This window comes from Flavobacterium pygoscelis (assembly GCF_023162025.1).
GTDB classification, from domain to species: domain Bacteria; phylum Bacteroidota; class Bacteroidia; order Flavobacteriales; family Flavobacteriaceae; genus Flavobacterium; species Flavobacterium pygoscelis.
In genome coordinates, this window is the sequence record NZ_JALNUB010000008.1 from 57,672 (window position 1) to 115,342 (window position 57,671).

At 31.4% G+C, this 57,671-nt stretch carries 48 protein-coding genes and 1 tRNA gene (2 of these 49 cut by a window edge); 21 read left to right on the forward strand and 28 right to left on the reverse strand.

The features are described 5' to 3' along the window. A protein-coding gene (locus MW871_RS13000) for a SusE domain-containing protein (RefSeq protein WP_248428950.1) crosses the window boundary here: on the forward strand, positions 1–390 show its 3' portion. It extends 432 nt beyond the left edge of the window; only the last 390 of its 822 coding nucleotides appear in the window; its start codon lies beyond the left edge, outside the window; it ends in the stop codon at positions 388–390. Positions 391–1,107: 717 nt separating this feature from the next. Here the strand turns inward: MW871_RS13000 and acs are convergent. The 7 genes from acs to MW871_RS13040 form a co-directional block, all read right to left on the reverse strand. Then, positions 1,108–3,015, reverse strand: a complete 1,908-nt coding sequence (acs, locus tag MW871_RS13005) for an acetate--CoA ligase (RefSeq protein WP_248428951.1) — start codon at positions 3,013–3,015, stop codon at positions 1,108–1,110. 115 nt (positions 3,016–3,130) lie between these two features. Next, positions 3,131–3,493, reverse strand: a complete 363-nt coding sequence (locus MW871_RS13010) for a response regulator transcription factor (protein WP_188051393.1) — start codon at positions 3,491–3,493, stop codon at positions 3,131–3,133. Positions 3,494–3,500: 7 nt separating this feature from the next. Further along, on the reverse strand, positions 3,501–6,206 hold the full coding sequence (locus MW871_RS13015) for a sensor histidine kinase (RefSeq protein WP_210646694.1): 2,706 nt from the start codon (positions 6,204–6,206) through the stop codon (positions 3,501–3,503). A gap of 441 nt (positions 6,207–6,647) precedes the next feature. Beyond that, on the reverse strand, positions 6,648–6,875 hold the full coding sequence (locus MW871_RS13025; protein ID WP_188051391.1) for a DUF6814 family protein: 228 nt from the start codon (positions 6,873–6,875) through the stop codon (positions 6,648–6,650). Between the two features lie 10 nt (positions 6,876–6,885). Then, positions 6,886–8,421 (reverse strand): MFS transporter, encoded by a 1,536-nt coding sequence (locus MW871_RS13030; RefSeq protein WP_248428953.1) that lies wholly within the window; start codon positions 8,419–8,421, stop codon positions 6,886–6,888. 29 nt (positions 8,422–8,450) lie between these two features. After that, positions 8,451–9,719 (reverse strand): hypothetical protein, encoded by a 1,269-nt coding sequence (locus MW871_RS13035; RefSeq protein ID WP_248428954.1) that lies wholly within the window; start codon positions 9,717–9,719, stop codon positions 8,451–8,453. 109 nt (positions 9,720–9,828) lie between these two features. Then, positions 9,829–10,248 (reverse strand): IS1/IS1595 family N-terminal zinc-binding domain-containing protein, encoded by a 420-nt coding sequence (locus MW871_RS13040; protein WP_188051388.1) that lies wholly within the window; start codon positions 10,246–10,248, stop codon positions 9,829–9,831. A gap of 319 nt (positions 10,249–10,567) precedes the next feature. On the opposite strand from MW871_RS13040, the gene MW871_RS13045 reads away from it, so the two are divergent. Beyond that, positions 10,568–11,107 carry a lipid-binding SYLF domain-containing protein gene (locus MW871_RS13045; RefSeq protein WP_210646691.1) on the forward strand — a complete coding sequence of 180 codons (540 nt, stop codon included), beginning with the start codon at positions 10,568–10,570 and terminating at the stop codon, positions 11,105–11,107. A gap of 156 nt (positions 11,108–11,263) precedes the next feature. Here MW871_RS13045 and MW871_RS13050 read toward each other — a convergent pair. Next, positions 11,264–11,336 (reverse strand) — tRNA-Phe (locus MW871_RS13050). A 98-nt stretch (positions 11,337–11,434) separates the two neighbouring features. Here MW871_RS13050 and MW871_RS13055 point away from each other — a divergent pair. The 6 genes from MW871_RS13055 (at position 11,435) to MW871_RS13080 (ending at position 17,677) form a co-directional block, all read left to right on the forward strand. Continuing rightward, positions 11,435–12,166: a type III pantothenate kinase gene (locus tag MW871_RS13055; RefSeq protein WP_248428955.1), complete on the forward strand. Its 732-nt coding sequence runs from the start codon at positions 11,435–11,437 to the stop codon at positions 12,164–12,166. Then, entirely contained in the window at positions 12,163–13,410 is a 1,248-nt protein-coding gene (bamG, locus tag MW871_RS13060) for a BamG family beta-barrel-assembly machinery protein (RefSeq protein ID WP_248428956.1), read from the forward strand. Before MW871_RS13055 ends, bamG begins: the two co-directional genes overlap by 4 nt. 36 nt (positions 13,411–13,446) lie before the next feature. Further along, positions 13,447–14,001, forward strand: a complete 555-nt coding sequence (gene lptC / locus MW871_RS13065; RefSeq protein ID WP_248428957.1) for an LPS export ABC transporter periplasmic protein LptC — start codon at positions 13,447–13,449, stop codon at positions 13,999–14,001. Positions 14,002–14,012: 11 nt separating this feature from the next. Beyond that, positions 14,013–14,213, forward strand: coding sequence for a hypothetical protein (locus MW871_RS13070; RefSeq protein ID WP_210646688.1), 201 nt, complete (start codon positions 14,013–14,015; stop codon positions 14,211–14,213). Beyond that, complete coding sequence (locus MW871_RS13075; protein WP_188051382.1) at positions 14,213–15,472, forward strand: CNNM domain-containing protein; 1,260 nt, start codon at positions 14,213–14,215, stop codon at positions 15,470–15,472. The genes MW871_RS13070 and MW871_RS13075 overlap by 1 nt, the downstream gene beginning before the upstream one ends. Positions 15,473–15,580: 108 nt before the next feature. Then, positions 15,581–17,677 (forward strand): peptidylprolyl isomerase, encoded by a 2,097-nt coding sequence (locus tag MW871_RS13080; protein WP_248428958.1) that lies wholly within the window; start codon positions 15,581–15,583, stop codon positions 17,675–17,677. 267 nt (positions 17,678–17,944) lie between these two features. Here MW871_RS13080 and MW871_RS13085 read toward each other — a convergent pair whose 3' ends face one another. Together MW871_RS13085 and MW871_RS13090 are read right to left on the reverse strand one after the other, a co-directional pair. After that, positions 17,945–18,862 carry a GYDIA family GHMP kinase gene (locus MW871_RS13085; RefSeq protein WP_188051380.1) on the reverse strand — a complete coding sequence of 306 codons (918 nt, stop codon included), beginning with the start codon at positions 18,860–18,862 and terminating at the stop codon, positions 17,945–17,947. Positions 18,863–18,928: 66 nt separating this feature from the next. Then, positions 18,929–20,245: a hydroxymethylglutaryl-CoA reductase, degradative gene (locus tag MW871_RS13090; protein WP_248428959.1), complete on the reverse strand. Its 1,317-nt coding sequence runs from the start codon at positions 20,243–20,245 to the stop codon at positions 18,929–18,931. A 179-nt stretch (positions 20,246–20,424) separates the two neighbouring features. Here MW871_RS13090 and MW871_RS13095 point away from each other — a divergent pair, with 179 nt between their 5' ends. From MW871_RS13095 to MW871_RS13120, 6 genes are all read left to right on the forward strand, one after another. Beyond that, positions 20,425–22,596, forward strand: a complete 2,172-nt coding sequence (locus tag MW871_RS13095; protein ID WP_248428960.1) for a S9 family peptidase — start codon at positions 20,425–20,427, stop codon at positions 22,594–22,596. A 25-nt stretch (positions 22,597–22,621) separates the two neighbouring features. Then, positions 22,622–24,313 carry a peptide MFS transporter gene (locus MW871_RS13100; protein WP_188051377.1) on the forward strand — a complete coding sequence of 564 codons (1,692 nt, stop codon included), beginning with the start codon at positions 22,622–22,624 and terminating at the stop codon, positions 24,311–24,313. Positions 24,314–24,389: 76 nt separating this feature from the next. Beyond that, on the forward strand, positions 24,390–26,048 hold the full coding sequence (locus MW871_RS13105; protein ID WP_188051376.1) for a peptide MFS transporter: 1,659 nt from the start codon (positions 24,390–24,392) through the stop codon (positions 26,046–26,048). 5 nt (positions 26,049–26,053) lie between these two features. Further along, complete coding sequence (locus MW871_RS13110; protein ID WP_188051375.1) at positions 26,054–27,538, forward strand: peptide MFS transporter; 1,485 nt, start codon at positions 26,054–26,056, stop codon at positions 27,536–27,538. Positions 27,539–27,587: 49 nt separating this feature from the next. Continuing rightward, positions 27,588–28,052 (forward strand): thioredoxin family protein, encoded by a 465-nt coding sequence (locus MW871_RS13115; RefSeq protein WP_188051374.1) that lies wholly within the window; start codon positions 27,588–27,590, stop codon positions 28,050–28,052. Positions 28,053–28,160: 108 nt separating this feature from the next. Then, positions 28,161–28,625: a thioredoxin family protein gene (locus MW871_RS13120; RefSeq protein ID WP_188051373.1), complete on the forward strand. Its 465-nt coding sequence runs from the start codon at positions 28,161–28,163 to the stop codon at positions 28,623–28,625. Between the two features lie 2 nt (positions 28,626–28,627). Here the strand turns inward: MW871_RS13120 and MW871_RS13125 are convergent, their stop codons facing one another. The 5 genes from MW871_RS13125 to surE form a co-directional block, all read right to left on the reverse strand. Beyond that, positions 28,628–30,658 carry a ComEC/Rec2 family competence protein gene (locus MW871_RS13125; RefSeq protein WP_248428961.1) on the reverse strand — a complete coding sequence of 677 codons (2,031 nt, stop codon included), beginning with the start codon at positions 30,656–30,658 and terminating at the stop codon, positions 28,628–28,630. Between the two features lie 87 nt (positions 30,659–30,745). Further along, complete coding sequence (locus MW871_RS13130; protein WP_248428962.1) at positions 30,746–31,264, reverse strand: C40 family peptidase; 519 nt, start codon at positions 31,262–31,264, stop codon at positions 30,746–30,748. A gap of 39 nt (positions 31,265–31,303) precedes the next feature. Beyond that, positions 31,304–32,416 carry a lipid-A-disaccharide synthase gene (gene lpxB / locus MW871_RS13135; protein WP_248428963.1) on the reverse strand — a complete coding sequence of 371 codons (1,113 nt, stop codon included), beginning with the start codon at positions 32,414–32,416 and terminating at the stop codon, positions 31,304–31,306. Between the two features lie 95 nt (positions 32,417–32,511). Next, the gene (locus MW871_RS13140) at positions 32,512–32,784 is read right to left on the reverse strand and encodes a hypothetical protein (RefSeq protein ID WP_248428964.1); all 273 of its coding nucleotides are present in this window, start codon (positions 32,782–32,784) and stop codon (positions 32,512–32,514) included. After that, on the reverse strand, positions 32,777–33,556 hold the full coding sequence (gene surE, locus MW871_RS13145) for a 5'/3'-nucleotidase SurE (RefSeq protein WP_248428965.1): 780 nt from the start codon (positions 33,554–33,556) through the stop codon (positions 32,777–32,779). The genes MW871_RS13140 and surE overlap by 8 nt, the downstream gene beginning before the upstream one ends. A gap of 206 nt (positions 33,557–33,762) precedes the next feature. Between surE and MW871_RS13150 the strand changes: the two genes are divergently transcribed. Continuing rightward, complete coding sequence (locus tag MW871_RS13150) at positions 33,763–35,940, forward strand: carboxy terminal-processing peptidase (RefSeq protein ID WP_248428966.1); 2,178 nt, start codon at positions 33,763–33,765, stop codon at positions 35,938–35,940. 142 nt (positions 35,941–36,082) lie between these two features. Next, entirely contained in the window at positions 36,083–36,928 is an 846-nt protein-coding gene (locus MW871_RS13155; protein ID WP_248428967.1) for a DNA/RNA non-specific endonuclease, read from the forward strand. A gap of 7 nt (positions 36,929–36,935) precedes the next feature. On the opposite strand, the gene rodA is transcribed toward MW871_RS13155, so the two are convergent. From rodA to purH, 6 genes are all read right to left on the reverse strand, one after another. Continuing rightward, the gene (rodA, locus tag MW871_RS13160; RefSeq protein WP_188051365.1) at positions 36,936–38,171 is read right to left on the reverse strand and encodes a rod shape-determining protein RodA; all 1,236 of its coding nucleotides are present in this window, start codon (positions 38,169–38,171) and stop codon (positions 36,936–36,938) included. 5 nt (positions 38,172–38,176) lie between these two features. Continuing rightward, positions 38,177–40,129 (reverse strand): penicillin-binding protein 2, encoded by a 1,953-nt coding sequence (gene mrdA, locus MW871_RS13165; RefSeq protein WP_210646677.1) that lies wholly within the window; start codon positions 40,127–40,129, stop codon positions 38,177–38,179. After that, on the reverse strand, positions 40,126–40,632 hold the full coding sequence (gene mreD / locus MW871_RS13170) for a rod shape-determining protein MreD (protein WP_188051363.1): 507 nt from the start codon (positions 40,630–40,632) through the stop codon (positions 40,126–40,128). The genes mrdA and mreD overlap by 4 nt, the downstream gene beginning before the upstream one ends. Continuing rightward, positions 40,625–41,449, reverse strand: coding sequence for a rod shape-determining protein MreC (mreC, locus tag MW871_RS13175; RefSeq protein WP_210646676.1), 825 nt, complete (start codon positions 41,447–41,449; stop codon positions 40,625–40,627). Before mreC ends, mreD begins: the two co-directional genes overlap by 8 nt. A gap of 88 nt (positions 41,450–41,537) precedes the next feature. Then, entirely contained in the window at positions 41,538–42,566 is a 1,029-nt protein-coding gene (locus MW871_RS13180; RefSeq protein WP_188051361.1) for a rod shape-determining protein, read from the reverse strand. A 55-nt stretch (positions 42,567–42,621) separates the two neighbouring features. Beyond that, on the reverse strand, positions 42,622–44,148 hold the full coding sequence (purH, locus tag MW871_RS13185; protein ID WP_188051360.1) for a bifunctional phosphoribosylaminoimidazolecarboxamide formyltransferase/IMP cyclohydrolase: 1,527 nt from the start codon (positions 44,146–44,148) through the stop codon (positions 42,622–42,624). A 197-nt stretch (positions 44,149–44,345) separates the two neighbouring features. On the opposite strand from purH, the gene MW871_RS13190 reads away from it, so the two are divergent. Continuing rightward, a complete protein-coding gene (locus MW871_RS13190) occupies positions 44,346–45,596 on the forward strand; it encodes an ABC transporter permease (RefSeq protein ID WP_188051359.1) in 1,251 nt (416 codons plus the stop codon). Positions 45,597–45,664: 68 nt separating this feature from the next. Here the strand turns inward: MW871_RS13190 and MW871_RS13195 are convergent, their stop codons facing one another. Next, complete coding sequence (locus MW871_RS13195; RefSeq protein ID WP_210646674.1) at positions 45,665–46,045, reverse strand: hypothetical protein; 381 nt, start codon at positions 46,043–46,045, stop codon at positions 45,665–45,667. 543 nt (positions 46,046–46,588) lie between these two features. Here MW871_RS13195 and MW871_RS13200 point away from each other — a divergent pair. The 3 genes from MW871_RS13200 (at position 46,589) to MW871_RS13210 (ending at position 49,635) form a co-directional block, all read left to right on the forward strand. Next, a complete protein-coding gene (locus MW871_RS13200) occupies positions 46,589–47,659 on the forward strand; it encodes a Ppx/GppA phosphatase family protein (protein WP_188051357.1) in 1,071 nt (356 codons plus the stop codon). Positions 47,660–47,737: 78 nt separating this feature from the next. After that, entirely contained in the window at positions 47,738–48,343 is a 606-nt protein-coding gene (locus MW871_RS13205; RefSeq protein ID WP_188051356.1) for a PAS domain-containing protein, read from the forward strand. A 50-nt stretch (positions 48,344–48,393) separates the two neighbouring features. Continuing rightward, a complete protein-coding gene (locus tag MW871_RS13210) occupies positions 48,394–49,635 on the forward strand; it encodes an MFS transporter (protein ID WP_210646671.1) in 1,242 nt (413 codons plus the stop codon). Between the two features lie 98 nt (positions 49,636–49,733). Here the strand turns inward: MW871_RS13210 and accD are convergent, their stop codons facing one another. The 3 genes from accD to tamL all read right to left on the reverse strand — a co-directional run bounded on the left by accD (position 49,734) and on the right by tamL (position 54,393). After that, on the reverse strand, positions 49,734–50,588 hold the full coding sequence (accD, locus tag MW871_RS13215) for an acetyl-CoA carboxylase, carboxyltransferase subunit beta (protein WP_188051354.1): 855 nt from the start codon (positions 50,586–50,588) through the stop codon (positions 49,734–49,736). A gap of 112 nt (positions 50,589–50,700) precedes the next feature. Further along, a complete protein-coding gene (gene fbaA, locus MW871_RS13220; protein ID WP_248428968.1) occupies positions 50,701–51,768 on the reverse strand; it encodes a class II fructose-bisphosphate aldolase in 1,068 nt (355 codons plus the stop codon). Between the two features lie 57 nt (positions 51,769–51,825). Next, positions 51,826–54,393 carry a translocation and assembly module lipoprotein TamL gene (tamL, locus tag MW871_RS13225; RefSeq protein ID WP_248428969.1) on the reverse strand — a complete coding sequence of 856 codons (2,568 nt, stop codon included), beginning with the start codon at positions 54,391–54,393 and terminating at the stop codon, positions 51,826–51,828. A 37-nt stretch (positions 54,394–54,430) separates the two neighbouring features. On the opposite strand from tamL, the gene MW871_RS13230 reads away from it, so the two are divergent. Beyond that, positions 54,431–55,159, forward strand: coding sequence for an RNA methyltransferase (locus MW871_RS13230; protein WP_248428970.1), 729 nt, complete (start codon positions 54,431–54,433; stop codon positions 55,157–55,159). Between the two features lie 22 nt (positions 55,160–55,181). Here the strand turns inward: MW871_RS13230 and porT are convergent, their stop codons facing one another. The 3 genes from porT to MW871_RS13245 all read right to left on the reverse strand — a co-directional run. Continuing rightward, positions 55,182–55,895 carry a type IX secretion/gliding motility protein PorT/SprT gene (gene porT / locus MW871_RS13235; protein ID WP_188051350.1) on the reverse strand — a complete coding sequence of 238 codons (714 nt, stop codon included), beginning with the start codon at positions 55,893–55,895 and terminating at the stop codon, positions 55,182–55,184. Between the two features lies 1 nt (position 55,896). Continuing rightward, positions 55,897–56,628: a bifunctional demethylmenaquinone methyltransferase/2-methoxy-6-polyprenyl-1,4-benzoquinol methylase UbiE gene (gene ubiE, locus MW871_RS13240; RefSeq protein WP_188051349.1), complete on the reverse strand. Its 732-nt coding sequence runs from the start codon at positions 56,626–56,628 to the stop codon at positions 55,897–55,899. A gap of 593 nt (positions 56,629–57,221) precedes the next feature. Next, on the reverse strand, positions 57,222–57,671 hold the 3' portion of the coding sequence (locus tag MW871_RS13245) for a dihydrofolate reductase (RefSeq protein ID WP_248428971.1). The gene runs 33 nt beyond the window's last position; only the last 450 of its 483 coding nucleotides appear in the window; its start codon lies beyond the right edge, outside the window; its stop codon occupies positions 57,222–57,224.

The window sequence follows — 57,671 nt, forward strand, 5'->3', positions numbered from 1 at the left end:
TCTAATTTCTTTACTATTAAAGTTACTTCGTACCGAACACCATTAGCAAGTTCATTATGGCTTGTAGGCGCAGCTACTCCTGGAGGATGGTCATGGGATGATGATGCAGAAACCGAGTTGCCATTAGTAATAGGTCAAACCAATGTATATCAAGTGGCAGTAATGTTAAATGGTGGAGAAGCTTTTAGAATTTTTCTAGGCAATAATTTCACAAGTAACGGAAACTGGGATGCGAGTCGCAGTTACGCATTTTACGCTAACGCAGGTTATACCATTACTCCTGAATTAGTAAATGCTAATGATGGTGATTTTAATTTTAAATATACAGGACCAACAGGAATGAGAGTCCTAAAAATTGATAACGCTGCCAAAACGATAACCTTAGAATAATTTTTTTAATGTATCCAAAACAAGACTATTATTCGAGAATGCATTAAAAAAGTCTTTTGAGATATAAATTGTTAGTTAAAAGGAGTAGAAAACGAAGTTTTTCTACTCCTTTTTTTGTTTAAGTGTAATTGTGAGATTTTATAAAAGCTAGCGCAATAATAATAACAACAAGCGATTCAGTTCAGTGAAAATTCAATTTGAAAACAATTCACAGCGTTTCACATGTCGATGTAATAGAACTCTGGTAATATGATATGTCTATTAAATATTTTTTAGTTAAGAATCCAGAGTATGAACTTATCAATTTCAGTTCGTTGATAAAATAGCTTTTTAAGAAACTGGATATTACAAGGAAAAAGAAAAGAATAGATACCAAATTGAAGCCGAAAATAGTTAGTTCAAAAATGGAGATGGTTATGATAGAGTAATAACTTTCGGTACTAACAATCTGAAATAAAATATTTTACAGTAAATTTAAAGAGAATACTCCAATTAAGTATATAAAGACAATCGAAGTTTTTAATGAATAAAAAGAAATGGTTCAAATGAAAAATAGATCAAAAAAAGCTTCTAAAATAAAACGCTTATAACGAATCTTTAAAATTCAGTTATAAGCGATTTTTATTATTTAAGGTTAATATTGCTCAAAATAGGCGATATGTTTCAGTGAAGTCCTTTAGTTGGAGTACTTTTTGAACAACAATTAAAAACCAAAAATTAAATTTTTCCTTCTTTAATTTCATCTACAATTTCCGGGTTTAACAAGGTTGATGTATCTCCAAAATTAGAATAATCACCTTCGGCAATTTTGCGTAAAATTCTACGCATGATTTTTCCAGAACGTGTTTTTGGTAAACCAGACACAAACTGTATTTTATCGAGTTTGGCAATTGGTCCGATATGATTTGAGATTTGTTGATTAATTTCTTTAATCAAGTTTTCTCTGTCGCGATATTCTCCGGTTTCTTTCAAAATTACAAAACCATATAACGCATTCCCTTTTACGTCATGAGGAAAACCTACAATGGCAGATTCAGCAACGGCTGGATGCTCATTAATTGAATCTTCAATAGGTGCTGTGCCAAGATTGTGTCCTGAAACGATAACCACATCGTCTACACGGCCTGTAATTCTATAGTATCCCACTTCATCACGTAAAGCTCCATCGCCAGTAAAATATTTACCTGGAAAAGCAGAAAAGTAAGTTTCTTTATAGCGTTGGTGATCCCCCCAAATAGTTCTTGCAATTCCTGGCCAAGGAAATTTTATACAAAGACTTCCCGTAACTTGATTGTCTTCAATTTCATTTCGTTTGCTATCCATTAATACGGGTTGAATTCCCGGTAATGGTAAGGAAGCATAAGTTGGTTTTGTTGGTGTTACAAAAGCTAAAGGAGATATTAGAATCCCGCCTGTTTCAGTTTGCCACCAAGTATCAACCAGAGGACATCTTTTGCCTCCCACGTGATCATTATACCAGTGCCATGCTTCTTCATTTATAGGTTCTCCAACAGAACCAATTACTTTCAATGTTTCCAATTTAAATTTTTGAACATAAGATAAGTTCTCTTTGGCTAAAGCCCTAATGGCAGTTGGAGCAGTATAGAATTGAGTTACTTTGTGCTTTTCTATTGTTTCCCAAAAACGACTGAAATCTGGATAGGAAGGCACACCTTCGAAAATTATTGTAGTGGCTCCGTTTAATAAGGGACCGTACAAAATATAAGAATGTCCGGTGATCCAACCAATATCCGCAGTACACCAAAAGATGTCATTGTCCTCATAATTAAAAACGTTTTTAAAAGTGTATGCAGCATAAACCATATAACCCGCAGTAGTATGAACCATACCTTTTGGTTTTCCTGTTGATCCTGAAGTATAAAGAATAAACAAAGGATCTTCTGCATCCATAATTTCGGCTACATTATTATCCGATGCTTGATCAAGAAGAGGCTCTAGCCAATGGTCACGACCTTCTTTCATATTAATTTCCGAATGGATTCTTTTTACCACCAATACCTTTTCTACGCAAGGACTTTTTTCTAGAGCTTCATCAACGATGCTTTTTAAGTCTATTGTCTTGTTACCACGATAACCACCATCTGAAGTAATTACCATTTTGCACTCGCTATCATTAATTCTTGCCGTCACTGCCGATGCTGAAAACCCAGCAAATACAACGGAATGGATTGCTCCAATTCTAGCACAGGCCAATGTAGTAATTGCTAATTCGGGAATCATGGGCAAATAAATGCAAACACGATCTCCTTTTTTTACACCTTGATCTAATAAAACATTTGCCATTTTGCAAACCTTTTGGTGTAACTCATTATAGGAAATATGAACCGCTTCTTCAGAAGGATCATTTGGTTCGAAAATAATAGCTGTTTTTTCTCCTTTTTTAGCAAGATGTCTGTCGATACAGTTTTTGGTGATGTTAACTTTAGCCTCAGTAAACCATTTTATTTCGGCTTCAGCCATATTAAAATCGACTACTTTGTCCCATTGTTGGTACCACGTAAAATTTTCGGCGGCTATCTTATCCCAAAACTTTCTTGGTTCGCGAATGGATTTTTTATATTCTTTAAAGTATTCTTCTAGATTATTTATTTTGTAACGGCTCATATTTATAGATGTTAGTTGTTTTTTATTTTAAAAAATGATTTTCAATTTCGTGAACTTTTGATTTTGTTATAATGTAACCTCTACATTTTAATAATTCCCTATTCTGAGAATTTTTTTATTGTGTTAATTCATGAACTTGCTCGACTAATTTTTTAACTGAAAAAGGTTTGGTTACATATAAGTTTGCTCCGAGTGCTAGTCCTGATTCAATATCTTTTTCTTTGTTTTTTGCCGAAAGGAAGATGACTTTGCAATGCCGCAGCCGTTCGTTCTTTTTAATGTGTTCTAATGTTGCAAAACCATCAACCATAGGCATCATTACGTCTAATATAATTACATCTGGAAGTTGATTTTTTAAAATCTCTAATGCTTCTTGTCCATCACGAGCAATAAAAACTTCAAAATTGTTTTTCTTGAACGTGTATTCAAGCGCCATTACAATATTGGGTTCGTCATCTACGATTAAAATCTTTTTCATTTTTTCTTTAACTATTTTCTGCGGTGTTATAATTGGGTAAGGTAAAAATAAAAGTTGCGCCTTCAAGAACTTCTTTTTCTGCCCAAATTCTACCTTTATGGTGTTCTATAATTTTTTTACAAATTGCTAATCCCAATCCACTTCCTATTGGTTTTTTTACATTTTGATTTCTGGACTGATAAAATTTATCAAAAATAGCCTCAAAATCTTCTTTTTTAATTCCTTTGCCATTGTTGTGAATTTTGACCTCGATGTTATCTCTATTTTCAATAATCGAAATTATTATTTTCCCGTTGGCATTTGCACTAAATTTTATAGCATTTGACACTAAATTTGTAACAACTTGAACAATCCGTTCTTCATCATAAAAAGCTTTTATTTCTGAAGAAGATTCTTCAAAAACCACTTCAATTTTTTTATTCTTGATCAATTGTTGTAATGATTCTAAAGTATTTTTTATTGTTCTAGAAATGTCATTTTTAGATAAATATATTTTTTGTTTTCCGGTTTCAAATTTCTCTAAATCTAAAATTTTGTCTATCAAACGGTTCAATCGATCTGATTCGGAAATAATATTTTGTAAAAACTGTTTGCGCAACTCATCTGGTATATCCTCGTCATCATGAAGGATTTCGCTAGCCGCGCGAATAGCCGTAATTGGTGTTCTTAATTCATGTGTAACCGTATCTAGAAATTCATCTTTTTGAATGTCTTTGTTTACGAGTTCTAAATTGGCATTCTTTAATTGTACCGATATTTTTTTTAGTTCATTAGAAGTATCTGTCAGTTTTTTGTTGATGATGAGGTTTTCTTTAGATTCTTCTAAAATTCGCAAGACCTCCGGCAAACTGATCTTATCTTCCTTGATAACACTAGATATTAATATTTTGGCGGAAGCAGTACCAATATGGCCGGTTAATAGATTCTCTGCAAATTTTATAAATCGCGCATCGGCTGTCGTGATATCTTTGTCTACATTGTATTTTAAATTAAAAATAGTAAGAGCTCTCTTTGTTCTGTCTTCTCCTAAAAAACGTTGTAATACTTTTTGAATGTCACTAATGTAAGCGGTACCTTTCCAAATAAAAGCATTTTCATGATTGGTAATATATTTGTCAATATCTACAAACATTTCCGCATAATTGCGTTCTCTGTAATTTCCGCTAAAACTTACGGAAATTGCCATATAACTAAAAGTATTAATAAGTAAGCTCCAGAAAAAAGCATGTGGAATTGGTTCCAGATAATCCAATCCAAAAAGCTGAAAAGGTTTTAATAGTGTAATTCCCCAAGGTCCTTCTTGAATAAACATACTTGTTGATTTTGTAAGACCAATAGCAAAAGGAATTAGTAACGTGTAAAAGCATACTGAAAAACCCAAAATAATCCCAGTGATCGTTCCCTTTTTTGAACCTCTTCGCCAAAAGAGCGCGCCGAAAAAGGAAGGTGCTAGTTGTGCAATTATTACGAAAGCGACCAATCCTACCGAAAATAGAGAATAATCTAAAATGAAAATTCTGTAAATAGCGTAGGATAAAATGATAAGAGAAAATATACCAATTTTGCGACTGTTAACGATACGTCTGTTGTTTTTTTTCTGCGATGCATTTTCAAGAGATCCAATAAATCCATACGGAATTAGTAAATTATTACTAAGCATAGTAGACAGCGAAATACAAGAGACAATAATCATTGATATTGCTGCCGAAAATCCACCCAGAAATACTAAAACTGTCAAGGTGTTGTTGTCAAATAATTGAGGAATCAATAAAGAATATGTGTCTGAATTATGCCCTTTTCCTTCAAAAAGGATGTTGCCGCCCCAAGCAATTGGAAAAACAAAAATATTAAAAAGCAGTAAGTATAAAGGAAAAAGCCAAATGGCAGTTCTAATATGATTTTCTTTATTGTTTTCTACAATTGCTGTATGAAATTGTCTAGGTAATAAAAAAATGGCAAACATGGATAATATACATAAAAAGAACCAATTAATACCGTTGCTAATCCCACCAATTGTATTTTTTTTGTCGAAATCTTTGAGTAAAGCTGCTTTTTGATAAATATCATCAAAACCATCAAAAACAAAATAAGTTACATAGATTCCTATAATCAAAAAGAAAATTAATTTTAATATAGATTCTAAAGCAACTGCAGTAACAATACCACGTCTTTTTTCTGAAGCATCTACGTATTTTGTACCGTAATAGGAAGCGAAAAGTGCCAAAGCCAAGCAAACATAAGTAGTAGTATCTGTAAAAATATTAGCACTAGATTCTGTTTTTGTAACAATATGAAAAGTATCTGAAATAGATTTTAATTGTAATGCGATATAAGGTACAATACCAAAAATGCACACCATAGTGACTAAGGCGCCAAGAAATCTGCTGTTTCCATAACGTAAGGAAATGAAATCTGCGATACTAGAGATTTTATTCACCCTCGAAATTCTAATAATTTTCTTGAGAATAATCATCCATGTCGGAATAATTAATATAGGGCCTAAATAAATCGTTAGGTAATTTAAACCGGATTCTGCAGCAACGCCAATACTCCCATAATACGTCCAGGCGGTACAATAAACTGCCAATGAAAAGGAATATACATAGGCATTATTAGTCCATTTAGAATGACTTCTTTTTTCAGACCAATGGGCAATGAAAAAAAGAATAGCTAAATAAATAACCAATATTAGTAAAAGCCCTATGCTATTCATAATATCTTTTTATAATGAAGTACGAAATAGCAACTGAAAACAACCATGCCGAAAAAATATAGATGTAGATTATTGGAAAACCAAAAATTGGTTTGGAGTTATCAAATAATAGCAAAAGAGGCAGATTCAATGCTAATAACAATAGCATTGATAGAATTACTAACTTTTGTTCATGTCTCTTTTTCATAATAATTTACCGCTTGTTGTGAGCAGAATAGCTAATATAATGGGTGTTGTTTTTGTCTTATTGGTACAAAACTGAAAAACTGTTTGTACTAGATAAAAGTAACTAAAACCATTGTCTCTTTGTAATTAGTCATACTAAAACACAATTAATTTTATAATTTTAAAATTTTATCGTTTTAGTACAACAGCTTTATATTAAATAACAAACAATCACTGTAAATAAATACAGGAACTGTTTGTTAAAGTAGTATTTTTTTAGTTCTTTTTTTCGTCGTAATCTCCCATTAAGGCATAGTATCCAAAAGTTCCTAAGCCCAAAACAATAAGTGGTGTGAGCACAAAAAGGATAATAATTCCAAAAACTAAATCCTCTTGTTTTCCGGATACAAATTTTGGTAATCCAAAAGTAAAGATGCAAAAATAAGCTGCGGCAACCGCTAATGCAATCCAAACTAATCCTAAAATTCTTTTTATTTGATTCATAGCTATATTTTTATACGTGAGCGTTTTTATCTTTATTTTTTATGTAAACCATTCCAACTACAAAACTGACAGCAGCAATAACAATTGGATACCAAAGTCCTTCTAAATAAAATTCTGGATGACCAAGATCTTTTGCATTGGTAACAAAATACGTTGAAATAGCCGGAAGTAAGCCTCCAAAAATTCCGTTACCTACGTGATAGGGCAATGACATAGAGGTATATCTAATTTTAACGGGAAACATTTCAACTAAAAATGCTGCAATTGGACCATAAACCATGGTTACGAAAATGACTTGTATGAACACAAGGAATACTAAAGACCATTCGTCACTGGAATTAATTTTTACAGTTATTTTGGTATCTCCTTTTGGTTTTCCATCAACTATAATAGGAGTGCCGTTTTCTAAATGTACGGTTTTTATTTCTTGAAAAGTTGTTCCATCGGTGTACTCTTTGTGAGTAGTATAAATAGAGTCCATGGTTTGTTTTTTGGTCTCTTTTAATTCAGCAAGGAGCGTCGTTTTTGCAACTATTTCTGTTTTGTTTTTAACAGAGGTGGTTTCGTACATTTGTTTGTAAATAGGTCTGTACAGTAAAATTGCTAATAACATACCACCCATCATAATGTATTTTCGACCCACTTTATCACTAAACCAACCAAAGAAAACGAAAAATGGTGTTCCTAGAATCAAAGCAATTCCGAGTAAAGTATCTACTTGAGAAGAATCGATCGCCATTACGGTTTTCATGAAACTCATCGCGTAAAATTGTCCTGTGTACCAAACGACACCTTGTCCCATAGTAGCTCCAAATAAAGCTAGTAAGACAAATTTTAAATTATAACGATTACCGAAACTCTCTTTTAATGGATTTGTACTTGTTTTTCCTTCACTTTTTGCTTTTGCAAAAACGGGAGATTCATCCATGTTTTTTCGAATCAAATAAGAAACGCCAACCATAACGATAGATACCCAAAACGGAACTCTCCATCCCCATTCATCAAATTGTTCTGGGGTAAGAATATTTCGTGTAGCTAGAATTACCATCAACGAAATGAATAAACCAACCGTTGCAGTGGTCTGAATCCAAGAAGTCCAATAACCTCTTTGTCCCACTGGTGCGTGTTCTGCTACATAAGTGGCGGCTCCACCGTATTCGCCTCCTAAGGCAAGACCTTGTAACAATCGAAGAATTAAAACGAGTAAGGGAGCCATAAACCCTATGGTTTCGTAACTCGGAATACAACCAATTAGGAAAGTGGCGCCACCCATTAAAAGTAAGGTAACCATGAAGGTGTACTTTCTTCCAATTAAATCACCTAGTCTCCCAAAGAACAGAGCTCCAAAAGGACGAACAACAAATCCAGCAGCAAAAGTTGCTAAAGTAGATAAGAAAGCTGCCGTTGGATTGTCTGATGGGAAGAATTTTGTTGAAATCACAACAGCTAAACTCCCAAAGATGTAGAAGTCGTACCATTCGATCATTGTGCCCATTGAGGAGGCGGAAATTACTTTCCAAATTCCTTTTGTTGATTTCTCTTTCATATTTTTTGGTTTTTTGTTAGTTTGGTTTTTTAAAATGAATAAGCGCAAGAAATCATGGTTCTAAAATTCCCTACTGCTGTTTTATTTGCTCCTGCGGTTGCATTTGATTTATTTAAATCGCCCCAAGTTGCATCGGTGTATTCTAACTCAGGAGTAACTCTAAATTTGTTTTTCTTAAAGTCAACTCTTCCAGAAGCTCTCCATACATTATCTACTATTCTATTTCCGCTAATGCCTCGAAGATAATTCACGAAAGTAGCGGTAGTATTATCGTCTTTCGATCCGTTATTTTTGGTATAACCAAAGAATAATCCTGGAGCAATAGCTTTTCCATTGCTGGCAAGATCAATCCAAACAGCAGTTGTTTTTGTAGGATTGTAAGTCTCTACTTGACCAGCAATTGTTTTACCAGTATAACCACCAAGCATTACTAAGCTGTTTAGATTGCCACCAGAAATTCCGTAAGCTTTTATCGAAAATTTTTCATTAGAATATTTTCCGTATCCAAAAATTGAAGTGCTATTTGCTTTTTCAGTGGTAACTAAATTATTGGAAACTGTAAGTGGTTGTAGGGACTTATATTCGATTCCTAAACCCAGAATCGAGTTTTTTCCTTTGTATTGAATTTGAGCATTAATTGAAGGTAATACACTGTTTATAGATGCGGAATTTTGCGTTCCAGGTCCTGGAGCTGTAAATTCTCTTTCTTTGTATGCAGTAAATGTTACTGAAAATTCAGTAGTTAACATTTGTTTTATTTTAGCTTGTGTTGCCCAGCCAAAAGGATTAAAAAGAATACCTGTGTTAAAGTTTGCCACGCCAGGAAAAACTTCAGGAATAAATTGCGGATACCAAGTTTGTCCTATTGTAACAGCTGTTTTAGACCATTCGAGATTTATGTAAGCATGTCTTAATCTCAATAACCCAATGGTGCCACCTTCAACATTTCCGTAGAAATCGCCTTCAATCACAGAGGACGTTTTTGCGCCCCAAACATTCGGTCCTTTTGCTTTTACTCCTAATCTTGATGTAATGGATAGAAAATTAGATTGTGGAGCATCATTAATATCTTTACCATTAGCGTCTAAAATTACATCTAACGGATATAGATTTAACTGGCCTTCTCTAGTAAAAGCGGACTTTCGACTGTCCCAAATAAAGTCAGTTCTAGCAAAACCGTACAAACTAATGTCCCATTCTTTCTCAGTATTAGTTTGTGGTAATAATGGTGTTGGAGTTTGTGAATAACCTTGAAAGTAAGCTATTCCGACAAAAAATAATAAACATGCTTTTTTCATAATAACTAGTTGGTTTGGTTTTATCAAAGTGGTTAGTTTCAACGGTGCCAAATTCAATTATTTTATTCTAGAAAAAAATTATGATATATTTTTATGTAAACTACTATAGTTAATCCTTGAAACGCTCCCATTTTATAAGCATAAATTTATCACCAAGTTCTGTGATTATCATACCTGCACCAGAAAGTAATTCTTTGTTTTTTATAAATTCTATTAATTCTAAATGATTAATAATCTTATAAGTAGGGTGGTAGTTGCCATGAGAAGGTTTTTTTATATTATAGGACTTTACCCAGTTGCTAACGGTTACATGTGAAACCCCGATGATTCGCTCTATTTCACGAAAACTGAGCCCTTCTAAATAAAGTTGTAATGCTTTAGTGACATAGTAATCATCGATCTTTTTTCCTATTTTATTTACGGTAAAAAAATAATTACATTTTTTGCATAAGTACCTTTGTTTGCTGTTTATTACACCACTTTTAATGATGTGATTGCTTTGGCATTTTGGACAGGTTAAAATCTCCATGTATATAAATTTTGCATAAATATAGTAATTTTGCAATTATATTATAAAAACGCATTCATTTAAAACTTTTTAAATTTATCAAAACTTAATAATGATTACATTAATGTACTGTTTCTAACTGCTTATTGATGTGGTTATGTTGATTGCCATAATTCAACTGTAAAAAAAAAACATCTTACTTATATTGTATTGATAATCAGTTGCTTTGTGTTTTGTTTGATTTTTTATGGTATATTTGATAAGCGTTTTTATTCTTCTTTTTTAATAAATTAGATGGATTATTGCGTCAATAGTTTATGAACAATTAAAAATAAAGGATATGAAAAATTTGAATGTTATTTGGATGATGGCAGTAGTTTTTGTGATGAGTACTGCATCTGTGTTAGGACAGTCAGAAGCTAAAAAAAATAAAATTATTGCTGACAGCAAGATGGCAAAAGCTGAATTTATTAAAGCCGATGCTCTTATGAAAGATCTTTTTGAGAATGCGCATGGGTATGTTATTTTTCCAAATGTTGGCAAAGGTGGCTTCGGAATAGGAGGAGCTGCAGGAAATGGTGTTGTCTATGAGAAAGGTAAAATTATAGGCATGGCAAAGCTTTCGCAATTGAGTATAGGATTTCAAGCAGGTGGACAGGCTTATAGAGAAGTGATATTTTTTGAGGCGAAAAAAGATTTATCGCGATTTGAGGAAAGTAACTTTGAGTTTTCGGCTCAAGCTTCTGCAGTAGCTGCCACAGAAGGTGCTTCGGCGAATGTTAAGTATGCAGAAGGTGTTATGGTTTTTACAGCATTAAAAGGAGGATTAATGTATGAAGCGTCAGTAGGAGGTCAAAAATTTAAGTTTAATAAATTGTAATACTTATTTTTTCAAGTTTAAAAAAACAAAAGAATCAAATTCCTAAAGATGTATAATATTTGGCTTCTGTTGACTTTCAAGTTCTAATGAATCAGGAGAAGCAATAAACGTCAATTTTATAAAACAAAAAACCCGAATATTTCTATTCGGGTTTTGTGGTACCTCCAGGGATCGAACCAGGGACACATGGATTTTCAGTCCATTGCTCTACCATCTGAGCTAAGGTACCGTGCTATTGCGGGTGCAAATATAGAATCATTTTTAGTATATCCAAAACATTTTTTTAAAAAAATCAATTCGTACCTTCGCAACATCAAAGAATATATTATGGTTTTAGTTGTTGATGTGGGTAATTCTAGAATTAAAGCGGCTGTTTTTGAGGAATCTATGCTTTTAGAGCATTTTGTTTTCACGAAAATAGAGCTTCAAAAAAATATAGATTTTATTTTAAAAAAGTTTAAAAAAGTATCAGATCTCGTTGTTTCCTCAGTTGGAGATGTCGAAAAACAATCTTTTTTAGCTTACGAAAAAGTAGTTGATGTTTTTTTTATATCTCACAAAGATACCTTTCCTTTTCAAAATAAATACAGTACACCACATACATTAGGATTAGACCGAATGGTTCTTGCTGCTGGAGCTGTACTCCAATTTCCTAATCAGAATCGTTTGGTTATTGATGCAGGAACTTGTATCACTTATGATTTTATAGACGATCAAAATAATTATTTAGGTGGAGCAATCGCTCCTGGACTAAGATTAAGGTATGAATCACTGCATAATTACACTGCAAAATTGCCTTTATTGTCCTTAGAAGCGCCCAAAAATCTTATTGGAAACTCTACTTCAGAATCCATTCATTCTGGTATTGTTAATGGATTAGTTTACGAGATTGACGGATTCATAGCAGATTATAGATCGCGATATTTAAATTTTATAATAATTTTAACGGGTGGAGACACAGATTTTTTGGCTAAACGATTAAAAAATACCATATTTGCCAATTCAAATTTTCTATTAGAGAGTTTGAACCAAACTTTTCAATATAAAATCAAAAAATGATTAAAAAAATTATAGTAAGCGCTTGTTTGCTTTTATCATTAGTTTCTTTTGCTCAAGAAGGAACTGCTTCTCCATATTCATTTTACGGTATAGGTGATGTAAGGTTCAAAGGAACCCATGAAACCCGTTCTATGGGAGGTATAGCCATTGAGCAAGATAGTATTCACATGAATTTAGAGAATCCTGCGAGTTATGCAAGTTTAAAATTGACGACTTTTACACTAGGTGGAAGTTACTCATCGACTAACTTAAAATCAAATACTAATTCTGCTAAAGCAACAAGATCAACTTTAGATTACTTAGCGGTAGGTTTGCCTTTAGGTAAATTTGGTGTAGGCTTTGGGTTAATTCCATATTCATCTGTTGGTTATAAAATTAGAACATTAGGTTCTGGAACAGAAAACAATCAAAGTTTTAATGGTAAAGGAGGTCTGAATAAAGCATTTATTGGTGCAGGATATAAGATAACTCCCGAACTTAGCGTGGGTGCCGATTTGAATTATAATTTCGGAAAAATTGAATCTAACAATTTTGAATATATCAATGATATTTCTATTGGAACACGTGAGTTAAATGAAGTTGATTTGTCTGGATTTAATTTCAATCTAGGCGCTATGTACCAGAAAAAAATTGATAAGAAACTGTCTTTTTTTAGTAGCTTAAATTATACGATTGAAAGTGATTTAAAATCTAAAAACTCCAGAAATATTGCTACAGCTTTATATAATTCTAATTTTGATTTGCAAATTGTTGATGTTTTAGAAAATGTAAAGACAAATGAGAATCTAAAAGTGCCAAGTAAATATGCATTTGCTGCAGGTATTGGTGAAGCTAGAAAGTGGTTGTTAGGTGTTGGATACGCTTTTCAAGGAGCAAGCTCTATGAGTAGTTATTATAACTCAGCTGTTAATGTGACTCATGAAAAGCACTCAAAATATAGTCTAGGAGGATATTATGTTCCTAGTTATAATGCATTTTCAAGCTATGCAAAAAGAATTACTTACAGAGGTGGATTTAGATATGAAAAAACCGGTTTGATTATTAATTCTGAGCCAATAAATGATATGGCATTAACATTAGGATTAGGTTTGCCCTTGTCAGGAACATTTTCTAATGTAAATGTTGGTTTTGAAATTGGTAAAAAAGGTACCACTACAGCAAATTTAGTTCAAGAAAATTATGCCAATGTAAGTGTGAGTTTTTCACTTAATGAGCAATGGTTTGTTAAACGAAAATTCAACTAAAATTACCATTCATAAATTTATTGCTAAGTTTAGCGTATGACTTTATTTAATACAAAAAATACAATAAAGATTGTCACAGCTTTTGCTGTGACTCTGTTTTTTGGATGCGAAAGTAATTTTAAAGAAATACAAAAAATTAACTTTTCCGAGTTTGTTCCAAGCAGTGATGCTGATATGGTTAATTTAAAATATACCGACTCAGGCCGTATTACTGCAATTTTGGTTAGTTCTAAGATGCTTGATTACGCAAGTGTTAATTTCCCTTTTACAGAATTTCCAAAAGGAATAGATGTTACTTTGTATGATAAGAAGGCAAAAAAAACCTTTATTAGGTCTAATTATGCAATTTCATATAAAGGATCTAGTATTATTGATTTGCAAGGAAAAGTAAAAATATATACCGAAGATGGTCAAATATTAGAGACGGAACAGCTTTATTTTGATCAAAAAAACGAATGGTTCTTTACAGAGCATAGATTTAAGTTTACCGATCCAAAAGGAGTTTCAAACGGCCAAGGAATAGATTTTAGTAAAGATTTTAAAGTCATTAATTCTCAAAAAATTACTGGCGAAGTAGAAACCAATGAATAATTAATAATACCATGAATTACCTAAAATTAACACAATACGTTTATCTGCTTTTTGCTGCTTATTTCATCTATGATGGAGTTACTAAACTGATAGACCCACAAACAGGAACTCCTTGGTTGAGTTTTATAATTGCCGCTTTGGCTATTTTTATGTTCTTTTTTAGAAGAAAATATGCTAAAAAATTTGAAGATAGAAATAACAACTCTAAATAGTGGAGATTAGTATTATCATATTGTGTATAATACTAAGTGCTTTTTTTTCAGGAATGGAGATTGCCTTTGTCTCGTCGAATAAAATATATCTTGAAATTGAAAAAAAACAAGATAATTTTCTTTCTAAAATACTGACTAAACTTACTGAAAAGCCTACAAATTTCATTGTTGCCATGTTAATAGGGAATACTATTGCAATGGTTGTTTACGGTTTTTTTATGGGCGAATTGCTTACGCATTGGCTACTGTCTTTTTCAAATCCGCTTTCGGTTAGTTTGGCTTTAATAATAAGAATTGTTGTTTCTACAATGATAATTCTTGTTACGGCAGAGTTTCTTCCTAAAGTTTTCTTCCAGATTTATGCCAATTCATTAATTAAATTTCTTGCGATTCCGGCTTATGTTTTTTACAAGATTTTTTATTTTATTTCAGCATTTTTTATAGGAATTTCAGATTTTATATTGAGAAAATTCTTTAAAACAGAGGGTGATATCACGCCTCTTTTTTTTAGTAAATTAGAACTTGGAGATTACATTACAGAGCAAATGAGCACTGTAGAAGACAATGAATTAGTAGATTCAGAGATATTAATGTTTCAAAATGCATTAGAGTTTTCTGGTGTAAAAGCTAGAGATGTAATGACTCCTAGGATTGAAATTGTAGCTGTAGATTTATTCGATTCGATAGAAGATTTAAGAGAATTGTTTATCGAAACTGGCTATTCTAAAATTGTGGTTTATCAAAAATCTTTTGATGAGATTATTGGTTATGTGCATTCTTTTGATATGTTTAAAAAACCCAATAATATTGAAGAAATTGTAATTTCTGTAGAGTTTGTTCCAGAAACCATATTTATAAAAGATGCCATGAATCTGCTGACTAAAAAACGAAAAAGTGTTGCTGTGGTTTTAGATGAATACGGCGGTACTTCAGGGATTATTACTATCGAAGATATTGTAGAAGAACTTTTTGGCGAAATAGAAGATGAGCACGATTCGGAGGAAGAGTTGATAGAAAACCTACTCGATGATGGTAGTTATCAGTTTTCAGCTCGCTTAGATGTTGAGTATCTTAATGAAAAATATAAACTTAATATTCCAGAGGAAGACTCCTATGGTACGCTTGGCGGATTTATTGTCAACTTTACGAAAGAAATTCCACAAAAAGGTGCTATTATTACCGTAGGAAGCTATCATTTTGTAATACAAGAGGCTACAAACAAGAAAATAGAATTGGTTAAAATGAGCGTGCAAGAGTGATTTTTATTGTGAAAGTAAAAATTCTTGCAAAATAAAACGCTACTAGTATTATTATTAACTAGATAATTGTATTTTCGCAAACTGAATATAAAAATTAACAACAATAAAATGGCAGTTTTACAAAAAATTAGACAACGTTCACTTCTTCTGATACTCGTTATCGGGTTTTGTTTATTAGCATTTATCATAGGTGATATATTCAACAGCGGTGGTTTCAACAGCACATCAAAAGATGTAGGAAGCATTGATGGAAAAGATATCTCATTTGAAGACTTTAGAGTTAAAGTAAGTAATGTTGAGAAAAGTGGGCAAGGAATTACTTCAACTGAAGCAGCAAACAGAGTTTGGGAGCAAGAAGTTTCTATCGCTTTGTTGTCTTCAGAGTTTGAAAAATTAGGATTGAGAGTAGGTGAAAAACACTTATTGGAAGTTTTAAAAGCAGATCAAAATATTGGTGGAAATCCATTGTTTATGAATGCAGCTGGTGTATTTGATGTTGCTAAATTTAAAGAGTACTTCAAGTCTAATCCGGAGCAAGCTCAATTTTTGAAAGACAGAGAAAAAGACGCTGAACTTAATGCGAAATATCAAATGTATAATACAATGATAAAAGCAGCAGTTTATACAACTGAGAGTGAAGGTAAGATGAAATACGAAATGGAAGCAAACAAAGTTAACTTTGCTTACGTTGCCGGTTTATATTCAACAATTAAAGATAGTGATGTAAAAGTTACTGATTCTGAAATTGTAGATTACATGAAGAAAAATGAAAAAAAATTCAAAGCAGACGAGTCTCGTGAAGTAGAATACGTTTTAATTGAAGATAAACCATCTCCAGCAGATGAGGCAGAAATTAAATCTAAAATTAGTGCATTATTAACTGGAAGTGTGGTGTACAACCAAGCAACAGGAAAAAATGATACTGTAGCAGGATTTAGAACTACAAAAAATGTGATTGACTTTGTGAATTCAAATTCTGATATTCCTTATGATTCAACTTACATTGCAAAAAAAGATTTACCAGCTATTGATGCTGATAAATTATTTAACCTTGCTCCAGGTGCTGTTTATGGTCCTTACATTTTTGGTCAGTACTATTGTATTTCTAGATCAATGGGTATGAAAAATGGGGTTAATGCTAAAGCAAGTCATATTTTAATTAGTTATGAAGGAACTCAAGTTCCAAATAAAAAAGAAAAAAGAACCAAAGCAGAAGCAAAAGCAAAAGCAGAAAGTATTTTAGCTCAAGTAACTGCAAATCCAGATAGTTTCTTAATGTTAGCATTTACTGCTTCTGATGATTCTTCTTCTCAACAAGGTGGTGATTTAGGTTATTTTGGTCCAAACCAAATGGTTAAGCCTTTTAATGATTTTGTTTTTAATAACGGAATTGGTAAAGTAGGTTTAGTTGAAACAGATTTTGGTTTTCATATTATTAAAATAACAGACAAGCAAGACGGAATTCGTTTGGCAACTGTAGCTCAAAAAATTCAAGCTTCAGAAGGAACTTCTGATAAAATGTTTACACAAGCAACCAAATTTGAAATGGAAGCTGCTGATAAAGATTTTAGCAAAGCCGCTAAAGAAATGGGTCTTACTGTTGCTCCAGCAGTTTCTGTAAAAGGAATGGATGAGAATTTTGGTTCATTAGGAAAACAAAGAAACATCGTAAGATGGGCTTTTGAAAATGATGTAAAACAAGGTTCTGTAAAAAGATTTGAAGTAGCCAATGTAGGACACGTTATTGCTAAAGTGAAAAGTATTGATAAATCTGGTTTAGTAGCAGTTTCGGTTGCGAGACCTTACGTAGAGCAAATTCTTAAAAACAAGAAAAAAGCGGAATTGATCAAAGCGAAAATGACTGGATCTTCTCTTGAAGCTATAGCAAAAGCAGTTAGTGGTACGGTGCAACAAGCAACTGATATTACTATGGAAAATGCAATGTTGCCAAATGTTGGACCTGAGCCAAAAGTAGTTGGGAATGCATTTGCTTTAGCAGCAAATAAATTATCGGCTCCAATTGAAGGAAATACTGGTGTTTACGTTGTAAAAAATACAAGTACAGTTAAAGCTCCAGCGTTGAAAGATTATAAGACATACGTTGCAAAAATAGAAGCTCAAAATGGTGCTGAAGTAAATAGAGTAATTCCTGCACTAAAAGGAAACGCTAAAATTAAAGATAACAGACAACAGTTTAATTACTAGTTTATATCTTATAGGTTTAAAAAAAAACCGATACATCTAAAATGTATCGGTTTTTTTTTTGCTATAATTTTGAACTAATTAGTTAATATGCATAATAAGTTGAGACTTCTATCAATAAAAAAAATGAATTATTTAGAAATCTCTTTTGTATTTTATTTGTCAGGATTGAATTGTATCTGCAAACTTCCTCCTTTCTATTGATGGCCTTACATAATTATAAAAGTTGTAATTTGTGTTTGCTACTGAAAAGAGTATGCTTCAAAACAGTTAGTTTAATATCATTTCAGCATAAGGGATAACAGTTGTATATCCTTTTTCAACAAAATAGTCTGTTGGGTTTTCAGTGCTAATTACCATTACAAAATCGCCTCCCCAAGCACCAAGACTCTTTATAGTTCCAGTAAAATCAGGAAATGAAGCTTCTTTTACTGTTTGCATTTCAAGAATTAAACTCATATCTATTTCATGCTTCTGAATTGCTTTTGCAAACGATTCAACGGTTTCTGCTTGTAAAACCTGAATTGTTATTTGATCATTTGTAGCAATTATTTTCTCTAAATTATTTTTTCTGTTCTTATTGTAACCGGCAATTGCAATTTTGCTACTTTGTTTTTTATTGAGATATACAAAATAAATGTTTGGTATAAAATCGGGAGAAAAAGAAACTTGTTCTATAATTGGTTTTCCATTTTCTAGATGGTATAAAATAGGAGTATTGTTTTGTGCGCAGGCAATGTCATAACCACTTCCTCCAAAGCTATTTTGAAGTAGCTTAAAGGCATCAATTTGTAACCACTGTGCAATGTTGTTTATAAGTGTAGATGATGTTCCTAAGCCCCAGCTTTTTGAAAAACTAAGCTCTGTCGTAATTTTGAATCCCTTAGAAGGATCCATGAAAGTTGGGTTTAGTAAGAACGCTTCTTTTAGGATGATAGTCAAAGTAGTTTTTACAGATTCTTCTTCAAGATCAATTTCGTTTATTAAGTCATTATAAGTAATAGTGTCTTCAAACCAAATACTTCCATCAGCATCATAACTCTTCCAATGAAATTCTTGCTTATTTCCTTCTTCAATAATTAAATTTTGACCAAATTTGGTAGGAAGTGCAAATCCTTTAGCGCCATCAAGAACGAGATATTCTCCCGTGATTAAAAGTTTTCCGTTACTGTAGAATGTTTTTTTCATTTACGCTGAATTTATTTCAGTATTTTTTAGCTCTTTGATGGTCTCAATCTGTCAAAGATCTGTTTGTTATTTTCTTATCTCTTCAATAAATGTTACTACTGCACTGTGAGTAACGGTGTTTTTTTTGAAATGCTTCTGAATTAAAATGCGTTCCTCATCACTAGCCTCAAACTGATTGATGATGTTGTTTAAATGCATTTTCATGTGTCCTTCCTGAATCCCTGTGGTGGTTAAGGAACGTAACGCAGCAAAATTTTGCGCTAATCCAGCTACGGCTACAAATTGCATTAGTTCTTTTGCGGAAGGTTTTTCTAGCATTTCTAAAGATAATTTCACTAATGGGTGCAAAGAAGTCAATCCGCCAACGGTTCCTAAAGCTAAAGGAATTTCTAGCCAAAAAGTAAAAATTCCATTTTCTATTTTTGCATGAGAAAGACTCGAGTATTTTCCGTTTTTAGATGCATAAGCATGAATTCCAGCTTCTACAGCTCTAAAATCGTTGCCTGTTGCAAGTACTACAGCATCAACTCCGTTCATAATTCCTTTGTTGTGCGTTACAGCACGATACGGTTCAACTTCCGCAATCTGAACAGCTTGAATAAATTTATGGGCAAATTCCTCAGGATTTGGAATGTGTTTCTCTTCTAATTCAGATACGGGACATGAAACTTCAGCTCTCACAAGACAATTAGGAACATAATTGGAAAGTATGCTCATAACTACTTCGATTTCTTTCTCCGATTGAGTAAATAGATCGTAATTGTGCGCTTCTTCTTTTAATGTCTTTGCAAATTGTTCTAAACAAGAATTGATAAAATTAGCTCCCATGCTGTCTTTGGTCTCAAAAGTGGCATGTAGCTGAAAGTAATTAGGCAGTAAATCAGTTTTGTCATTTAGAACTATATCTAAAATTCCACCACCTCTTTTTTGCATATTAACAGTTATGGATTCTGTTTGGTTGAAAAATTTATTCTTAGTTTGAGCAAAAAATAAATTTAATTTAGAAACATCTCCGGTATAGATAAAGTGAACTTGGCCTATTTTTTCAGTGTTTATAACAGTCGTTTTAAATCCGCCACGAGTAGACCAGAATTTAGCTGCTTTAGAAGCAGCAGCTACAACTGAACTTTCTTCAATTGCCATCGGAATAGTGCTATATTTTCCGTTAATTAGAAAATTTGGAGCAACTCCCAATGGTATATAAAAATTTGTAATGGTGTTTTCGATGAATTCATCATGCAACTGCTGTATTTTTTCGTCAGAATTCCAGTAGTTTTTCAGTAAGGCAATAGCTTCTGTAGGGGTCGAAAAATATTCATTTGCAATCCATTTTATTTTTTCTTCTTTGGATAATTTAGAAAATCCACTAATAGCCTTATTCATTCTCAATTGATTATGGTATAATTAACCGCAAATATACGGTTTTAGCGGTTTTGTTTGCAACCAATTTATCTAGACTGCAAATTTGTCAATAATATTAATTTTTACATTTAACATAAAAAACAACTGTTAATTGTAATTTTTTCACTAAAATTGACGGTTTTTATCTTTAAATATATACTATGTACTCAAAAAGAATTATAGCTTTATTTTTATTTGTCTGTTTTACCGTTGTAGGGCAACAAAAAATCACGATAAATGAGATTTACAATGGCACATTCCGCACAAAAGGAATGGATGAATTACAATCCTTAAAAAATACAAACCAATATACCGTTCTTAATGTAGATAGACAATCTCGCAGTATGAGTATTGATTTATATGATTTTGAAACTTTAAAAAAAGTATCAACCTTAATTGATACAAAATCATTTGCTGCCTTAGCAAATGGTATTGATAGTTACACCTTTGATGCTTCAGAAAAAATGATATTATTAGCTTGTAATAGCAATCAAATTTTTCGCCATTCCTTCACAGCAGATTATTATGTGTACAACATAGCTACAAAAGAACTTAAAAAACCATTTGACTTTAAAGTTCAAGAGCCTACCTTTTCGCCTGACGGAAAAAAAATAGCATATGCTAAAGACAATAATCTTTTTGTATATGATTTAGCTTCTAATACATCTACTGCAATTACCTCTGATGGTATTAAAAACAGTGTCATTAATGGTATTACGGATTGGGTTTACGAAGAAGAATTTGCTTTTGTAAGAGCATTTGAATGGAGTGCCGACAGTAAAAAATTAGCTTATATTCGTTTTGACGAAAGTAAAGTACCAGAATTTTCTATGTCAATGTTTGGAAAAGATTTGTACCCAACAATTGATACTTTTAAATATCCAAAAGCAGGAGAAAAAAATTCAGAAGTTTCTTTGCATATTTATGATGTCAACTCCAATGCTGTAAAAAACATCAATTTAGGTAATTATACTGATTTCTATATCGCTAGAATGAAATGGACTAATGATGCTAATACCTTATCTGCTCAGGTATTAAATCGTCATCAAAACAATTTGGATTTAGTGTTTGTAAATGGAGATACAGGAATTGCAAAAGTGGTTTTGAACGAAAAAGACAAAGCGTATGTTGATGTAACGGATAATTTAACGTTTCTAAAAGACAATAGTTTTATTTGGACATCAGAGAAAGATGGTTTCAATCATATTTATTTATATGATAAAAATGGAAAGTTAAAAAATCAAGTGACTAAGGGAAAATGGGACGTTACCGAATATTATGGATTAGATGAAAAAACAAATACTGTATTCTATCAATCTGTTGAAAATGGTTCTATCAATAGAGATGTTTATAGAATAAGTCTTGATGGTAAAAATAAATTGCGTTTGTCTAAAGAAATTGGAACTACGAAAGCGACTTTTAGTCCTAATTTTCAATTCTATATTAGTACATTTTCTAGCGCATCTCAGCCAACAAAATATAGTTTGAACGAATCAAAATTAGGTAAAGAAATCAAAGTTATTCAAAATAATGATGCTCTTAGCGAAAAATTGAAAGCATACGATTTACCAGCTAAAGAATTTTTTGTTTTAAAAACGGATAAAGGAAATGAATTGAACGCTTGGATTATCAAACCAAAAGATTTTGATGCTTCAAAAAAATATCCAGTATTTATGTTTCAGTATTCAGGTCCTGGATCACAACAAGTAGCTAATAGTTGGATTAATTCTAATGATTATTGGTTTATGATGTTGGCACAACAAGGGTACATTGTAGCTTGCGTAGACGGAAGAGGAACTGGATTTAAAGGTGCCGAATTTAAAAAAGTAACTCAACTTGAATTAGGTAAGTACGAGGTGGAAGATCAAATTGATGCTGCAAAAGTTATAGGCAATTATTCATTTGTAGATAAATCTAGAATCGGTATATTTGGCTGGTCTTATGGTGGTTTTATGGCTTCTAATTGTATTTTAAAAGGGAATGATGTTTTTAAAATGGCAATTGCAGTGGCTCCAGTAACCAACTGGCGTTTTTATGATAGCGTATACACAGAACGTTATATGACAACACCTCAAGAAAATGCAAGCGGATACGATCAAAACTCACCAATTAATCATGTAGATAAATTAAAAGGTAAGTTTCTTTTGATACACGGATCAGGAGATGATAATGTGCACGTTCAAAATTCTATGCAAATGATGGAAGCTTTGATTCAAGCCAATAAACAATTTGATTCGCAAATTTACCCAGACAACAATCATGGTATTTATGGCGGTAACACTAGAATACAGTTGTATACAAAAATGACTAATTACATCAAAGAGAATTTATAATAAATTAATATCAATAATATAAAAAATGAGTGAAATAGCAGTAAAGTCAGGACATCCTAAAGGCCTTTGGGTATTATTTGGAACAGAAATGTGGGAGCGTTTCAATTTCTACGGAATGAGAGCAATCTTAACATTATTTATGATTAATGCTCTTATGATGAAAGAGGCTGATGCCTCAATTATTTATGGAGGATTTTTAGGACTTTGTTATTTAACACCAATGTTAGGAGGTTTTGTTGCAGATCGATTTTTTGGAAATAGAAATTGTATTCTACTCGGAGGACTAATGATGGCTGTTGGACAGTTTTTACTGTTTTTTAGCGCAAGTATATTTGATGCTAATTTAAATTTAGCAACCACTTTAATGTGGTCAGCATTAGGGATAATTATTTTTGGTAATGGATTCTTTAAACCAAATATTTCCTCAATGGTGGGAAGTTTATATCCAAAACAAGAAAAAAGTAAATTAGATACTGCTTTTACAATATTTTACATGGGTATTAATTTAGGTGCTTTTCTAGGTCAATTGATTTGTCCACTTGTAGGAGATGTTAAAGATGTTGGCGGAATTAGAGATATTCACGCTTTCAAATGGGGGTTTTTAGCAGCTGCAATTGCAATGCTAGTGGGTACTTTAGTGTTCTATTTCTTAAAAAACAAGTATGTAGTTACTCCAGAAGGAAAGCCATTAGGAGGTTTGCCATCTCAAAATGATGGTTCAGAATATGAAGAAGGTGAGGCGCAACAAGCTGTTTTTACTAAAAAATCTTTAGTTATCTCTGCGATAGCTTTCGTTACTCTTTTCTTTGTTTTTAGATATATTTTAGGTGGAGAAAATTTTGTAAAAACTATAATTTATCCTATAATTTATGCAAGTGGATTAACCTTAGCAGGACTAATAGTTTCAGATAGTTCATTAACAAAAATAGAAAGAGACAGGATTTTCGTTATTTATATTGTAGCATTCTTTATTATCTTCTTTTGGGCGGCTTTCGAACAGGCAGGATCATCCTTAACTTTTATTGCAGATAATCAAACGGATAGAAATTTCTTTGGTTGGAATATGCCACCATCAATGGTTCAGATATTTAATGGTGCTTTTGTTTTTGCATTTGCTTTCCCATTTAGTATTCTATGGGATAAATTGAGAGAATCTGGAAAAGAACCAATTTCACCTGTTAAACAAGCAATAGGTTTAGCATTAATCGCTTTAAGTTATTTAATATTAGCATATAATGTAAAAGATTTAGGAAATAGCGGTTTGTTAGCTATTAAGTGGCTTATTCTTTTGTATTTAATTCAAACTTTTGCCGAATTATGTTTGTCACCAATAGGACTTTCTCTAGTAGGTAAGTTATCTCCAAAACGTTTTTCTTCTTTATTATTTGGTGTGTTTTTCTTATCCAATGCAGCAGGTTACGCATTGGCAGGAACTTTAGGCTCTATTCTTCCTGCTACAGGAGACAAGTTTTTGAAAGCAAAAGAATTAGGGATAGATTTAGAAGGTTTGTTAAATAAGACATTTACAGCTTCTCCAGAACAGTTAGTTATTTTAGAGAAAGCACAAATAAGTCCTTCAAATCCTATTTTTGCTGGCTTTGAAATTCATAATCTTTTCGAATTTTTTATGGTATTCGTAGTTCTCTGCGGATTGGCAGCAGTAGTTTTATTTGCTCTAACGCCAGTATTAAAGAAAATGATGCACGGTGTGCGATAATATTTGATTCCTTAAATCTATTACCTAGTCAATTTATTTGACTAGGTAATTTTTAATTTTAATCCTATTCTAAATTATGTGGAAAAATCATCCAAAGGCATTGCCATTCCTCTTTCTTTCTGAAATGTGGGAACGTTTCGGTTATTATTTAATGATCGGAATTTTTACTTTATATTTAAAAGATGTAGAATCTGGATTTGCTATGACCGAAAAAGAAGCATCCGATTTATATGGAACTTTTATAGCATTAGTATTTTTGACTCCCTTTATTGGAGGTTTGGTTGCTGACCGCTATTTAGGTTATAAAAAATCGATAGTTCTTGGTGGTTTGATGATGGGATTGGGTTATTTTATGATGGGAATTCATAGTTTGACTATGCTTTATGTAGCCATGACATTGGTTATTGTTGGTAACGGATTTTTTAAACCTAATATTTCTACATTATTAGGTAATTTCTATGACGAAGAAAGATTTAAAGACAAAAAAGACGAAGGCTACAATATTTTCTACATGGGAATCAATGTAGGTGCTTTTATCTGTAACTTCTTTGGTGCTGCTTTACAGATTCTATTAGGTTGGCACTTTGCTTTTATGGCTGCCGGACTAGGAATGTTTATTGGTGTTATTGTTTTCCTAATGGGAACCAAACATTATGGAGATAAAACGGAGAAAAAAGGAATTCAAGAAGGTGATATGCCTTTTTCGAAAATTGTACTTTATATTTTAGTTCCTTCTGTGATTTTTGGAGTAATAGGTTGGTTGCTAAAAGGAGTAGCTTCTGCTACAAATTTAGATAGTGCTATTTTTGGTTCTGATAGCACCGATGCTTTTATTTTTGCTTGTATTCCTGTTGTTTATTTTTACGGAAGTTTATATTTTAAAGCTAAAGTAGAAGAGAAAAGACAAATAGGAGCGTTACTATCTATTTTTGCGGTGGTTATTTTATTCTGGGCTGTTTTTAAATTGAATGGTTCTGCACTAACAACATGGGCGGATCGTTATACGGACAGAGAAATTACTGGAAATACAAAAGCAGTATTTAATGGTCTTAAATTATCTAAAGAAGTAGATTATAAAAAAGACTCTACCGAGTTATATGATGCTAGTTTTAGACTTCAAAAAGAAAATGGGAAAGTAGTTAAAACTGTTGATTATCCAATTTATTTTAGAAACGTTGCAGCAAGTGAGAAACCTGCAGAAGGTTCTAAAGTTACCATTTGGGCCACCAATTTAAGTCAATCTATTAATCCAGGTTGGGTAATTATCTTGACTCCTTTAATCGTAGCATTTTTTACTTTCTTAAGAAGTAGAAAAAAAGAACCTTCAACACCAACTAAAATCGCATTTGGATTATTAATTTCGGCCTTGTCGGTATTGGTAATGGTTGCTGCGGTACATATTGGTGGTAACGGTACAGAAAAAGTATCTGTTTGGTGGTTAGTGGCAAATTACGGAATTATAACTGTTGGAGAATTATTTCTGAGTCCAATGGGATTGTCTATTGTGTCAAAATTATCTCCAAAGAACATCACAGCATTAATGATGGGTGGTTGGTTTCTATCTACTTCAATAGGAAATAAATTAAGCGGTGTTTTGGCGAGTATGTGGGACACGTATGATGATAAAGCCAATTTCTTTTGGATCAACTTCGGTCTGTTAATGTTTGCAACGGTTTTGATGTTTGCTTTGGTTAAAAACTTAAATAAAGTGATGAAAGATCACGGTATAAATTAGATTGTATGGAAAATAATTTAACAATTGAACAAATACAGAATTTTGAAGGGAAATATCCTAAACAACTTTGGTATTTGTTTATAGTGGAAATGTGGGAGCGCTTTTGCTTTTATGGAATGCGCGGTGTTCTTACTTTTTTTATGGTAGATCAATTGTTGCTAAAAGATGCAGCGGCTAATTTACAATATGGTGCAATTCAGGCGTTTGTTTACGCTTTTACATTTATTGGTGGAATTTTTGCCGATAAAATTCTAGGATTCAAAAAGTCCCTGTTTTTTGGTGGTATTGTAATGATTATTGGTAATTTATTGATCGCTTTTTCTCCTCAAACTTTATTTTATTACGGAATAGCCTTTTCTATTATTGGTACCGGTTTTTTTAAACCTAATATTTCTTCGATGGTTGGTGAGTTGTATCATGAAAATGATCCAAGACGTGATGCCGGTTTTGGAATGTTTTATGCAGGAATTAATATTGGTGGGCTTTTAGGTGGAGCTTTATGCATCTATCTAGGGAAATACCATTCATGGACTTTATGTTTTCTTGCTGCAGCTATTGTAATGGTACTAGGTTTAGTAACTTTTCTTTTTACCAAAAAACACTTGGGCCCAATAGGGGATTCTCCTCTTTTGGGTTTAACAGATACTAAAAGAAAAACTCGTGAAATTGCGGTTTACTTAGGATCTTTACTAAGTATTCCGTTAATTTTTATAATGGTAAAAAACACGGATTACACAGATTATTTCATGTATACTATTGGAATAATAGCGGTTGCTTATTTTGCTTATGAATTATTTAAATTGGGTGAGGTTAACTTGCAGAAAAAATTATTTGCAGCCTTTCTATTTATTTTCTTCTATTTTTTATTTAATGCTATATATGAGCAAAGTGGTGGTTCACTATCACTATTTGCAAAAGATAATTTGAATAGTAATTTGTTGGGTTTTACTATAGATCCTAATGTGGTAAATAACAGTTCGAATACTTTTTTTGTTGTAATTCTAAGTCCTCTTATCGGAATGTTATGGCTTTGGTTAGGAAAAAAGAAACTTGAACCGAATACTTTAATAAAATTTGGAATAGGGTTTTTATTCCTTTCGGCTTCCTTTTACTTGTTTTATTACACTAAATTCTTTGCAAATGTTGAAGGGATTACCTCTTTAAACTTATTTGCTTTTGCTTATTTTGTAACTACAATCGGTGAACTTTGTCTTGGTCCTATTGGAATGTCTATAATTACCAAATTATCTCCTAAAAAGTTATTCGGAATGATGATGGGGTTGTGGTTTTTAGCAAGTGCTTTTGGTCAACTAGCGGCTGGTAAGCTGGGTGCCGCAATTTCTCAATCGAATAATGGAACAACTTTAATGTCCAAATTACAGTCTTACACAGATGGATATTATCAATTAGCAATTTATTCATTAGTGGCGGGTGTCCTATTGATCGCTATTTCCCCATTGATTAAAAAATTAATGCAAGAAGTAAAATAAATATCGTTTCGGCATCATTTTTGAAAATGATAAAAATTAAAATTATAAAATGAAGAAAATCATAATCGCTTTATTATTATTTGCGGGTTCATTTGCCGCTGAAGCTCAAGAGTTAATTTGGGAAACCAATGTTAGTAAAGCAATGGAAGTTTCTAATAAAACAAAAAAACCATTGTTGTTATTTTTTACCGGAAGCGACTGGTGTGGCTGGTGCATTCGTTTACAAAATGAAGTTTTAAAAACACCTGAGTTTGCCAAGTGGGCTAAGGAAAATGTGGTTTTAGTTGAATTAGATTATCCGAGAAGGACAAATCAGACTCCTGAAATTAAAAAACAAAACAACGAATTGCAGCAAGTTTTTGGCATTCAAGGCTTTCCAACAATCGTACTGGTTAATAGTACTAAAAAGGACGGAAAGATAAATTTTGAAGGCTTAGGAAGTACTGGATATGTTGCGGGTGGGCCAACAGCTTGGTTAGACGTAGCTAATAAAATTATTAATCATAAATTATAATTTTTAATTTGGATATTCTATTAATTTTGTTAATTTTAAAGAATTATTAACAATTTATCTAGAATACTTCTTCCAAAATAATAAACTAATCAAATAAATATAACATATATGTGTAAAAAAATACTTTTATCGTTGACACTTTTGCTTTCCTTAAGTATTGAGGCTCAAGTTTTAAACTGGAATACAGACATTAATGACGCAATTACAGCTAGTAAAGATCAAAAAAAACCTTTACTAATTTTGTTCACTAACAACAATGATTCAGATAGACTTTTAGACTCGCAAATTTTAAAAACTTTAGATTTTGCTTTGTGGTCTAGAGACAATGTGATTTTAGTAAAATTAGATTTAAATCCAGGTCCAAATAATGAAAATATTGAACGCAATCAGTCTTTACAAAAAGCTTTCGGTGTAGAGGAGTTGCCTCAAATATGCTATACAAATGCTACAATACGTAAAAATAAAATTAATTACGGGCTTTTAGGCAAGATAGGCTATAAACCTGGAGGTGTTAAATCTTGGATCGATGCTTCTACTAAAATTTTAAATTTTAGAGCTGAAGAAGAAGAATAGATTTATTTTAAGATATAAAATCCCTTTTCATTTGTCGAATGAAAAGGGATTTTTTGTTTTCTACAACTTTCCTTCCATCTTTTTAGTGCGGTATTAAAATTAGAGCCATCAGCAATTACCATTTTAGGTTTGCTATTCATTAATATTCGATCCAGATTAATTTTAGGTGATTGTGTTAATAATAGTAAGTCGGGATGTGTATTGTGGGCTGATAAAATCGTACTGTCTAAAATCAATATCCTTTTATTATTAAAATAAAGAAAGTTCTTTAGTTCTTTTTTGTTTTTGATAGAGCTAAAATTACTACTGCAATAAGATTTTAAAATGTTATTGTTGGATACATTTCTTAATCCCTCTTTTTTGGTATAAATGGTTGTCTTGTTGCCTATTCTTTCTGCAACTAAGGTGCTTTTTTTTACGCTGAATACAATTAGTTCTTTTTCTTTCATAGTATTAAAATGTGTTTTAAAAAAACAAAGTTGAATTATAATAATGGAAAGCATAACTGTAACTAATCTGGTAAAGTTGGGTTTCTTAAACCAAATGATTAAGGTAATAATAAATAGATATCCGCTTACCAACATGTAAAAGTGTAATGGAATGTCTTTAATTATAAATTGCTCAAATGAAGCAATTGTGTTTATTATTTTGTTCAGACAAAAGATGCTCCATTGAAGTGAATTTGATAAAAATATGGGAATGCTATTGAAAGCTGCTAAAATCATTACAACTATTCCTAAAACCATTATAATACTTAGTAAAGGTATTATGATCAAGTTTGTGACGAAAAATAGACCTGGAAATTGATGAAAGTAATAAATGGTTATTGGTAGTGTTCCTATTTGTGCTGCAAACGTAACGGTTAAGATAGACCACATATATTTAAAAAATCTTTTTTTAGGTGTCCATAAAGAATAAAAAAGGGGCTGAAGCCATACTATAAAAAATACAGCGATGTAACTTAATTGGAAACCTACATCGAATAAAAAGGAAGGTTGAAATAGCAATATTAAGAGGATCGAAACCAATAAGGTATGATAAATATTGACACTTCTTCTAAGATGATTTCCTATTGCAACAAAAGAAAACATAGTAACAGATCGAATAACTGAAGGTGCTAAACCAGCAATTATTCCGAATAGTGATAAAGAGATTATGATTATAATTAGCTTTATTAAGGATGCTTTTCTTGTATTAGGAAAAGGCTTTAGTATAAAGCTAACAAAGAGAAGTACGAATCCTATATGCAATCCGGAGACTGACAAGATATGAATCGCGCCGGCATACTGATAATCCCGAAGGATTTCTGGGGCAATTTCTTGTCGCTGTCCCATTATTAATGCCAAAGCAACATTTAATTCAGTTTTATTAAAATTGTTTTTTTGTAGATTTTTTATAATCCGAGCTCTTAATTTTGAGGAAAAGTACCAAATGCTTTTTTGGATTTTTGATCTCTTTTTTATATCGTCAGCATGTGAGTAAATCTGCGCGTAAATTTGTTTATTTTCTAGATATTTACTGTAATCGAATTGATTAGGATTATCAGCAGATTTATTTCTACTCAATTTTCCTTTTAGAAGTAAATTACTTCCAATTTCTACATCGTGATCAATACTATCTTTTTGAATGTTTAATAAGATTCTACCTGATTTTGCTTTTTGATCGATTTCATTTACAATCGCTATATAGCGATTGCTAAAAGAAGAGCTTTTTAATTTTTCTCTAATTGTAATATTTATAGAATGGGTTTTTTCAAATAAACTGGAGTCATGGATGTAATTATTTTTTTGATAATAATCAGTGTGTATGATTTGATTTGAAATACCAACTATAAAAGAAACAAGATAAGTTAGGAAACTAAAAATAGTAGTTTGTTTGTTTTTATAAGTATAAAAAATAAAAATAAGTAAGATAGATAGCAGGATAAGAATGCTGAAAACAATACTAATAGGGATTTTTATGTAATAAGCTAGTAATAAGCCTAAAACAAATGCTATCGTTATTCTCGCTAACGGGAAATGAATTACTTTCATAACTCTAAAGTACATATTTTCAATAAAATAAATTTATTTTTGTATGTATTTTTTTGTTAATGCAATTGATTCGAGAATTTTACAAGATCATAGGATTCTATTAATTTGAACTAAAGTGTTTTTGTAGTAGGGCTCTTTAGTAGAGGAAATTATCACGCCTTTTGAAGTAGAGGAATGAATAAATTTTATTTCCTCGTTAAAGACATCAATTACAATTCCAACATGATTTATCTGGCTGCTTTTATTGGTTTTAAAAAAAACTAAATCTCCTTTTTGTACTTGATCTTTTTTTTGATTTAAAACAACGCCTATTTTTGATTGCTCATGAGAATTTCGTGGTAATATGATGTTTTCTGAACTAAAAACAGTAAACATTAATCCGGAACAATCATATCCGGCTTTAGTGGTTCCTCCATATTTGTATTTTACGCCTACATTATCGGTAGCTAAATCTATTAGATGATCAATTGATTTCTCTGAATTTCTTTTTTCTGTACGGCTTATCTTCTCCTTTGAAATTCCATTTCTAGAAGTTACAATAGGTAATTTTGCTTTACATGAGGCAAATAAACTTGCTAGTATTACTAGTGTAATAAAATGTTTCAAAAGGCGATTTTTTGAATGTTTAAATTGTAAGATGTTAATTTATTTTAAACTATTGATAATCAGTGCCGCCGTTTTTTTACTAGCTCCAACACCTCCTAATTGTTTTTCTAATAACGCATACTTTTCTAATAACGTATTTCTATAAGTACTATTTAATATTTTTTCAAGTTCCTCTTTAATTCGCTTGGTGTTGCATTGGTCCTGAATTAATTCAGTTACAACTTCTTCATCCATTATTAAATTGACCAGTGAGATGTATTTAAGTGTAATAATTCGTTTGGCAATTTGATAAGAACCCCAACTGCCTTTATAGCAAACAACTTCTGGCACCTTAAAAAGTGCTGTTTCGAGCGTTGCAGTTCCAGATGTAACTAAAGCCGCAGTTGCATTTTGCAATAAATTATATGTTTTGTTCGAAATGAATTTTATATTGTCTTGCGTAATAAATTGTTTGTAAAAAGAAAACTCTTGGCTTGGAGCACCCGCAATTACAAATTGATAATCAGGAAAATCAGCAACAACACTTAGCATTACAGAAAGCATTTTTTTAATCTCTTGTTTTCTACTACCTGGTAAAATAGCAATGATAGGTTTGTTGCTCAATTGATTCTCGCTTCTAAAAAGTGTTGAATCTATTTGAGGCTGATTGTGTATAGCATCTATCAAAGGATGACCTACAAATTCTACAGGAAAATTATGTTTCTGCTCATAGAATTTTTTCTCAAAAGGAAGGATAACATACATTTTGTCGATATCTCTCTTGATTTCTTTGATTCTGCTTTCTTTCCAGGCCCAAATCTGAGGAGAAATATAATAATGTGTTTTTATATTTAATGTTTTTGCCCATTTTGCTATTCGCAAATTAAAGCCAGGATAATCAATGAAAATAAGTACATCAGGTTGAAATTCAGTGATGTCTTTCTTGCAAATTTTAATATTGTCAAGTATTGTTTTTAAATTAAAAATCACTTCAACAAACCCCATAAAAGCTAAATCGCGATAGTGTTTAACTAAAGTTCCTCCAACGGAAGTCATTAAGTCGCCTCCCCAAAATCGAATATCTGCACTAGGATCTTGCTCGTAAATTTGTTTCATTAAATTTGAGCCATGCAAATCACCTGAAGCTTCTCCAGCAATTATATAATATTTCATGTTGTATTTCGATTAATAATTTACAAATCGAACGATAATAATTTTCGATTTTTTTCAACTTTTTCTGAATAGCAAAGATAGGTTAATATGATTTGTTATATAAATAAAGTAAGTATTGCCAGTACAATTACGGCAAGAAGTACTCCTCTGGCCATCATTTCTTTATTTAATTTTAAAAATAAACCAAAAGCAATAAGAGTCATAATGGAACCTAAAGTTATTATTTTGCCCAGACTGCCTTGTGATTTAAGTATGTGAATTCCAGCTATAAATTTAAAATCCGTAAAAAAAGTTATAAAGATATAAGATCCCAGTAATGTAGTTGCTAAACCGATTAAAAATCCCAATAGTAAGTCTCTTTTATTCATCCCATTTCCAAGTGTTAAGTTGTTGTATTGTGTAATGTGCAGTCAAGTCAAAGTGTACCGGAACTACAGAAATATAATTATTCTCTAAAGCCCATTCGTCTGTGTCTTCTCCTTTATCCTGATTTACAAATTCTCCAGCAAGCCAGTAATAATCTCTTCCTTGGGGAGTTTTTCTTTTATCAAATTTTTCCATCCAACGTGCTTTTGCTTGGCGGCAAATTCTAATTCCTTTAATTTCTTTTTCTTGTAATTTTGGAAAATTCACATTTAGAACTACTCCATCAGGTAATCCATTTTTTAAAACCTCTAAAGCTATTTTTCTTACAAAGTTTTTAATGGGTTCAAAATTTGCATTCCAGTTAAAGTCCATCAATGAGAAGCCAATTGCAGGAATTCCCTCTATTCCTGCTTCTACTGCAGCACTCATTGTGCCAGAATAGATCACATTTATAGATGAATTTGAGCCATGATTGATGCCGGAAACGCATAAATCTGGCTTTCTTTTCAGAATTTCATTTACAGCTAATTTCACACAATCAACTGGAGTTCCAGAGCAGCTATACTCTTGTATTGGGTCATTAATATTAGAGATTTTGTTTAAATATAGAGTGCTGTTAGTTGTAATTGCGTGTCCCATAGCGCTTTGTGGTGAGTCTGGCGCGACAACTATTACCTCTCCCAATTCTGACATGACTGAAATTAAAGCTCTGATACCTGGTGCCGATACACCATCATCATTAGTGATCAGAATTAATGGTTTATTTTTTTTCATTGCTGATATGTTAAAATATAAAATATTTTATGATATAAATGGCAAATGTAGTCACTGATTGCGTTAATTTTTGAACAAAAGATAAAAAAATGTTATCTTGGTTTATTTACTTCAGTTTGAAAAAACATTTTTATATCTTTAACCGAAATTTATTGAGAACACACTGATTATGGTGAAGTTCTATTGTACTTTACATTAAAAAATTCATGAATACTATTATTAACTTTATGAAAAGAAATTATAAAATTATTCTTGTTGTCGTTTGTATATCGGTGACATTATTTGCCTTTAAAATGAGTGGCTCGAAAGATAATGACCCAGAAAAAGACAAATTGCTACTTGAGTTATTGACTTTTGTTATTGAAAAACAACATTACAATCCAGCAGCGATTGATGATAATTTTTCGAAAGGAATTTACAAAGATTATATAGAAGCGTTAGACCCGTCTAAGAGATTCTTTTTGCAATCGGATATAAATGAATTTTCAAAGTATGAATATCAATTAGATGATCAATTAATCAATAAAGATTTGACTTTCTTTAATTTGACTTATGCTCGCTTGGTTCAAAGGATGAATGAGAGTACTAAGATTTACAAATCAATTTTAGGCAAACCTTTTGATTATACAACTGATGAAACTATTAACATAGATTATGATAAAGCTCCATATCCTAAAGATGCTGCTGAATTAAATGATAAATGGAGGAAACAAATAAAGTTGTCTACGCTTTCATCTCTAGTTGATAAGCAAAAAATCGAACAAGATAAAAAGAAAAATGATCCAAGTTATAAAGTGAAATCGTATGATGTTCTTGAAAAAGAAACCAGAGATATTTCTGGGAAATCACTAGATGAATACTTTGGATTCATAAAAGATTTAAATAGAAATGATTGGTTTTCTGTTTACATTAATTCAATTACAGCTCGTTTTGATCCTCACACGAATTATTTTGCACCCGAAGAAAAGGCACGTTTTGACGTAAGTATAAGTGGTAAATTAGAAGGGATTGGAGCTCGTCTTCAAAAGAAAAATGATTTTACTGAAATTACAGAACTTATCTCAGGAGGCCCTGCTTGGAGAGGAAAATTACTAGAAGCTGGTGATTTGATCATGAAAGTAGGTCAAGGAAATAAAGAAGCGGTTGAAGTTATTGGAATGCGCCTTGATGATGTTGTTAAAAAAATAAAGGGACCAAAAGGTTCTGAAGTTCGCTTAACAGTTAAAAAAGTTGATGGTACTATTAAGGTGATTTCAATTGTTAGGGATATTGTAGAAATTGAAGAAACGTATGCAAAATCAAGTATCGTTAATAAAAACGGATTAAAATATGGTGTTATTTATCTTCCGAAATTTTATATTGATTTTGTAAATAAAAATGGACGTGACGCTGGTAAAGACATTGCTTTAGAAGTTGATAGATTGAAAAAAGCAGGGGTAAATGGTATCGTTTTAGACGTACGTGATGATGGAGGAGGATCGCTATCTACAGTAGTTGATATCGCTGGTTTGTTTATCGAACAAGGCCCTATCGTACAAATAAAATCTGCTGGTAGAAAAAAAGAAGTATTGTATGATAGAGACCCTAAGATAGAATGGGACGGTCCATTGGTCATTATGGTAAATGGTTTTTCTGCTTCTGCTTCAGAAATTTTAGCTGCTGCAATTCAAGATTACAAAAGAGGAATCATCATAGGAAGCAAGCAAACTTATGGTAAAGGTACAGTACAAAATGTTTTTGATTTGAATGAATTTGTTCGCAGTAGTTTAGTAGGTGATCTTGGTGCACTCAAGACGACAACTCAAAAGTTTTATAGAATAAACGGTGGTTCAACACAAATAGAAGGTGTAAGAAGTGATATTGTTATGCCAGACCGATATGCTTATTTAAAAATGGGAGAGCGTGATATTGACAATGCTATGCCATGGGATAAAATTGACAAAGCAGATTACAATGAATGGTCTAATAATAATAACTTTAGTCAAGCAATTGTTAATAGCAAGAATAGAATTTTAAGTAATTCTCAATTTCAATTGATTGAGGAAAATGCAAAGTGGATTGATAATAGAAGTAAAGAAAATGTGTACAATTTAAATATTAATAAATTTAAAAGCGCACAAGCTGAAATAGAAGAAAAAGCTAAAAAATACAAGCCTCTTTCTGATTATAAAAATAATTTAATATTCACATCATTACCTTATGAAAAAGTGATAATGAATAATGATGTTACTTTAAAAGAAAAAAGAGACAGATGGCATGAAGCGTTGTCAAAAGATATTTATGTAGAAGAAGCATTAAATGTTTTAGACGATTTACAAACTAAATCTATTTCTAAGACCAATATGTCTACTAAGTTAAAAAAAGATAATTTAGTGAAGTCATAATCTACAATCACTGTTTTATAGTTATAAACGCTTCATATTTTATGGAGCGTTTTTTATTTAAAATAAAAGAATAAAATTTAATAATAATAGTTTTATATCTTTAATAAATTATAAACAATCAATGATATTATTTTAAATTACAATGATAAAAATTACAATCAATTTTATACCAGTCTTATTTATAACTTTTTTTTTAATTTCTTGTAATGGTAAAGAAGCTTCAATAGGAAATTCCTACGGCAACAATGCTAAGATTAGAGAGGCAGATTCTATAGAAATCAATACAAAGCCAACAGATAAAATTGATGGTACTTTTGATTTTTATCCGACTTCAACAACTAATCAAATCGTAAATCATGATTACTTTTCTCTTTCATATAATGAGAAATTTGAACAAGCAGAATGGGTAGCCTACGAACTGAAAAAAAAGTACATACTAAATAAACATTTTCAGAGGCCTTTTTTTATAGAAGATCCTAAAGTAACTACTAGATCTGCTGATTGGAAAAACTATAAAAACTCAGGATACGATAAAGGTCACTTGTGTCCTGCAGGAGATATGTCTTTTGATGAAAACGCTTACAATGACACGTTTTATACCTCAAATATTTCTCCACAAAAACACAAATTTAACGATGGTGTTTGGAATAGATTAGAGCAAAAAGTACGCTATTGGGCAGTGAAATATGATGGTCTTTATGTTATTACTGGAGGCGTATTAGAGAGTTCCTTACAAACAATTGGAAAAGAAAAGGTATCGGTTCCTAATTATTTTTATAAAGTTCTATTATCAAAATCGGATGGCAAAATAAAACTGATTGCATTTCTTATCCCAAATGAAGCCAGTGAAAAACCTTTGTATGATTTCGTCGTGTCAGTTGATCAAATTGAGAAAATGACAGGCATAGACTTCTTTCCTACATTAGATCATAAAATAGAAGAAAAATTAGAAAGCAGCAATGATTATAAAGCGTGGAGTTTTAACTAAGATACAGTTACCATTCGTTTACTTTATTAGCATCCATTTTTATAAATATAAATAGAAGAATAGTAAATCCCCAAAGTCCTGATCCGCCATAAGAAAAGAATGGTAATGGAACTCCGATGGTTGGAAAGATTCCAACTACCATTGCGATATTTACAAAAAAGTGTGTAAATAATATTCCTGCTACGCAATAACCATAAACTCTACTGAATTTTGTTTTTTGTCGTTCCGCCAAATAGATTATTCTGAGAAACAGACCCGCAAATAGAGCTATGACTACTAATGAGCCTACAAATCCCCATTCTTCACCCACTGTGGTAAAAATGTAATCTGTATGCTGCTCGGGTACAAATCCTCCTTTAGTTTGAGTTCCTTCCAGAAATCCTTTACCAATCCATCCACCTGATCCTATAGCTATTTCGGATTGGTTTGTATTGTATCCAATTCCTTTCATATCTACTGTTTTTCCCAACAGGATATTAAAACGGTCTCTATGGTGTTGCTTAAATACATTGTCAAATACATAATCTACAGAGAGTACAAAACCAGAAATTAATAGGAATAAAATTGTACTCATAATAATATTTCGATCTGCAAGTCTTGATTTTAAATGAACAATTATTATTATTCCTAATGCAATTAAGATTACATATTGGGGCTCTAAAACAAGTGTAAGTACAAATAAAAGGATGGTGATAAATCCCGTCCAAACATACCAACTAGGAAGTCCTTCGCGGTATAAAACAATTATAAAAATGCTATATATCAAAGCACTTCCAGGATCTGGTTGGGGCAATATAAGTAATACCGGCAAAAATATTATGGCGAGTGCTTGTATCTGTCTATTGGTGTCTTTTAAATTGATTTGGGTATCACTCAAAAATTTTGCTAGCGCTAATGAGGTTGCTGCTTTTGCAAATTCTGAAGGTTGTATAGTAAAACTTCCTATGGCATACCAACAGCGTTGGCCTGCAATCGTTTTTCCAAATAAAAACAAACCTGCTAATGTCAGTAGTGAAACTCCAAATATAATACTAGCATATTTTTCATAAAATTTTCCATCTACAGAAAGAACAATAAATATTAATGGGATTGTCAGTATAATGAAAATAAGCTGTTTTTGGTAAGTATCTTCCATAGAAGATAATGACGACGAATAGATGTTTAGCCAACCTAAAATAACGAGTAGAGTATATATTATTATACTTATCCAGTCAATATTGTTTGATACACTTTGATTTTTCATCTGATTTATATAACTGGTTTTTGCTCCTTAGTTGAATCTATTTTTACTTTAAAAGTGGGAATAATGGTTTTGCTTTTCAAAATCGAATCGCTAACTCTTAACTGAGATTTTACTTTATCAGAAAGTCCACCTAATTTTGCATACCTACTTTGTAGACTTGTAGCAAGGATTCTTGTCTCCAAGTCAGTTCTTGTTATTTTTTGTCTAAGGTATTTTTCTATCATCAAACTCGCAATAGGTCCTGCAATTGCTGCACCATAACCTCCATTTTCAACCATAACGGCTATCGCTATTTTTGGATTGTCTTTTGGAGCAAAAGCTACAAAGATCGAGTGATCTTCTAGTTTTACTCTGACTCCACCAATTTTCGCAAAATTTTCTGCGGTTCCTGTTTTACCACAAATATCAATTCCTTCAACTCTAAGCGATCTGGCTGTACCAACATTATACACATCAAAAAGTCCGCTTATTACGGGCTTGAAATATTTTTTATCAATAGTAGTTACATGCTTGGTTGTGAAACTTTTGTCAATGGCATGTCCTTCTATTTTTTTTATGATATGAGGCGTGTAATAATATCCTTCATTAGCAATGGTTGCCATCATATTCGCAAGTTGTATAGGAGTCATTACAACTTCTCCTTGTCCTATTGCGTTAGATACTATTGTGGTGCTTCTCCAGCCACCGTTTGGATACATTCTTTTATAGGTTTTAGAATCAGGAATTTTTCCTTTTTTTCCTGTTGGTAAGTCATATCCCATAAACTGGCCTAATCCAAAACTTTTTAAATGGTTACTCCAAATATCTACTGCTTTTGCTGGATTGTTATATTTGTTAATTGTTAACATATAGGTTTGAGCAAAATAAGTGTTGCAAGAATTGTAAATACCATTATGTAATTGTTGGCTAGGACTATGTGGATGGCATTTCATAAATCGCCCCCTTCCATAACTGAATCCATTATTGCAAAAGAAAGTTGTATTTTCGTTAATTACACCTTCTTGCAAGCCAATAAGGCCTGTTAAAATTTTAAATGGTGAACCTGGAGGATACTCAGCCAGTAATCCTCTATCATAAAGTGGTTTAGCAATAGAATCGTGATACAAAGCGGTATAGTTTTTAGAGCGTTGTCTTCCCACTAGAATACCAGGGTCAAATGAGGGTGCTGTAACTAAGGCTAATATTTCGCCAGAACTAGGCTCAATAGCAACAATTCCACCTCTTTTATTAATCATTAATTCTTCCCCATACTTTTGAAGCTGCGCATCTATAGAGAGATTAATATCTTCCCCTTGCACGGCAATTGTATCGTATTTACCATCTTTATAGGATCCTATTTCGCGATTAAATTTGTCTTTCTGGAAATATTTAATCCCTTTTACACCACGTAAAAGATTTTCATAGCTTTCTTCTACCCCTTGTCTTCCAATCAAATCACCGCTATTATAGTAAGGATTTTTCGAAACCAATTTTTCATTCACTTGAGTGATAAAACCAAAAATATTAGCACCAAAATTCACTTCATAATCACGAAGTGATCTTTTTTGGAAATAAAAACCTTCATATTTTCGTATTTTCTCTTGAAAAGCAGCAAACTCACTTTTGTTTAATTGAGATAGAAATACAGATGGTAATCTTGGACTATATACTTTAGATTTCTCCATTTTTTTAATAAAGTCCTCTTTGGTCATGTGAAGTAACTGACAAAATTCTAAGGTGTCTAATTTCTTTACTTCACGTGGAATTACCATGATGTCATATGAAGCTTGATTGGCTACGAGAAGTTTTCCTTTTCTATCATAGATATAGCCTCTCTCTGGATATTCATATTTTTTTTTAATTGCATTATTTTCTGACTTTAATTTTAAAGTGTCATCAATAACTTGTAAATAAAAAATACGAATTAAAAGTAAAGAGGTCGCAATAATAATTAAAGAAGGCAACAAGACTTTTCTCATCTTTTATTTGGCTTAATAAGATATATGATTATAATACAGATTATAATGGTGAATACAGTACTTAATAAAGTCGTTATTAAAGTATCTAATATATAGGTCAATTGAAATGCTTCTAGTAAAAATAATGTAAAATGGTGTATTACTACAGAAAGCAAAATAAACGAAAATCGTTGTGGTGTAATAACATCATTTAATTTTATAGTTTGATACTCGTAGCTCAAACCAAATGCAAACTTAAAAATAGATGGTCTAAAATAAGCTAAAACTAAACAAGCAGTTGCATGAGTTCCTCCAGAATTACTAAAAAGATCCATTATAATTCCTAATAAAAAACTAGAGGCTATTAACGCTGATTTATTACCGTTTACAGGGTATAAAATGATAAATAGAATATAAGGGAATGGACTTATATATCCCAAAAAATTCATATTGTTGAATATGATGATCTGAAGGGCTAGCAAAAGTACAAAACGGAAAATATTGACCAACAGCGTACTATTCATCTTTTTCTCTTTTTTCTAAATTAATAACTTCTTGACGGTTTTTACTTTTTAGGATATAAACATGTCCTAAGTTCGTCATGTCATTAAAAAGTTTAATATCTAACGTATAAAAGTTAGTTTGTGTATCTCTATAAATTTTAGCAATTGTTCCAATATTAATATTTTCAGGGAAAATGACAGATTGCCCTCCTGTTACGATTGTATCTCCTATTTTTATGAGAGCTAATCTTGGAAGATCTGTTAGTTGCACAAAACCAGTACTTTTACCATTCCAGTTTAGAGAACCAAAATGATCTGATTTTTTGATTTTAGCGTTAATCTGTGTTCTTTTATTTAAAATACTTATAACGGTAGAATAATTAGTCGAAGTATTTTCTATAATTCCTACGATTCCTAAACTATTAATAACACCCATGTCAGGCTTTACACCATCTCGTTCACCTGAGTTTAATGTTAAGTAATTTTCGTAAACATTATAGGAATTGTGAATTACCTTAGATACAATTATATCGTCTAGTTTTACTCCTTTTAGACTGTCTAAAGCTTTTGCAGTAGCAGTGTCTTTTTTATTAAATAATATGCTTTTTAATTTAGCATTTTCAAGAGCAAGTTCATCATTTTGAGTTTTTAAGTTTAAATACTCATTTAGATTATTTACTTTTTCATAAACGCCTCCGCTTAAAAAATTAGCTGAACTTATTATTTTGCTTCTGTGAAAGGAATGAGACTGAATCGTTAGAGTTAACGATGTACCTAAAAGCAGCAAAAACAGTATTTTGTTACTGTTTTTTAAAATAAAATTAAATATTTGCTGCATTGTCTAAATTTGAATATTTAAATAAATTTAAAATTGAATTCTAAATTCTAAATACTTTAAACAAGTTTTAGAATTTAGAATTTATTTGTTATTTTATAAGAATGCTTTTAAATTTGTTTACATTTTTAAGTGCCATTCCAGTTCCTCGAACTACTGCTCTTAAAGGATCTTCGGCAATGTAAACTGGTAAATCTGTTTTTTGAGAAATTCTTTTGTCAAGACCTCTTAGCATTGATCCACCTCCTGCAAGATAAATACCAGTATTGTAAATATCAGCAGCTAATTCTGGTGGAGTCTGAGATAAAGTTTCCATTACCGCATCTTCAATACGCTGTATAGATTTGTCTAATGCTTTTGCAATTTCTCTATATGAAACTTCAACTTGTTTAGGTTTACCGGTAAGTAAATCTCTACCTTGAACAGACATGTCTTCTGGTGGAGTTTCTAAATCTTCTATAGCAGCACCAATTTGTATTTTTATTTTCTCAGCAGTACTTTCTCCAACAAAAAGGTTGTGTTGCGTACGCATATAATATACTATGTCATTTGTAAAAACATCACCAGCAATCTTAACTGATTTATCACATACAATTCCACCTAAAGCAATTACCGCTATTTCAGTTGTTCCACCACCGATATCAACAATCATGTTTCCTTTAGGTTGCATAATATCAATACCAATACCAATGGCCGCAGCCATAGGTTCGTGAATCAAATATACTTCTTTACCATTTACGCGTTCGCACGATTCTTTTACAGCACGCATTTCTACTTCTGTAATTCCAGAAGGGATGCAAACTATCATTCGTAACGCAGGTGTAAACATTCTTTTCTTTAATGCAGGTATGCTTTTTATAAACATACTTATCATTTTTTCTGAAGCATCAAAGTCAGCAATTACACCATCTTTCAAAGGCCTTATGGTCTTAATGTTTTCATGTGTTTTACCTTGCATCATGTTGGCTTCTTTACCTACAGCAATGATTTTACCCGAAACCCTATCGCGAGCAACTATAGAGGGGCTGTCAATTACAACTTTATCATTATGTATGATTAAAGTATTAGCGGTACCAAGGTCTATCGCAATATCCTCGGTCATGAAATCAAAAAATCCCATAAGTTTTTTAAGGGTTAAAAGTTATAATAAATAATAGCATGCAAAGTTAAACAAATTAATGTTTGAAATGACGCGTTCCTGTAAATACCATTGCAAGTTTATTTTCATTGCAATAATTAATACTTAATTCATCTTTAATTGAACCTCCTGGCTGAATTACAGCTGTAATTCCTGCTTTTTTAGCCAATTCTACACAATCCGGAAAAGGAAAAAAAGCATCACTAGCCATCGAGGCTCCATGTAAATCAAATCCGAAGTTATTTGCCTTTTCTATTGCTTGAAGCAATGCATCTACTCTTGAAGTTTGTCCAGTTCCTGATGATATAAGTGTTCCGTTTTTTGCAAAAACAATCGTATTAGATTTTGTGTTTTTACATATTTTAGACGCAAATATCAAATCTTGAATCTCTTGTTCCGTAGGAGTTGTTACTGTAACGGTTTTTAGAGCTTCTTTATTGTCAGTAATGTTATTTCTTTCTTGAATTAAAAGTCCGTTTAAGCAAGTTCTAACTTGTTTGTTAGGTAATTCAACAGTATTTTGTATTAAGATTATTCTGTTTTTCTTTTCCTCTAAGATGGTTTTTGCTTCCTCATCATACTCTGGAGCAATTACCACTTCACAAAAAAGTTTGTTTATTTCTGTAGCAGTAGCAACATCTATTTTAGTGTTAGAAATCAAGACACCTCCAAAGGCGGAAGTAGGATCACAAGCTAAAGCTGCATTGTATGCTTCACCAATTGTTTTTCTTGTAGCTAAACCACAAGCGTTATTATGTTTTAAAATGGCAAAAGTTGGTCCGTCATTTTTAAATTCATTGATCAAATTCACTGCTGCATCAACATCTAATAAATTGTTATAAGATAATTCTTTTCCATGAACTTTTTTGAACATCGCTTCAAAATCACCAAAGAAAAATCCTTTTTGATGTGGGTTTTCTCCATATCTTAAAACTTGACCGTCTGCAATACTTTCTTTGTAAATGGTTTCATCAGTATTGAAATAATTAAAAATAGCTCCGTCGTAATGAGAGGATACATGAAATGCTTTTGTAGCTAACAATTTTCTATTTTCTAATGTTGTGGCGCCATTTTGTGTTGTAATTAAATCCAATAGTAAAGCATATTGATCAACAGAGGAAACAATTACGGTATCTTTAAAGTTTTTTGCTGCAGCGCGAATCAATGAAATCCCACCAATATCGATTTTTTCAATAATATCTGCCTCACTTGCTCCAGAAGCTACTGTCTTTTCAAAAGGATATAAGTCAACTATGACCAAGTCAATTTGAGGAATGTTAAACTCTTGCATTTGTTGTACATCGCTTTCATTATCTTGACGATTTAATATTCCGCCAAAAACTTTTGGATGTAATGTTTTAACACGACCACCCAAAATAGAAGGATAAGACGTAACATCTTCAACAGGAATTACAGGAATTCCTAGATTTTTGATAAAATCTTCGGTTCCTCCAGTTGAATAAAGTGTAACATTTTGACTGTTTAGTTGTCTAACTATAGGTTCTAATCCTTCTTTAGAAAATACAGAGATTAATGCTGATTGAATTGTTTTAGTAGTGTTCATTATGTAGTTATTGTTATAAAGTGCAAAAATAGTTTTTTAATGTTAAAATTAAGCCATTTGAAAACGAGATAATTGTATTTTTTACAGCTATTATATAAGGAGTACTAAAATAATGGATTGGGACTTTAACGAATTGATTATTCATTAGGATTTTGATTAATATTTATGGAATTTTACTTTAACACAAAACAGATTGTATGCTAGTTTACCTTAGATTATTAAGTGAGAGTTTTGGTTTTGCAATGAATGCATTAAAAAATAATAAATTAAGGACCTTACTTTCTTTGTTAGGAGTGACTATTGGGATTTTTTCGATTATAGCAGTTTTGGCTGCAGTTGATTCTTTAGACAGAAAAATAACCAAAGACTTAAGTAGTTTAGATAAAAACACGATCTATTTGATGAAGTTTTCTTTTGGTCCATCGGATATTCCTCAATGGAAGCGAGAGCAATTTCCTAATGTAAAGTATGATGAATATACCTACATGAAAGGGGCAATGACCAATACAGATCAAATGGCGTATCAAATTTTTACTAGAAGCGAGTCTATAAAATATGATTCTAAAACAGTAAGTGATGTAAAAATTATTCCTGTTTCTCATGAATTTATCGATATTCAAGGATTAGAATTTGAAAAAGGTCGTTTTTACAATGAATCAGAAGCTAATTCTGGAGCTACGGTTATTGTTCTTGGAAATGAAATTGCTAAATCTTTATTTGATGATTTTGATCCTATAGGGAAAAATGTGCGTTTGTATGGAAAACGTTTTACTGTAATTGGCGTGATAAAAAAGGAAGGTTCAGGGTTGTTTGGTGATAGTAATGATACCGCTGCCTACATACCTGTGAATTTTGTGAGACAGTTGTATGGCGACAACAATACTTCCTTAACGAATGTTATTATTTTTAAACCCCAAAAAGGGGTAGATATGGAGGCTTACAAAGGCGAAATGTCACAAAAATTAAGAAGCTATAGAGGTTTGAAAGCTGGTGAAATAGATAATTTTTTCATCAATGTTTTTTCAGGTTTTACAGACCTTATCGATGGTATTTTAGGTCAAATGAATGTAGTTGGATGGATTATTAGTGGTTTTTCTCTTTTGGTAGGTGGTTTTGGTATTGCTAATATTATGTTTGTTTCTGTAAAAGAGAGAACCAATCTAATTGGAATTCAAAAATCATTAGGAGCCAAAAATAAATTTATCTTATTTCAGTTTTTATTTGAAGCTATTATTTTATCTGTAATTGGTGGTGTAATCGGGCTATTACTAGTTTGGATTATTTCTCTGATTTTGACCAATGTTTTGGATTTTGAATTTGTTCTTGGTATGGGAAATGTAGTTTTAGGAACTGGATTAGCTGCAGCTATAGGATTGATATCTGGGATTTTGCCTGCTATTACAGCGTCTAAACTAGATCCAGTAGAAGCTATTAGAACCGGAATGTAATTTTTATAAAAAAGTACTCTTTAGAGATCTTGCCAATCATTTTTTTTTAAACCCTAATTTTTATTTCATTAAATGTGAAATATGCTCGAAATTTGAGCTACTTGCTTGTTTAGAATAGCTTTTGTGAAAGTTAAATTTGCCTTAGAGGAATCTGCAATTAGATAGATAAAGTAACTATTGTTTTGTGAAATTTTTAAAAACTGAAATTGATTTGTCAATGTAATAGTAATGTCATCAATATTCTGTTTTTGCTTTAAAAAATCATTAGCGTTCAATTGTGCTCTAATCATTTCTAATGCAAATTTTGAAGCACTTTCTATATCAAATTTGTTGTCGTTTCTTTTTGAGTAATAAAGATTACCGCTTTTTACATCTACAACACTTAATGCAACAAATCCAGGCATTTCCTTTGAAATATTTTCTCCAAATAATTTTAAAAAATCTGACATCTATAAAAAGTTTAAGTAGCAAATTTAATTTTTTTTATGATTCAAATACTACTGTAACTCTTTTTAATTATTTTGAAGTTTTTTTTTGAAACTTCAAAATAATTAAAAAGTCTATTAGTTGGAATCATTTTAATGAATTTTACTCAACAATTTCTTTTAAATAAAACGTTTATATTTCTTTAGCTAATAAATAAATTCTTATTAATTTATTTAAATAGCGGTTTTTTTGCTATGAGGTTTAGTTGTTTTTTGTTTTAATTATTAAAAATAATTTCGCTTAATAGATTGCGTATGAAATGATTGAAGTGTTGGCTAATTTTCCATTGTTTCTTTTAATGCTTATAGGGCGAAATTATTGGTTTTTTTTGTACTTTTGCGGCCCCAAAACACTAGTGATTTCGTTGCTAACCTACAGTAATAATTTGCTTTAAATTTACGAAAATCGCTCTCTTTTAATCTCAAAAGTCAAAGTGTTTTATTTGTCAAATTCAAGATAATTAAATTCAAAAATTGAATAATTCTTGATAAAATAAAACTTAAAAAATGAAAATTTTTAAACTCAACTTCACACTTTTTTTAGTGTTACTTCTGCCTGCGCTCCTTTTTTCACAAGAAAATATTTTTGCTGGAATTGAAATTGGAAGTAAAGGAATCAAAATGTCTGTTATAGACGTGTTCAATATTAAAAAAGGAAATATTAATGTTAAATCCTATTGGACAGAAAATGTAGCTATAGCAAAAGGTATTTCTACTGAAGGGAATATGACTGAGGAAAACATGAATAAAGCTATTGAAATTATTTCTGATAATTACAGGAAAATTATGATAGAGATGAAGGTTCCAGAGGCAAATATTTTTATAGTAGGATCTTCTGGTGTGGCTATGGCTAATAATACCCAAATACTTATTGATAAGGTTAAAGCTGCCACAGGCAAAGATCTTGAATTTATCGATGCTCAAATGGAAGGCAAAATGCTCTTAAAAGGATGTGTTCCTCCAGTAGATTATAAAAACTCTATGATCCTTGATATAGGAGGAGGTAATACTAAAGGTGGTTATATCGATGTACTTAATAATAATGCTTTTATATTTTTTCCATTAAGTCTTAATTATGGAAGTGTAACCCTTACAGAAAGTATTATTAAAAAAACGAATAGTACAGATATTGGGGAATATAATTCTAGGTCATTCAGCTTTTTGCCGATATTAAGGGAACAAGTTGATGCTATGTATAAATCTAAACCTCAGGCTTTACGAAAAGAAAAAGTATACCTGTCTGGTGGTGCCGTTTGGGCTTTTTACACGCTATACAAAGGGGTTACTAAAGAAGCGTTCAGTCAATTTAAGTTAGAAGATGTGATAAATTATGATGCTATTTTAAAAAATAACTTCCGCAAATTTGAAGACCTAGCTAAAACTGATGAAGATGTTGATAAAGTTTTAAAGACCTATTCTCAAAAATATTTAATTTCTGGTAGTAATATATTATTGGTGTGTTTAGAAGCCATACCAGATATTAATAGTAAAAAATTATATTTTGCTAAAGAAGGTCAAATTGCATGGTTGATATCTTATATAACGGATCGTTCTACTAAAGTAAAGAAAATCTATTAAACAATATTCTACTTTTTATAGTGAATAAATTCCCTATAAATTTCTAATTTTTAAAATTTTAATACTAAAAAATATATTATGGATAAAAAACGTCCAACACCAATTGATCAACCTGTTAAGTGGGATGAAACTCAAACTATTGTTAGTAAAGCCGATTTATTCGGAAGCTTAGAATATGTAAATGAGACTTTTGCATCAGTTTCTGGATATGATGAATCAGAACTAATAGGGCAACCTCATAATATTATCCGTCATCCAGATATGCCCAAAGTAATTTTTAAAGTCTTGTGGGATAATATTTCAAAAGGTAAAAAATTTCATGGTGTTATTAAAAACTTAGCCAAATCAGGAAAATATTACTGGGTAATTACTGATTTTGATTATGTTGTAAGTGATGATGCAAAAATTTTAAAATACGTAGCCCGTCGTAAAGCCGTTTCTCCGGGTGTGGTAAAAAAAGTGGATGAGCTTTATAAAAAACTATATAAAATTGAAGAAGTAAGCGGAATAGAAGGGAGCGAAAAATACTTAATTGGTTATCTAGAAGATCATAATCTTGATTATGTAGAATTAATTACAAAATTAATGATGGATGATTTAAATCAACAAGTGGAGTTAGAATCTACTACTGAAGAAGTTGAAGAAACTAAAAAAAGTTTTTTCGGAAGATTCTTTGGTAACTAATACAGTTATAAAATTTTAATAAGTACACGCCTTTTAAATATATTTAAAAAATGCTTAACCGTTATTTAGGAAATTTTAAAAATTTTCCAAAAGAAATATGGATTCTTGCTTTAATTACGCTTGTCAATAGAATTGGCGCTGTAGTTGTTCCTTTTTTGTCCAAATACTTTAAAGAAGAACTAAACTTAAGTTATTCACAAATAGGGTGGATTATGGTTTGCTTTGGAGTTGGATCTCTTGTCGGTACTTTTTTAAGCGGAAAATTATCTGATGTTTTTGGTGCATATAAAGTAATGGCTTTTAGCTTGTTTGCTAGTGGTGTAGTATTACTTTCGCTTCAATTTGCAATTACTTTTGAATTGTTGTGTATTTCTGTTTTCCTTTTGACTGCAGTTGCTGATATGTATCGACCTGCAATGATGGTAAGTATAAACGATTATGTAACTAGTGAATCTAGAGTGAGAGCTTTGTCTTTATTAAGAATGGCTACTAATGTGGGACTTATCGTAGGACCCGTATTAGGAGGTATTTTAATCATGAATTCAGAATACAACACTTTATTTATTGTTGATGGTTTAACCTCTATTATCTCTGTAGTATTTTTTTTAATTTTTGTTAGAGAGAAAAAGTTACTTTATAAACTGGAATTAAATGATGTAATAAAAGATAAATTTGCACCTTTCAAAGATGTTCCTTTTGTAATGAATTGGATTATCGCTTTAATCACAGGGTATCTTTATTTTCAAGTTTTCTCTATTGTTCCAATTTATCATAAAGAAGCTTATAATTTAACGGAGTTTGATACAGGAATGTTCTTAGGTTTTAGTGGTGTTGTATTTATACTCTTTGAACTTGCTGTAGTTAATTTTGTGCAAAAAAATAAAATTACCGATTTGGTTGCTATAATGCTAGGATTGTTATTAATAGGAGCTTCCTATCTTTTGCTCTATTTAGTTCATCAACCGTGGGTGTTTTGGGTCTTTATGTTTTTAATGTCTTTTGGTAATATGTTAACCTTTGCTTTTGCAAGTAGTTTTGTGATGAACAGAAGTCATAAAAACTTAGAAGGTTTATTTATGTCGACTTTTCAAATGAGTTATGGTTTTGCTCATGTATTTAGTTCTAAAACAGGATTGACAATTGTGCAAAATTATGATTATAATACCAATTGGACTTTTAATTACATACTAGCATTTGTTACAGCATTTTGTACTTATATCATTTTTATAGTGGTTCGAAAAGAACAAAAAAAGGTAAAACAAGATATCATGATTTCTTTTTTTAAAAAGTAAATAGTTTATTGATCCTGATTTTTAAAATACATTATATCTTTTAAACAAAAAAATCTCGAATTATCGAGATTTTTTTTGTTTAAAAGATTATGTTTTGATTATCTTATATCATTGTTTTGAATCAAATCAATATATAAATTAATGTTGTCTTTAAGTTCTTTTCTAGGAGTAATAAAATCTAGAAAACCGTGTTCTAATAAAAATTCTGCGGTTTGAAAACCTTCTGGTAAATCTTTTCCAGTGGTGTCTCTTACTACTCTTGGTCCTGCGAATCCTATTAAAGCTCCTGGTTCAGAAATATTAATATCTCCCAACATCGCGTACGATGCAGTAGTTCCTCCTGTTGTAGGATCTGTACATAGAGATATATAAGGAAGTTTGGCATCGGCTAATTGAGCCAGTTTTACAGAAGTTTTTGCTAATTGCATTAGCGAATAAGCAGCTTCCATCATACGTGCTCCACCAGATTTTGAAATCATTACAAAAGGTAATTTGTGCTTAATAGCATGATCAATTCCTCTTACAATTTTTTCACCCACTACAGCTCCCATAGAACCTCCAATAAAAGCAAAATCCATACAGCAAATCACTAAATCTTTTCCTTTAGATTTACCAACGGCTGTACGTACTGCGTCTTTTAATTTTGTTTTTTCCATTACCTCTTTAAGTCGATCACCATATTTTTTAGTGTCAACAAAATTCAAAGGGTCCTTAGAAGTCATGTTTTTGTCTAATTCAACAAACTCATTATTGTCAAATAAAATTTGGAAATATTCGGCACTTCCAATTCTAACGTGAAAACCATCTTCTGGACTTACAAATAAATTGCGAGCAAGTTCATCGGCATCAATAATTTTTCCAGTAGGAGATTTGTACCAAAGTCCTTTTGGAATATCCATTTTGTCTTCAGTCGCAGTAGTAATCCCTTTTTCTTTTCTTTTAAACCAAGCCATTTTTCTAGTATTCAGTGTTCAGTAATCCAATGTTTAGTATTCAGTTTTTCAGTATTGTATAATCATTTTTTTAATAAACGATTAATAATAAACAGAACGCTGCCTACTTTTTTTATAGTGTATTTACATTATTTAAGTCTGCAAATGCTTGTTCAAGTCTTGTATTGAACGTGATTTCGCTTTCACGAATCCATTTTCTTGGATCGTAATATTTTTTGTTAGGTACATCGTCTCCTTCTGGATTTCCAATTTGAGTATGTAAATAATCAATATTCTTAGTTATATAATCGCGAACTCCTTCTGTATATGCAAATTGCATATCAGTATCGATATTCATTTTTATAACTCCGTAGCTAATTCCTTCTCTGATTTCTTCCAATGTAGAACCTGATCCACCATGAAAAACGAAATCAACTGGATTATTTTTAGTGTTAAATTTATTTTGAACGAAATCTTGAGATTTTTTTAAAATTTTAGGTGTCAATTTTACGTTCCCTGGTTTGTAAACACCGTGAACGTTTCCAAAAGCAGCCGCAATAGTAAATCGTGGACTTATTTTAGAAAGTTCTTCGTAAGCATAGGCTACTTCATCGGGTTGTGTATATAATTTTGAGCTATCAACATCAGAATTATCAACACCGTCTTCTTCACCGCCTGTAATACCAAGTTCGATTTCTAGTGTCATTCCCATTTTGCTCATTCTTGCTAAATAGGTTTTACAGATTTCTATATTTTCTTCGATTGGCTCTTCAGAAAGGTCAATCATGTGTGAAGAATACAATGGTTTTCCAGTTTTAGCAAAATGCGCTTCAGAAGCATCTAACAATCCATCAATCCAAGGTAATAATTTTTTTGCACAATGATCCGTATGTAATATGACAGTTGCACCATAGGCTTCTGCTAAAGCATGAATGTGTAATGCACCTGCTACACCACCAACGATTGCTGATTTTTCGTCTTTATTTGAAAGTCCTTTTCCAGCATTAAATTGCGCTCCTCCGTTAGAAAATTGAATGATTACAGGAGCATTTAGTTTTGCAGCAGTTTCAAGAACACAATTTACAGTACTCGAGCCAGTAACATTTACAGCTGGTAGTGCAAATCCTTTTTCTTTTGCATAATTAAAAATTTCCTGTACTTGATCTCCGGTAGCTACGCCTGGTTTAATGTTGTGTGCCATTGTACTTGTTTTAGTTTGTTTAGTTTTTAGTCTTGCAAAAATAAGAATTAATTAGGACTAGAATGGATAATTTATTCCAAAATTTAAAACGGCTTTAGAAAAGTTATATTCTTTAAACCATCTTTCGTTCATTTCTTTGCCTGGATTGTAGGTTTTAAATCCTAAATCAAATCGAATCACGAAAAAACTTAAATCGTAGCGCAATCCAAAACCAGAACCTACAGCAATATCTTTTAAACTGCTAAAATTTTTAAAAACTGACTTTTCGTCTTTTACATTATCTAACACGTTCCAAATGTTACCTGCATCAGCAAAAATAGCGCCTTTTAAACTGCCAGCAATTTTAAACCTATATTCTCCGCTTAAAGCAATTTTCATATTAGCTTCATTAAAATCATCAAGACCACCGCTGCTTCCTGGACCTAAACTATAAGGCTGCCAAGCTCTATTGTCATTTGATCCTCCAGAAAAATAACTTCTAGAAAACGGAATATAATTGGAGTTTCCAAACGGAATTGCAATACCAAAAAAGGAACGGAAAGCAATAATATTTTCTTTGGATAAATCCCAATGCTTAATATAATCAAATTCTGTTTTTACATATTCTGAATATTCTAAATTAAAAATATCATAGTTGCCATTCGCATTTTTCTTTTGATTGGTAACATTTGCAAAAGCGGATAAGATGGTTCCAGCAGATTCGATCTTAGTTTTGAAAAGATAAAAATCGTTATCTTTTAAATCTTTCTTTGTCGTTTTTGAAAAAGTGAAACTTGTCGCTAAGATGAAATCATTTTCCGTTAGTCTAAGTCTTCTTTCTTCAATACTTTTTACAGATTCATAATCAGCAGGTTTCAAAGGTTTTAAAAAAACACCACTACCAGAAAGGACATCGTTTGTAAATCCGCGAGTTCCCTGCTCAATAAGTAAATCCCTGTTTACTGCATCGTCATAATAGGAAGGATTTGTATTGTAAGCCTTGCTAATTTTATTTAGAGCACTATAAGAGGAACTATAAACATTAAAATAATTTCTAGGATTTAAATTTCGCACAAATTGAGTGTTTAATAGATCAAATCGTGCGGTATGATTTATTTTTGGAGTCCAATTGTATGATAATCCTCCTGTAAAATTTTCTTTGTCGAGACCTATATTTCTTTGTTTTGCAAAACCAACCGTAATCAGAGTAGAAGGTATCATACTTTTAGGAATAATTTTATCCGTGTTAAAGGGCATAAGAATCCTTGGGATATTTAATTTTAAATCTACTCCATATTCTGATACATTAAAGAAATTGTTTTTTGGATTGGCTAAATCTTTAGAGGAGCCAATGTTTCCGCGTGCTGCAAGTTCAAGTGTTTCCGCTCCATTAAATACATTTCTGATCGTCTCAGAAACACTTAGTCCAATACCAAAGTCTTGAATGTTAGAATGGGTTACATCTAATGTAGTTCCAAAACTATATTTTTTTCTCGGAGTCAAATATACTTTAGCGATTAATGACTGCGCGGTACTATCTCTTTTGTCTACTTCATATTGAATAGAAGGATAATTAAAAATCTTTAGATTGTTTAGATAACGTGTTGTTAATACCGTCCTAAAATCTGCATACATTCCACCTTTATAAATAAAAATAGCATCTGTTATAGCTTTTGGTTTGTATTTTAATTTTTTCTGACTGTATAAATTAAAGTTTTTATAGGAAACGCTATCATTAATATTCAATCCGCTATTATTTGGTGAATAATCAGTGTAAATATTTACATCGCTTATTTTGTATAGCTTAAATGGTTCTGTTTTGGTAGAATCTTTTTCCTGATAGGAATAATTATTTATCATCAAAGTGATGTTCGCCTGATTTACTTTTTTGATCGTGTCAATATTAAAAGTCACATAATTAGGCTGAAAATAATAAGCGCCATTATTTCTAAAGTTCGTTGTTATACGGTTTCTTTCATTCTCAAAATCATCTGTTTTATATTGATTTCCAGATTTTAAAAAAGTATTAAATTTATTGCGTTGGTACAAAGAATCTAAAACTGGAGTTGTAATAGAAGTTTTGATAGTGTCTAAAAAGAAAGCGTTTCCTAATGTAATATCGTATTTTAATTTTGCTTTTTGAATGTTTATAGTATCAATTTGATAAGCTGCTTTTACGTTAAAAAAACCATTGTTAAAATAATAATATTTAAGCCTTAATAAGGATTTGTTCGACTTTTCTTTATCTACAATAACTGGTGGCTCTCCCGTTTTTATCAAAAAATCATGAATTCCGTGATACCAAAAAGATTGTCCCAAACGATTCACTTGTTTTTCAGATAACCATTTAGATAACCGTTTGTATTTTTCTGGGTTGTTCTTAAACTTGGCTTGATATGTTGAATCCGGATTTAAATTGGCTAAATTATAAAGATTTAGACGCAGGCGATAGCCAAGTAAAGTTGTATTGGGTTTTTGATACAGCTGATTAAAAACAATTTCCTCCTTTATTGCTTTGTTATTTACACTAATTTCATTCTTGGTGAGCAATAATTTATCTGCTGGAACTCTTTTTACAGCGTTACATGCAGAAATTAGTATTGCAATTACAATAAATGCAGTTATTTTTGTGGAAGTTTTTTTCAAGTGTTCTAAAATATTTAATTCAAAAGTACATTATTTTATGGTTAGTAAAAACCAAATAAAACTTATAACGAGTTTACAGCAAAAAAAATATAGATATGCCAATAAATTATTTTTTGCCGAAGGTGTAAAAGGGATTCAAGAGTTATTGGATTCTAATTTTGAATTGGAGCATTTGTATTCTACACAAAATGATTTTCCAGAAGTTTCTAATAATAAAAAATCTATTATAGACGAAAATGATTTAAAAAAGATCAGTGCATTAGCAACTCCAAATACGTGTTTAGCAGTTTTTAAGATGCCTTTAGAGAAATCAATTATTGCTACAGGTTTAATTGTTGTACTCGATTCTATTAGGGATCCGGGTAATTTAGGAACCATAATGCGTTTGTGTGATTGGTTTGGTATTCAGCAAATTGTATGCTCAAACGAGACCGTTGATTACTTTAATCCTAAAGTTGTACAGGCTACTATGGGTTCTATAGCTAGAGTTAATGTAAATTATACGGATTTGAATAGTTATTTGCAACAGACTCAATTGCCTATTTTTGGAACTTTTATGAACGGTGAAAATATATACAAGTCTATTTTGCCACAGCAAGGAATAATTATTATGGGAAATGAAGCAAATGGGATTTCTGAAACACTCGAAAAATTAGTTCAAAACCGACTTACAATACCACGTTTTGGAAGTCTTCAAAAAACAGAAAGTTTGAATGTTGCCACAGCAACGGCAATAATTTTGAGTGAATTTAGTCGAGGAAATTAACTGAAAGTTTTCTTAATAATTTTTAGTGGAAAGTAAAATTGATGAAAATAGCACGAGTTTTCATCGAATCTATGTTTCCAGTCCAAGGACTATTGGGATCTTTATCTCGAATAAGTTCGTCATTTAATCCAAAAACACCTCTAATAGAAGGCGAAAATATAAAATATTCTGAAAATAGATCAATACCAAATCCCAATTCATAATTAGGAGTCCAAGATTTTACTCTAAAACGTTGCTCTAAATTGTCATCAAGTATTTTTGCATTACTAGATAAGTTTAGCGTAGCAGAAACTCCTCCTAAAGCATAAGGCCGAATGTTTCCAGTTCTTAAAGAAGAAAATTTTAGCAACAAAGGAAAGTGTATATAAGTGCTGTTAACTTCTCTAAGCGCATCACTGTTTTTAGTAAAATTAGGATTTGCAGGAAAGTTCAATTCTCTTTTAGTATAGTATAATCCGGGTTCAAATCGTAAATTTATGTATTCTTGAAGTTTTACATCAGCAATAATTCCTACATTAAAACCCGTTGTTTTTTTGACTAATATATCAGGTGTTTCTGTTTTATAGTCAATTTTAAAATCATAAGAATTGAATCCTAAATAAAAACCATAATAGATTTTCTTTTGTTGAAAGTTTTCCAAATTTATGATAGGATCTTTGCTAAAGATGTTTTTCGAACCTTGAGCATATCCGTTTAGAAGGAGCAGAAAAAAAAGTATTGCAAATGTTTTTTTCATATTATTTTTTAGAAGCTGAATAAATTGTAGCAACGCCAAAAGTTTGTGGTAGCGCAACTACATCTATAAACCCAATTTTTCTTAAAATATTGTTCAGTGCTTCGCCATAAGGAAATGCAGCTGCAGATTCGGATAAATAGCCATAAGCAACATCGTCCTTAGAAAATAATTTTCCTATTATTGGCAGAATATTTTTGCTATAAAAATTATATCCTTGTTTATAAGGCGTTTTTTCAGGAACAGAGGTTTCTAAAATTACAAAAACTCCATTTGGTTTCAAAACTCTTAAAATCTCGCTTAAACCCTTTTCTAAGTTTTCAAAGTTTCTTACGCCAAAAGCAACTGTTATAGCGTCGAAATAATTGTCATCAAAAGGCATGTTTTCAGAATCGCCTAAAACCATATCAATTGTATTTGAAAGATTTTTTGAAGCAATTTTTTTCTTGCCAACGTCAAGCATTCCTGCGGAGATGTCTAAACCAATGATTTTTTCAGCATTAGTTTGTGCCATCAATATCGCTAAATCACCTGTTCCAGTAGCAATATCTAAAATTTGTTTGGGATTGGATTTGCTTACTATATTCAAAACTTTTTTGCGCCATTTCAAATCAATTCCAAAAGAAATGACACGATTTAAATTGTCATAATTTCCAGAAATGGTATCAAACATTTGTGCAACTTGCTCTTTTTTGCCTAAGGCTGAATCTTTATACGGAGTTATTTTTTCAGACATTTTTTTTATTTGTACAAATATAGGTAATCTTCATAAACTTAAAATGAGTTTCAGGAAATAGAATGAAGAATAATTTGGGTTGAGAATTACTTTTTTATAGGTTCAAAATAAATAATTTAAACAGGATGAAAGGGTATTGTTAGAAATATCACTAAAAGTGGGTATTGTAACTCCAAATTATAATATCCACATTTGTGACAATAATAGTAGACCTTTTAAATGATTAAAAAAGAAACAATGAGCCAAATTAAATGGATAGTTTTAGCGTTAATTATCTCATTTATTCTTGTGAGTTTTTTTGAGAATACTGTGTTACATCCCAGTATTTTATTTACAACGCAACACACGTTCTTAGGATTAAATTTGTTTTTGGAAATTTTAATTTTTTTCGTCTTTAGTACCTTCGTGGTATTTGGTATTAAAGGCTTTTTTGAGATGTACTCTCAAAGAGTTGCAAACCTGATAACCTTCATTTCTGGAGTGCTATTAGTGTTTGTGATATTTATGTTATTTTATCAAATTAACTTTCAAGAGTAACTCGTATCTTAAATCATTGGTCAAAAAAAACATCCTGTAAAGGATGTTTTTTTGTTTTATTCTCTAAGATAAGTTTCATAAGTGTATTCATATTTATGAAAATCATCTTTTTCATTGAATTCAGATTTTTCTAATTTCCATTCTGTTTTGTCAATTTCCGGAAAATAAGCATCTGCTTCAAAACTGCCATGAACTCTAGTTAGTTCGATTTTGTCAGCATAATAAATTCCAATTGTATAAATTTCTCCACCTCCTATTATAAATGAATCTTCCTCTTTTGGACATGCTTCTAAAGCTTTTTCAATCGTGTCAACCACAATGCAATCTTCTGCTTTATAGTCTTTTTGTCTTGTAATTATGATATGCTTTCTATTGGGTAATGGTTTTTGAAGACTCTCGTAAGTTTTACGACCCATTATAATATGATGTCCAGTTGTAAGTCTTCTAAATCTTTTATAATCATTGGGCAAGTGCCAAACTATTTTACCATCTTTTCCTAAAGCATT

What these genes read in the sequence shown, in the direction of transcription:
- acs (WP_248428951.1), bottom strand. Translation starts at nt 3,015, where the DNA reads ATGAGCCGTTACAAAATAAATAATCTAGAAGAATACTTTAAAGAATAT.
- MW871_RS13010 (WP_188051393.1), bottom strand. Translation starts at nt 3,493, where the DNA reads ATGAAAAAGATTTTAATCGTAGATGACGAACCCAATATTGTAATGGCG.
- MW871_RS13015 (WP_210646694.1), bottom strand. Translation starts at nt 6,206, where the DNA reads ATGAATAGCATAGGGCTTTTACTAATATTGGTTATTTATTTAGCTATT.
- MW871_RS13025 (WP_188051391.1), bottom strand. Translation starts at nt 6,875, where the DNA reads ATGAATCAAATAAAAAGAATTTTAGGATTAGTTTGGATTGCATTAGCG.
- MW871_RS13030 (WP_248428953.1), bottom strand. Translation starts at nt 8,421, where the DNA reads ATGAAAGAGAAATCAACAAAAGGAATTTGGAAAGTAATTTCCGCCTCC.
- MW871_RS13035 (WP_248428954.1), bottom strand. Translation starts at nt 9,719, where the DNA reads ATGAAAAAAGCATGTTTATTATTTTTTGTCGGAATAGCTTACTTTCAA.
- MW871_RS13040 (WP_188051388.1), bottom strand. Translation starts at nt 10,248, where the DNA reads ATGGAGATTTTAACCTGTCCAAAATGCCAAAGCAATCACATCATTAAA.
- MW871_RS13045 (WP_210646691.1), top strand. Translation starts at nt 10,568, where the DNA reads ATGAAAAATTTGAATGTTATTTGGATGATGGCAGTAGTTTTTGTGATG.
- MW871_RS13055 (WP_248428955.1), top strand. Translation starts at nt 11,435, where the DNA reads ATGGTTTTAGTTGTTGATGTGGGTAATTCTAGAATTAAAGCGGCTGTT.
- bamG (WP_248428956.1), top strand. Translation starts at nt 12,163, where the DNA reads ATGATTAAAAAAATTATAGTAAGCGCTTGTTTGCTTTTATCATTAGTT.
- lptC (WP_248428957.1), top strand. Translation starts at nt 13,447, where the DNA reads ATGACTTTATTTAATACAAAAAATACAATAAAGATTGTCACAGCTTTT.
- MW871_RS13070 (WP_210646688.1), top strand. Translation starts at nt 14,013, where the DNA reads ATGAATTACCTAAAATTAACACAATACGTTTATCTGCTTTTTGCTGCT.
- MW871_RS13080 (WP_248428958.1), top strand. Translation starts at nt 15,581, where the DNA reads ATGGCAGTTTTACAAAAAATTAGACAACGTTCACTTCTTCTGATACTC.
- MW871_RS13085 (WP_188051380.1), bottom strand. Translation starts at nt 18,862, where the DNA reads ATGAAAAAAACATTCTACAGTAACGGAAAACTTTTAATCACGGGAGAA.
- MW871_RS13090 (WP_248428959.1), bottom strand. Translation starts at nt 20,245, where the DNA reads ATGAATAAGGCTATTAGTGGATTTTCTAAATTATCCAAAGAAGAAAAA.
- MW871_RS13095 (WP_248428960.1), top strand. Translation starts at nt 20,425, where the DNA reads ATGTACTCAAAAAGAATTATAGCTTTATTTTTATTTGTCTGTTTTACC.
- MW871_RS13100 (WP_188051377.1), top strand. Translation starts at nt 22,622, where the DNA reads ATGAGTGAAATAGCAGTAAAGTCAGGACATCCTAAAGGCCTTTGGGTA.
- MW871_RS13105 (WP_188051376.1), top strand. Translation starts at nt 24,390, where the DNA reads ATGTGGAAAAATCATCCAAAGGCATTGCCATTCCTCTTTCTTTCTGAA.
- MW871_RS13110 (WP_188051375.1), top strand. Translation starts at nt 26,054, where the DNA reads ATGGAAAATAATTTAACAATTGAACAAATACAGAATTTTGAAGGGAAA.
- MW871_RS13115 (WP_188051374.1), top strand. Translation starts at nt 27,588, where the DNA reads ATGAAGAAAATCATAATCGCTTTATTATTATTTGCGGGTTCATTTGCC.
- MW871_RS13120 (WP_188051373.1), top strand. Translation starts at nt 28,161, where the DNA reads ATGTGTAAAAAAATACTTTTATCGTTGACACTTTTGCTTTCCTTAAGT.
- MW871_RS13125 (WP_248428961.1), bottom strand. Translation starts at nt 30,658, where the DNA reads ATGAAAGTAATTCATTTCCCGTTAGCGAGAATAACGATAGCATTTGTT.
- lpxB (WP_248428963.1), bottom strand. Translation starts at nt 32,416, where the DNA reads ATGAAATATTATATAATTGCTGGAGAAGCTTCAGGTGATTTGCATGGC.
- MW871_RS13140 (WP_248428964.1), bottom strand. Translation starts at nt 32,784, where the DNA reads ATGAATAAAAGAGACTTACTATTGGGATTTTTAATCGGTTTAGCAACT.
- surE (WP_248428965.1), bottom strand. Translation starts at nt 33,556, where the DNA reads ATGAAAAAAAATAAACCATTAATTCTGATCACTAATGATGATGGTGTA.
- MW871_RS13150 (WP_248428966.1), top strand. Translation starts at nt 33,763, where the DNA reads ATGAATACTATTATTAACTTTATGAAAAGAAATTATAAAATTATTCTT.
- MW871_RS13155 (WP_248428967.1), top strand. Translation starts at nt 36,083, where the DNA reads ATGATAAAAATTACAATCAATTTTATACCAGTCTTATTTATAACTTTT.
- rodA (WP_188051365.1), bottom strand. Translation starts at nt 38,171, where the DNA reads ATGAAAAATCAAAGTGTATCAAACAATATTGACTGGATAAGTATAATA.
- mrdA (WP_210646677.1), bottom strand. Translation starts at nt 40,129, where the DNA reads ATGAGAAAAGTCTTGTTGCCTTCTTTAATTATTATTGCGACCTCTTTA.
- mreD (WP_188051363.1), bottom strand. Translation starts at nt 40,632, where the DNA reads ATGAATAGTACGCTGTTGGTCAATATTTTCCGTTTTGTACTTTTGCTA.
- mreC (WP_210646676.1), bottom strand. Translation starts at nt 41,449, where the DNA reads ATGCAGCAAATATTTAATTTTATTTTAAAAAACAGTAACAAAATACTG.
- MW871_RS13180 (WP_188051361.1), bottom strand. Translation starts at nt 42,566, where the DNA reads ATGGGATTTTTTGATTTCATGACCGAGGATATTGCGATAGACCTTGGT.
- purH (WP_188051360.1), bottom strand. Translation starts at nt 44,148, where the DNA reads ATGAACACTACTAAAACAATTCAATCAGCATTAATCTCTGTATTTTCT.
- MW871_RS13190 (WP_188051359.1), top strand. Translation starts at nt 44,346, where the DNA reads ATGCTAGTTTACCTTAGATTATTAAGTGAGAGTTTTGGTTTTGCAATG.
- MW871_RS13195 (WP_210646674.1), bottom strand. Translation starts at nt 46,045, where the DNA reads ATGTCAGATTTTTTAAAATTATTTGGAGAAAATATTTCAAAGGAAATG.
- MW871_RS13200 (WP_188051357.1), top strand. Translation starts at nt 46,589, where the DNA reads ATGAAAATTTTTAAACTCAACTTCACACTTTTTTTAGTGTTACTTCTG.
- MW871_RS13205 (WP_188051356.1), top strand. Translation starts at nt 47,738, where the DNA reads ATGGATAAAAAACGTCCAACACCAATTGATCAACCTGTTAAGTGGGAT.
- MW871_RS13210 (WP_210646671.1), top strand. Translation starts at nt 48,394, where the DNA reads ATGCTTAACCGTTATTTAGGAAATTTTAAAAATTTTCCAAAAGAAATA.
- accD (WP_188051354.1), bottom strand. Translation starts at nt 50,588, where the DNA reads ATGGCTTGGTTTAAAAGAAAAGAAAAAGGGATTACTACTGCGACTGAA.
- fbaA (WP_248428968.1), bottom strand. Translation starts at nt 51,768, where the DNA reads ATGGCACACAACATTAAACCAGGCGTAGCTACCGGAGATCAAGTACAG.
- MW871_RS13230 (WP_248428970.1), top strand. Translation starts at nt 54,431, where the DNA reads ATGGTTAGTAAAAACCAAATAAAACTTATAACGAGTTTACAGCAAAAA.
- porT (WP_188051350.1), bottom strand. Translation starts at nt 55,895, where the DNA reads ATGAAAAAAACATTTGCAATACTTTTTTTTCTGCTCCTTCTAAACGGA.
- ubiE (WP_188051349.1), bottom strand. Translation starts at nt 56,628, where the DNA reads ATGTCTGAAAAAATAACTCCGTATAAAGATTCAGCCTTAGGCAAAAAA.